The 57671-nt window shown below is 51.3% G+C and carries 51 protein-coding genes and 9 pseudogenes (2 of these 60 cut by a window edge); 12 read left to right on the top strand and 48 right to left on the bottom strand.

Annotated features, from left to right (window positions below):
- On the bottom strand, positions 1–127 hold the 5' portion of the coding sequence (locus tag XI25_RS13620) for a hypothetical protein (RefSeq protein WP_046679079.1). It extends 185 nt beyond the left edge of the window; the window shows 127 of its 312 coding nt (coding positions 1–127); its start codon is at positions 125–127; its stop codon lies off the left edge, out of view.
- Positions 128–530: 403 nt separating this feature from the next.
- Here XI25_RS13620 and XI25_RS34615 point away from each other — a divergent pair.
- Positions 531–772: pseudogene (locus tag XI25_RS34615) on the top strand (hypothetical protein).
- A 26-nt stretch (positions 773–798) separates the two neighbouring features.
- Here the strand turns inward: XI25_RS34615 and XI25_RS33720 are convergent.
- Positions 799–936 (bottom strand): hypothetical protein, encoded by a 138-nt coding sequence (locus tag XI25_RS33720; protein WP_200901423.1) that lies wholly within the window; start codon positions 934–936, stop codon positions 799–801.
- A gap of 382 nt (positions 937–1318) precedes the next feature.
- Here XI25_RS33720 and XI25_RS13610 point away from each other — a divergent pair, with 382 nt between their 5' ends.
- The 4 genes from XI25_RS13610 (at position 1319) to XI25_RS13600 (ending at position 3042) form a co-directional block, all read left to right on the top strand.
- On the top strand, positions 1319–1648 hold the full coding sequence (locus XI25_RS13610) for a PadR family transcriptional regulator (RefSeq protein WP_046679078.1): 330 nt from the start codon (positions 1319–1321) through the stop codon (positions 1646–1648).
- Complete coding sequence (locus tag XI25_RS13605) at positions 1641–2018, top strand: DUF1700 domain-containing protein (RefSeq protein ID WP_235439862.1); 378 nt, start codon at positions 1641–1643, stop codon at positions 2016–2018. Before XI25_RS13610 ends, XI25_RS13605 begins: the two co-directional genes overlap by 8 nt.
- A 171-nt stretch (positions 2019–2189) precedes the next feature.
- A complete protein-coding gene (locus XI25_RS33350) occupies positions 2190–2345 on the top strand; it encodes a hypothetical protein (protein ID WP_160308913.1) in 156 nt (51 codons plus the stop codon).
- A gap of 7 nt (positions 2346–2352) precedes the next feature.
- Entirely contained in the window at positions 2353–3042 is a 690-nt protein-coding gene (locus XI25_RS13600; protein WP_052759602.1) for a DUF4097 family beta strand repeat-containing protein, read from the top strand.
- 113 nt (positions 3043–3155) lie between these two features.
- On the opposite strand, the gene XI25_RS13595 is transcribed toward XI25_RS13600, so the two are convergent.
- On the bottom strand, positions 3156–3752 hold the full coding sequence (locus XI25_RS13595; protein ID WP_046679077.1) for a DUF2087 domain-containing protein: 597 nt from the start codon (positions 3750–3752) through the stop codon (positions 3156–3158).
- Between the two features lie 204 nt (positions 3753–3956).
- Here XI25_RS13595 and XI25_RS13590 point away from each other — a divergent pair, with 204 nt between their 5' ends.
- Both XI25_RS13590 and XI25_RS13585 read left to right on the top strand, forming a co-directional pair.
- Positions 3957–4934 carry a YpdA family putative bacillithiol disulfide reductase gene (locus XI25_RS13590; protein ID WP_046679076.1) on the top strand — a complete coding sequence of 326 codons (978 nt, stop codon included), beginning with the start codon at positions 3957–3959 and terminating at the stop codon, positions 4932–4934.
- Between the two features lie 48 nt (positions 4935–4982).
- On the top strand, positions 4983–5426 hold the full coding sequence (locus tag XI25_RS13585; protein WP_046679075.1) for a DUF441 domain-containing protein: 444 nt from the start codon (positions 4983–4985) through the stop codon (positions 5424–5426).
- A gap of 69 nt (positions 5427–5495) precedes the next feature.
- Here XI25_RS13585 and XI25_RS13580 read toward each other — a convergent pair.
- A pseudogene (locus tag XI25_RS13580) lies at positions 5496–7242 on the bottom strand (ABC transporter ATP-binding protein).
- 171 nt (positions 7243–7413) lie between these two features.
- Here XI25_RS13580 and XI25_RS13575 point away from each other — a divergent pair.
- Positions 7414–7915, top strand: a pseudogene (locus XI25_RS13575) (ADP-heptose synthase).
- A 121-nt stretch (positions 7916–8036) separates the two neighbouring features.
- Here XI25_RS13575 and XI25_RS13570 read toward each other — a convergent pair.
- Positions 8037–8489, bottom strand: coding sequence for an NUDIX domain-containing protein (locus tag XI25_RS13570; protein ID WP_046679074.1), 453 nt, complete (start codon positions 8487–8489; stop codon positions 8037–8039).
- 48 nt (positions 8490–8537) lie between these two features.
- Complete coding sequence (locus XI25_RS13565; RefSeq protein WP_046679073.1) at positions 8538–8855, bottom strand: HesB/YadR/YfhF family protein; 318 nt, start codon at positions 8853–8855, stop codon at positions 8538–8540.
- Positions 8856–9371: 516 nt separating this feature from the next.
- On the opposite strand from XI25_RS13565, the gene XI25_RS13560 reads away from it, so the two are divergent.
- Both XI25_RS13560 and XI25_RS13555 read left to right on the top strand, forming a co-directional pair.
- Positions 9372–11129 (top strand): ABC transporter ATP-binding protein, encoded by a 1758-nt coding sequence (locus tag XI25_RS13560; RefSeq protein WP_046679174.1) that lies wholly within the window; start codon positions 9372–9374, stop codon positions 11127–11129.
- Entirely contained in the window at positions 11130–13235 is a 2106-nt protein-coding gene (locus XI25_RS13555) for an ABC transporter ATP-binding protein (RefSeq protein ID WP_046679072.1), read from the top strand.
- A 178-nt stretch (positions 13236–13413) separates the two neighbouring features.
- On the opposite strand, the gene XI25_RS13550 is transcribed toward XI25_RS13555, so the two are convergent.
- The 10 genes and pseudogenes from XI25_RS13550 to tdh all read right to left on the bottom strand — a co-directional run bounded on the left by XI25_RS13550 (position 13414) and on the right by tdh (position 23428).
- On the bottom strand, positions 13414–14322 hold the full coding sequence (locus XI25_RS13550) for an S-layer homology domain-containing protein (protein ID WP_046679071.1): 909 nt from the start codon (positions 14320–14322) through the stop codon (positions 13414–13416).
- A gap of 66 nt (positions 14323–14388) precedes the next feature.
- Entirely contained in the window at positions 14389–14859 is a 471-nt protein-coding gene (locus XI25_RS13545) for a hypothetical protein (RefSeq protein ID WP_046679070.1), read from the bottom strand.
- Between the two features lie 84 nt (positions 14860–14943).
- Entirely contained in the window at positions 14944–15681 is a 738-nt protein-coding gene (locus tag XI25_RS13540; protein WP_046679069.1) for a hypothetical protein, read from the bottom strand.
- Positions 15678–16571 (bottom strand): ABC transporter ATP-binding protein, encoded by an 894-nt coding sequence (locus XI25_RS13535; protein WP_046679068.1) that lies wholly within the window; start codon positions 16569–16571, stop codon positions 15678–15680. The genes XI25_RS13540 and XI25_RS13535 overlap by 4 nt, the downstream gene beginning before the upstream one ends.
- Before the next feature lie 189 nt (positions 16572–16760).
- The gene (locus tag XI25_RS36870) at positions 16761–17111 is read right to left on the bottom strand and encodes a PqqD family protein (RefSeq protein ID WP_200901427.1); all 351 of its coding nucleotides are present in this window, start codon (positions 17109–17111) and stop codon (positions 16761–16763) included.
- 84 nt (positions 17112–17195) lie between these two features.
- Positions 17196–19082 (bottom strand): annotated as a pseudogene (locus XI25_RS13530) (OPT family oligopeptide transporter); the annotation flags it as partial.
- Positions 19083–19291: 209 nt separating this feature from the next.
- A complete protein-coding gene (locus tag XI25_RS13525; protein WP_152669129.1) occupies positions 19292–20260 on the bottom strand; it encodes a hypothetical protein in 969 nt (322 codons plus the stop codon).
- 388 nt (positions 20261–20648) lie between these two features.
- On the bottom strand, positions 20649–20987 hold the full coding sequence (locus XI25_RS13520) for a four-helix bundle copper-binding protein (RefSeq protein WP_046679067.1): 339 nt from the start codon (positions 20985–20987) through the stop codon (positions 20649–20651).
- Between the two features lie 154 nt (positions 20988–21141).
- Positions 21142–22323, bottom strand: coding sequence for a glycine C-acetyltransferase (locus XI25_RS13515; protein WP_046679066.1), 1182 nt, complete (start codon positions 22321–22323; stop codon positions 21142–21144).
- A gap of 36 nt (positions 22324–22359) precedes the next feature.
- Positions 22360–23428 (bottom strand): annotated as a pseudogene (gene tdh / locus XI25_RS13510) (L-threonine 3-dehydrogenase).
- Positions 23429–23592: 164 nt separating this feature from the next.
- Here tdh and XI25_RS13505 point away from each other — a divergent pair.
- Positions 23593–24159: a helix-turn-helix domain-containing protein gene (locus XI25_RS13505; RefSeq protein ID WP_046679065.1), complete on the top strand. Its 567-nt coding sequence runs from the start codon at positions 23593–23595 to the stop codon at positions 24157–24159.
- Between the two features lie 74 nt (positions 24160–24233).
- Here XI25_RS13505 and XI25_RS13500 read toward each other — a convergent pair whose 3' ends face one another.
- A complete protein-coding gene (locus XI25_RS13500; RefSeq protein WP_046679064.1) occupies positions 24234–25238 on the bottom strand; it encodes a CobW family GTP-binding protein in 1005 nt (334 codons plus the stop codon).
- Between the two features lie 139 nt (positions 25239–25377).
- Here XI25_RS13500 and XI25_RS13495 point away from each other — a divergent pair.
- A pseudogene (locus XI25_RS13495) lies at positions 25378–25891 on the top strand (MogA/MoaB family molybdenum cofactor biosynthesis protein).
- Between the two features lie 131 nt (positions 25892–26022).
- Here the strand turns inward: XI25_RS13495 and XI25_RS13490 are convergent.
- The 31 genes and pseudogenes from XI25_RS13490 to XI25_RS13345 all read right to left on the bottom strand — a co-directional run.
- Positions 26023–26622, bottom strand: coding sequence for a hypothetical protein (locus tag XI25_RS13490; protein ID WP_046679063.1), 600 nt, complete (start codon positions 26620–26622; stop codon positions 26023–26025).
- A 94-nt stretch (positions 26623–26716) separates the two neighbouring features.
- A complete protein-coding gene (locus tag XI25_RS13485; RefSeq protein WP_046679062.1) occupies positions 26717–27712 on the bottom strand; it encodes an acrylyl-CoA reductase family protein in 996 nt (331 codons plus the stop codon).
- 348 nt (positions 27713–28060) lie between these two features.
- Positions 28061–29527 (bottom strand): nicotinate phosphoribosyltransferase, encoded by a 1467-nt coding sequence (locus tag XI25_RS13480; RefSeq protein ID WP_046679061.1) that lies wholly within the window; start codon positions 29525–29527, stop codon positions 28061–28063.
- Positions 29528–29625: 98 nt separating this feature from the next.
- Positions 29626–30165: a cysteine hydrolase family protein gene (locus XI25_RS13475; protein ID WP_046679060.1), complete on the bottom strand. Its 540-nt coding sequence runs from the start codon at positions 30163–30165 to the stop codon at positions 29626–29628.
- Positions 30166–30262: 97 nt separating this feature from the next.
- A complete protein-coding gene (locus XI25_RS13470; protein ID WP_046679059.1) occupies positions 30263–31033 on the bottom strand; it encodes an NUDIX domain-containing protein in 771 nt (256 codons plus the stop codon).
- 178 nt (positions 31034–31211) lie between these two features.
- Positions 31212–31664 (bottom strand): RicAFT regulatory complex protein RicA family protein, encoded by a 453-nt coding sequence (locus XI25_RS13465; RefSeq protein WP_442950387.1) that lies wholly within the window; start codon positions 31662–31664, stop codon positions 31212–31214.
- Between the two features lie 47 nt (positions 31665–31711).
- Positions 31712–33271 carry a tRNA (N6-isopentenyl adenosine(37)-C2)-methylthiotransferase MiaB gene (gene miaB / locus XI25_RS13460; protein WP_046679058.1) on the bottom strand — a complete coding sequence of 520 codons (1560 nt, stop codon included), beginning with the start codon at positions 33269–33271 and terminating at the stop codon, positions 31712–31714.
- Between the two features lie 401 nt (positions 33272–33672).
- Positions 33673–34245: a phosphate propanoyltransferase gene (gene pduL / locus XI25_RS13455; protein ID WP_046679057.1), complete on the bottom strand. Its 573-nt coding sequence runs from the start codon at positions 34243–34245 to the stop codon at positions 33673–33675.
- A gap of 111 nt (positions 34246–34356) precedes the next feature.
- Entirely contained in the window at positions 34357–35223 is an 867-nt protein-coding gene (locus XI25_RS13450; protein ID WP_046679056.1) for a 2-oxoacid:ferredoxin oxidoreductase subunit beta, read from the bottom strand.
- Positions 35224–35252: 29 nt separating this feature from the next.
- Positions 35253–36984 (bottom strand): annotated as a pseudogene (locus tag XI25_RS32915) (2-oxoacid:acceptor oxidoreductase subunit alpha); the annotation flags it as partial.
- Positions 36985–37188: 204 nt separating this feature from the next.
- Positions 37189–38133, bottom strand: a complete 945-nt coding sequence (locus XI25_RS13440) for a dipeptidase (protein ID WP_046679055.1) — start codon at positions 38131–38133, stop codon at positions 37189–37191.
- Between the two features lie 134 nt (positions 38134–38267).
- On the bottom strand, positions 38268–38528 hold the full coding sequence (locus XI25_RS13435) for a stage V sporulation protein S (protein ID WP_006211249.1): 261 nt from the start codon (positions 38526–38528) through the stop codon (positions 38268–38270).
- A gap of 132 nt (positions 38529–38660) precedes the next feature.
- On the bottom strand, positions 38661–39455 hold the full coding sequence (locus XI25_RS13430) for a TIGR00282 family metallophosphoesterase (protein WP_152669128.1): 795 nt from the start codon (positions 39453–39455) through the stop codon (positions 38661–38663).
- Between the two features lie 90 nt (positions 39456–39545).
- Positions 39546–41088: pseudogene (rny, locus tag XI25_RS13425) on the bottom strand (ribonuclease Y).
- Between the two features lie 378 nt (positions 41089–41466).
- The gene (locus XI25_RS13420) at positions 41467–42183 is read right to left on the bottom strand and encodes a regulatory protein RecX (RefSeq protein WP_327204780.1); all 717 of its coding nucleotides are present in this window, start codon (positions 42181–42183) and stop codon (positions 41467–41469) included.
- 134 nt (positions 42184–42317) lie between these two features.
- Positions 42318–43379, bottom strand: coding sequence for a recombinase RecA (recA, locus tag XI25_RS13415; protein WP_046679053.1), 1062 nt, complete (start codon positions 43377–43379; stop codon positions 42318–42320).
- 243 nt (positions 43380–43622) lie between these two features.
- A pseudogene (locus XI25_RS13410) lies at positions 43623–44877 on the bottom strand (competence/damage-inducible protein A).
- A gap of 104 nt (positions 44878–44981) precedes the next feature.
- The gene (gene pgsA / locus XI25_RS13405; protein ID WP_046679052.1) at positions 44982–45569 is read right to left on the bottom strand and encodes a CDP-diacylglycerol--glycerol-3-phosphate 3-phosphatidyltransferase; all 588 of its coding nucleotides are present in this window, start codon (positions 45567–45569) and stop codon (positions 44982–44984) included.
- 319 nt (positions 45570–45888) lie between these two features.
- Complete coding sequence (locus tag XI25_RS13400) at positions 45889–46380, bottom strand: YajQ family cyclic di-GMP-binding protein (RefSeq protein ID WP_046679051.1); 492 nt, start codon at positions 46378–46380, stop codon at positions 45889–45891.
- 176 nt (positions 46381–46556) lie between these two features.
- Positions 46557–46730, bottom strand: coding sequence for a hypothetical protein (locus XI25_RS33710; protein ID WP_200901422.1), 174 nt, complete (start codon positions 46728–46730; stop codon positions 46557–46559).
- A 91-nt stretch (positions 46731–46821) separates the two neighbouring features.
- Entirely contained in the window at positions 46822–47751 is a 930-nt protein-coding gene (locus XI25_RS13395; protein ID WP_046679050.1) for a helix-turn-helix domain-containing protein, read from the bottom strand.
- A 32-nt stretch (positions 47752–47783) separates the two neighbouring features.
- Positions 47784–48551, bottom strand: coding sequence for a DUF3388 domain-containing protein (locus tag XI25_RS13390; RefSeq protein ID WP_046679170.1), 768 nt, complete (start codon positions 48549–48551; stop codon positions 47784–47786).
- A gap of 217 nt (positions 48552–48768) precedes the next feature.
- Positions 48769–49023: a DUF3243 domain-containing protein gene (locus XI25_RS13385; RefSeq protein WP_046679049.1), complete on the bottom strand. Its 255-nt coding sequence runs from the start codon at positions 49021–49023 to the stop codon at positions 48769–48771.
- Between the two features lie 134 nt (positions 49024–49157).
- Complete coding sequence (ymfI, locus tag XI25_RS13380) at positions 49158–49925, bottom strand: elongation factor P 5-aminopentanone reductase (RefSeq protein ID WP_046679048.1); 768 nt, start codon at positions 49923–49925, stop codon at positions 49158–49160.
- Entirely contained in the window at positions 49922–51205 is a 1284-nt protein-coding gene (gene yfmH, locus XI25_RS13375; protein WP_046679047.1) for an EF-P 5-aminopentanol modification-associated protein YfmH, read from the bottom strand. Before yfmH ends, ymfI begins: the two co-directional genes overlap by 4 nt.
- Before the next feature lie 3 nt (positions 51206–51208).
- On the bottom strand, positions 51209–52492 hold the full coding sequence (yfmF, locus tag XI25_RS13370; protein WP_046679046.1) for an EF-P 5-aminopentanol modification-associated protein YfmF: 1284 nt from the start codon (positions 52490–52492) through the stop codon (positions 51209–51211).
- A gap of 121 nt (positions 52493–52613) precedes the next feature.
- Complete coding sequence (gene sleB, locus XI25_RS13365; protein ID WP_046679045.1) at positions 52614–53420, bottom strand: spore cortex-lytic enzyme; 807 nt, start codon at positions 53418–53420, stop codon at positions 52614–52616.
- Positions 53421–53629: 209 nt separating this feature from the next.
- Positions 53630–56212, bottom strand: a complete 2583-nt coding sequence (locus XI25_RS13360) for an FtsK/SpoIIIE family DNA translocase (RefSeq protein WP_046679044.1) — start codon at positions 56210–56212, stop codon at positions 53630–53632.
- Positions 56213–56338: 126 nt separating this feature from the next.
- The gene (locus XI25_RS13355; protein WP_046679043.1) at positions 56339–56578 is read right to left on the bottom strand and encodes a YlzJ-like family protein; all 240 of its coding nucleotides are present in this window, start codon (positions 56576–56578) and stop codon (positions 56339–56341) included.
- Positions 56575–57345, bottom strand: coding sequence for a ClpP family protease (locus XI25_RS13350; RefSeq protein ID WP_046679042.1), 771 nt, complete (start codon positions 57343–57345; stop codon positions 56575–56577). The genes XI25_RS13355 and XI25_RS13350 overlap by 4 nt, the downstream gene beginning before the upstream one ends.
- Before the next feature lie 301 nt (positions 57346–57646).
- On the bottom strand, positions 57647–57671 hold the end of the coding sequence (locus tag XI25_RS13345) for a ribonuclease J (protein ID WP_046679041.1). Its footprint extends 1655 nt past the window's final position; only the last 25 of its 1680 coding nucleotides appear in the window; its start codon lies off the right edge, out of view — the gene reads right to left on this strand; it ends in the stop codon at positions 57647–57649.

The raw sequence follows: 57671 nt of genomic DNA, 5'->3' as shown, positions 1-57671 counted from the left end.
GACTCGAAGGTTCATGAAAAAGCCGGAGTCCGAGCAATTCGTTCAACCGGGTGACGGAGCATTCATCCGGAACGTCGATGTCAAACCAGTCTTCTTCGTTGCGCCCGCTAATCACGGTGAGAATCATCTGAATTTTCCTGCCCTTCTATATATCGTAATAGTGTATTCCCTGTAAAAGGGCCAATCCCTATATCAAAGGGGTTAAAAAATAGGTTACAGTATTGTAACTGTATCATCACACGGTCGATCCTGTCAATTTGTGTCATATTTCCTATTTCCTATTTTGACTGCGGATAGCATGGTTCAAAAGAACCGATTTTTAGAATGAAACAGGGAAATGGACCAAAATTTGAATGTTTACGTATACGTAATTTGCTTAATGCAGCCTATTTTATAAGCAAAAAAGAGAGTTCACAGAAATGTCACTCTCATGAAAGGCGTTTTTGATTTGTTTTCAGAATTTAAGGTTATTTTAAGATTGGCCGTTTATAATGCAAATATCATGAAATAACTTTTCGTGAGGTGATAGGATGAAAACGCTCATTATGTTTCAAAACAAACCGGTTCCCGTCTACTTTACAACGGAGAACAAACAGCCGGTACAGAAGGTACTTAAGCTATTGACCAGCGCGCTTGACCATAAAATACAGAACGGTAAAAAAAGCGCTCAAAAAAATGCCTCAACTCCCTCATCAGCATTGAAATCGAAGGATCCGAGGCAATTCTTCACAGCAAAAGTGAAAACGACTCTCTTGCGCTATCCCTTTTCTAAAAAAGGGATAGCCCTTTTTTTGAATTTTATCGGCAGCGAAAATGGCGCTCTTCCGCCGTCTGGGCCTTGCGGATGCGAATTTGGAACAGCTTAACCAGATTCAGGCGAGTGTGCAGCTTGGGGGAGCTGTCCAGTTTTCTTAATATAAATCGATCGATGGACATGCCGTTCACTCCTTACATGACAAGTTAGGGAAAGGAAAATTTTCCTAATGCCCGTATTTCCTATTAACCCCTCTTTTGCAGATTAAAACGCCCAAAACCTCGCCGCATCGGCTTTTTCAAAGCTTGATTCAGACAAGCGGCAATCCCGAAGATCCCCGTTTATTCCATATATTGACCCTTCAAACCGCTTCCCTTTCATTCCGTCCGAATATATAGTATGCCAAACGTTTTCCTGCAAGAACACGTTTTTTGATAAAAATGTTGGGGAATTTAGGTGTCAGTATATTGCATTAATCAGTACCTGATGTTATTCTCTATATAGCTAATGTTTAATATTCAGTACCTGTTCTTTATGAATTCATGCACGATTGGAGGAAACGCTTTGGATGTTAGTGTTCAATTCAAAAAAGGGGTGCTTGAGCTGTGCGTCTTGGTTCTCATTCAGCGCAAGGACCAGTACGGATATGAGTTGGCCCAGTCTGTATCGCGCCATATCGAGGTCGCCGAGGGCGCGCTTTACCCTCTTTTGAGGCGGCTGGTCAACGAAGGATACTGCAGCACGTATCTTCAGGAATCGTCAGAAGGCCCGCCCCGTAAATACTATAAGTTGACGGAGAGCGGCAAAGCTTACATGGAAGCCATGATCAAGGAATGGAAATCGTTTGTTCAAAACGTGACTAATCTGATAGAGGAAGGAAACGAGGATGAATAAAAAACAATTCTTATCCATACTGGAAACACGGCTGGCTCCCCTCCATCCGGAAGAACGCCGGGAGCTGATCGGCGATGTGGAAGCCCACTTTGACTTTGGCCTGCAAAACGGGCGTTCCGAAGAAGAAATTGCCCGTGAACTCGGGGACCCTTTTGAAGTGGCCCGCGAAGCGCTTGGAGACCGTTTTACGGATATGCCGGTGTATCTTCCCTCCAATCCGTCGATTATAGGCCGCATATTTATCTTGATCGGTCTTTTTTTTTACCGGGCTTATCGCCGTCCCTTTGCTGGCCGCTTTCTGGAGCTGCGGCATCGGGTTCGCTGCTGCGAGCGCGGGAGGCATTGCAAGCCCTGTACTCCTGCTAATTGACTATTTGCTTAACGGCAACTTTTCCCCGGCTAAGCTGTTCATGTCCATATCTCTCGTTGGCGTCGGCATCCTGCTTGCTTACCTTTCCCGTTGGATCTTTATAGGGTTGTGGGTGATGACCAAAGGCTACGCCGGATGGAATATACGTATGATGAAAGGAAGATCGGCTCGATGAAGCATAAATTTATTATAGGAATCGCCTTCGCTCTTATTTTGATCGGGGCCATCGGCATGGCTTACAACAAGTTCAAATTCGAAGCGGATTACCCGGCGCACCAGCAGAAATGGACAGTTACGGCCCAGGATCTCAAAAAAACTCGCGATTGAAGGAAATGTGGACATTGAGGTTTCGTTTGAGCCCGGTAAGGGAAGCGAAGGTTATATCGATTTCCAAGGGAACGTACACCAGGAGGTTATTGACCGGCTGAAACAGCTGAAACCCGAAGGCTCCGAATTTAAAATGGACTTGACCCCGCCCGAAACCTTTCGAGTATTCAGCGTAAACCTGCAATCGGCGCGAGGAAAAATCCAAGTTGTTCTCCCTAAGGGCACGCGGCTTGATGAACTTAGCCTTTCCTCGTATTCCTCGGACCTTGAAGTTAGCAGCGGCACGGCTAAGAAAATGAAAATAAGCTCATTGTCGGGCCACATCAAGCTGAATGATATCACCGCCGATGAACTTATATTAAACAATCATTCAGGGGATATATCGGGAGCCGGCATCACGGCAGGAGTCAAGGCGAAGACCCTCTCCGGCGGCATCGATTTGAAGCAGCTGGAAGGGGAAAGCCGTTTGGAAAGCCATTCCGGATCTGTCGAGCTGACATTAAAAGGCGTGTCTTCAATTGACGTCAAGACCCTGTCGGGCGACGTTGATATCATTCCGGACCCGGGCTTTGACGGTTTTTATGAAGCGACTACGCTTTCCGGCGACATTACTACTCCGAAATCGCCAAAAGAGAGCAAACATACCATTAAAGTGGATACCCACTCGGGCAACATCGATATCGATCCGGCGAAATGATCCCTTTATAAGTTATGGCAAAAGCCTTCCGCTTGGACTTTTTTCCCGAGCAGAAGGCTTTTTTCGGCTCTTGTTTCAATAGAAATTCCTTGCTCATTCCTTAATGCCGGCACTTATTTGGCCTCTTCCCACCTGCTCCACATTTCCCGCGGATTCAGAACATAAATGCCTTGCTCGCGGTACATAAAATGATGCATGATGAATTCCCTCCGGATTGTCGCAAAATCCTCATGATACCGTTTAATGAATTCGTTGATTTCCTTTTCGCCGTATTGGCGCCCGGGTTCCAGCTTCTCGGCGAGGAACTCGAAAACGATTAATTTCTTTTTATACTGGGCCGGAATTTGGCGCAGCCTTCCGTCTTTGGTAAAAAAGTTTTTAAGCACGGATTCCCGAACCGTTGCATGGTCTGCGGCCATCGTTCTCTCACCTCCTTCCTTTCCGAAAATAAAGGCCAATGAAGCTTCGTGCACCTGCCGTATAAATTCCGGATTCAGGGAAAAGAATATGATGTTCTTCTCCCTCCGCTCCCGGATCATATTCGCTTCGCGAAGTTTGGAAGCATGATGCGTAACCGTCGGCTGGGATAAGCTCAACTTATCGGCGAGCGATTGGCCGTTTAGTTCGCCCATGCCAAGCAGCATCAAGATTCGCATTCTGTTTGGATCGCCGAGCAGTTTATGCACGTTCACGATTTTATCGAGCTGCATTTTGCATCCCGCCTTTGACATTTTTTTTAATTTAATAATTATCTAATTAGATGTTAATCTAATTCATTTCGGCTGTCAATATTTCTCTTTTTTTACGCTTCCGATTTTACGGCAATTGGCAGTGATTATGGATTTATCTCGACAATTGCGGTAGGATTAATATTGCTGATTACTCGTTACGCTAACTACATAAGGAGGTTCACCATGCTGGACGTATTGATCATCGGTGCAGGCCCCTGCGGATTATCGGCAGCCATCGAATGCGGTAAACGCGGCCTGTCCACAGAACTTATCGATAAACACAATGTCGTGCATTCCATCTACTTGTATCCGACCCGCATGCAATTTTTCAGTACTGCGGAAATGCTGGAAATCGGCGGCGTGCCGTTTGCCATATCGAACGACAAGCCGTATCGGGACGAGGCGCTTGCTTATTACCGCCGGGTAGCGGAGCATTATAAACTTCAAATATCCGCATACGAGGAGGCCATCTCCATCCGGAAGCAGGACGACGGTTCATTCAGGGTGGACACCCGCAAACGCGGCGGCGTCGAAAGCTTCAGGGCTGCCAAGAACGTTGTCATCTCGACCGGTTACTTCGACCATCCGAATTATATCGGAATTCCGGGCGAGGACCTGGATAAAGTAACTCATTACTTCAGGGAAGCCCACCCTTATGCCGGAATGAAAACCGCCATTATCGGCGGCAGCAATTCGGCGGTCGACGCAGCCATGGAATTAATCCGCGTCGGCGCGGAAGTGTCTGTTATTTATCGCGGCAAGGAAGTATCGGAAAACATCAAGCCATGGGTCAGACCCCTGTTTGAAAGCATGGTAGGTAAAGGCCGAATCCGGCTTTATACGGAGTCTCAAGTTACCGAAATCCGAGAAAACTCGATAACGATCACCGCGAAAGACGGCTCCGGGCAGATCGTTGACAATGATTTTGTTCTCGCGATGACCGGCTTCCGGCCGGACCGCAAACTGCTGTCCTCTTCCGGCGTGGAACTTGACGAGGAGATGGAAAAACCTCGTTATAATCCCGAAACCATGGAGACGACGATTCCCGGCCTTTATGTCGCAGGCGTTATCGCTTCCGGACGGAATGCCAACGAGGTATTTATCGAAACGGGCCGTCTTCACGGAGGCTTGATCGCGGAGCATATTGCCGCCCGTCCATAAAACCTAACGAAGCACGTCATCAGTTCAGTAAAGGAGTTGGCGTACAAGATGGATGTCACCTCGCTCATTTTGCTTGCCTTGGCCGCACTTGGCATCATCAGCAGCAATTCCCCAGTGACCATTGCGATGATCGTTCTGCTGCTGATCCGCGTAACCGGGTTGCAGCAGGTTTTTCCTTGGTTGGAAAAGTACGGACTGACCATTGGCATCATCATCTTGACGATTGGCGTGATGTCGCCGATCGCCAGCGGAAAAATGAGCCTGCAGCTCATCGGGGAGTCTTTTCTTAACTGGAAGTCTCTCCTTGCGATCGGCGTGGGAATGCTGGTCGCCTATCTCGGCGGCCGCGGGGCCGTCCTGATGGGAACCAACCCCACCATCGTGGCCGGGCTCCTGGTCGGAACGGTCCTTGGCGTCGCCCTCTTCCGCGGCGTACCCGTAGGTCCCCTGATCGCGGCGGGAATTCTGTCGCTGCTGATCGGCAAGTCTTAATTGCGCGATATATATTGAAAAAGGCTTTCCCGCGGCATGAACTGCCGGCGGGAAAGCCTTTTTTGTATTCTAGGACTCCAAATGCTGAACGTTATATAGACGGGCGTAACTTCCGTTCAACTCCATTAATTCGTTGTGCGTCCCCTGCTCCGTAATCTGCCCGTTCTCCAGCACGACGATTTGATCGGCATGGGTGATCGTGGACAAGCGATGGGCAACGATCAGGGTTGTGCGGTTGCTCGACAGGGATTGCAGCGCCTGCTGGATGAGATGCTCGGATTCCAGGTCAAGCGCGGATGTCGCTTCATCCAGAACAAGGATTTCGGGGTCTTTCAAGAATACCCTGGCGATGGCAAGACGCTGCTTTTGACCTCCGGACAGCTTAACGCCGCGTTCCCCCACTTCCGTGTCATAGCCCTGCGGCAAATTCATGATAAAGTCATGGGCATTGGCCGATTTTGCGGCGCTAATGATTTGTTCCTCCGAGGCTTCCGGGTTTCCGAACAGGATATTCTCACGGACGGACCCGCTGAACAGGAAATTGTCCTGCAGCACCATGCCGATCGAACCGCGCAGGCTGTCGAGCGTCACGCCGCGGACGTCCAAACCGCTGATTTTCACCCGGCCCTTCTGCACATCGTAAAAAACGCGGGATCAAGCCGATCAACGAGGATTTTCCGCCCCCGCTCATGCCGACAAAAGCAACCGTCTGGCCCTGCTCGATCGTCAGGTTAATATCCTTTAGTACCCAGCCCGCATCATCGTTGTATTGAAACCATACGCGATCGAACTCGATCCGGCCGGCGGACGGCAGCTTCCTGGCATCGGGCGCATCCACAATATCGTAAGGCTCGTCCATCAGTTCCTTCACGCGCTCCAGCGAGGCCGTAGCCTGCGTCAAGACGGTTGAGGAATTGATCAGTCTCCGGAGGGGGGCATACAGCCTGTCCAAATAACCGAAAAAGGCAACAAAAGTCCCCAAGGTTAAATCGCCTTGGATGACCCGGTAACCGCCATAGCCGATGACAAGAATGGGGGCAATATCGGTCAACGTGTTAATGATCGAAAACGTCAAGGCATTCCAGCGGGTCTGTGCCATCGCCTTTTTAAGGAAATTGCCGTTAATCGCTTCGAATTTCTTTTGGTCATAGCGTTCCAGCGTAAAGCTGCGGATGACCGAAATGCCCTGGATCCGCTCATGGAGATAGGCCTGAATTCCCGCCAAAGCCTGCGATCTGTCTTTTGTCAGCTTCTTAAGCCGCTTATAAAGCAGGTTGACCGCAATCGCATACAAAGGCAGCACCGAAATGGACACCAGGGTCAATACCGGGTTCATAACAAACATGACGATCAGTACAAACGTTAAGGTGAAAATATCAAGCCATATATTCATCATGCCGACTTCTACCAGGTTCTTGGATTGTTCGACATCGTTAATAAAGCGGGAAATCGCTTCCCCCACCTTCGTGTTCTGATAGTACCGGAGCGACAAACGCTGAAGATGGGCATACAGCCGGTTACGCATATCGAATAATATGCGGCTTGTGATAAATTGCGCGAAATACTGCCGTAAATATTCCACCGGTCCCCTGACGACGATAAACAGCGCCAATGTCCCGAGAAGGATCAGCATCAGCTGTTCGATCTTTTGCTCCACGCCAAGATCGGGATTGATAAGCAGCCCGTCGACGACGTATTTCATGATCATCGGCAGAAGGAGCGGAATGGAGAACTTGATCATCCCGATGATCAGGGTTAATATAATCCATTTTAAATAGGGTTTAACAAACGGATAATAAATCTTCCATGTCTTCAATAGTAAAAACAGCCCCTTTCCTGTACATCATTCATGGTGCGGGACGAAATCAACAATTGCCCGGACAAGTTTACGGTTCTTCAATAAAGCCCAGCTGTTGACTTTTGTCCGCCGCAATGCTTTGATAATGCTAAACTCATTTATTACGGTTTTGCCAGCAGGAGGATTAACATGAGTACAGTATTTGTGACGGAAGCCGTCATGCTCGCGATTTACGGACAGCTTCTTGTGCCGCCAAGACCTGTGGAATACATCATACCCTACACAACCGTCCTGGAATTATACGAGTTATTAAGCTCCGACGAGCCGCTGATGCACAACGCTCCGGATGAACAGCATGTCCGCACCAAGATCAGCGAGCTTATCGATTATTTTGAGGAGCCGCTCAACAAGAAAAAAAATCGACCGCGCCCTTCAGGTTCCCTGGGCCAAAAGCCCGTCCATTCCCGTCGGTGAAATGACCCTGGTCACCATCATGAACGCCATGGACACGGCACCTTACGGCGAATTGTTCGACCCTGTCGAAACCGAAATGCTGGCCACGGCCCAGCGAATCGAAGCGCCTGTTCTGACAGACCAATATGAATTGATCCAGCGAATTATCGATGCGTCCATCCCGGTTCAGGTATACGATATCGATGATTTCGATTTTGCGCTCGAAGAAACGACATAGTGCAAGCCGCCGTTTACAGCAAACCCCTGCCATGCCTGGTCAGGGGTCTTTCGGCGCGAAAAAAAATTCCCCTTTCGGGGAATCCCGTCACCATAAACATGATTTTTCTAAAACAAAAAACTCAGCGTATTTGGCAGCGGATCATGTCTATCAGCGGACCGGTTACCGAGTCCATGGGCGGCAGCAGATCGAGGTCAAAATACTTTAAGGAGACATCGCTTTCCGGGGGCAGGTCTATCGCGCTTCGAAGCCCCGACGCGGAATATACGCCGATAACATAATACTCCTCGTCGCCGTTTCTGTACTTTTTCATGTACTGCGGACCCGATATCAGGTTGATCAGCCGCATGGCATCCGCAGTCAGGCCGCTCTCTTCCCAAAGTTCTCTGGCAGCCGCATCTTCCATCGATTCTCCCGGCTTTAATTTACCGATCGGAAGTCCCCATACGTCCTTCGCCTGCCGTTTCAAAAGCAGGATTTCACCGGATTCGTTCAGCGCGATAACCGCTGCTTTGACCCGGATCATCGACCGCTTGCCTATGTACTGACGGATATCGCGGTGATATAGGTTCATCCTCGGGAACCTCCTTTCCGGACAGGATAAAGCGCTTCAGGCAAGTTACTACGCCTGGTCTTGACGGTCAGCGCCTTCTTCTTTATAAATATACGAAATATCGTCAAGGGATTCCTCATACTCCACATGAAGATCATATCCCTTCAGGTACCAAAGATCACTTTCCTCCATGTAAAACGTGACATCCCCTGCCTGCTGCGTTATCCCGGGATCAGTGGGTTCTTCCACGGAAATGCCGAGAGAAAAGCCGGGGTGCAGACCGCCGCCGGAGCTGTAACGAGGAAAAAATCGGACAAACATGCAGGCATTCAGTTCAAGCTCTTTCACGTACCAGCGCGCTGCCTCATGACTGACTTCAATGTTCAAGCCTAACACTCTCCTTCGAGGGCAGTATCTATCTCAAACCTCATCTTTCAATGGTGTATATGTATCATAACGCATATGCGTACAGGGTTACAAACCTTTTATGTTAAAAAAGCGGCCACAGGGCATGAGCCGTATTTCATAAAATTGGTTTGACAATTCCCGTTCCCCGGTGATAAAATTCAGTCCATACGAGATCTTCTTCAATTTATTGTAAATTTAAAACGAAAGGGTGGTTAAAGTGTTCAATACATTCATTGTCTATGCTGATCGTCATATGCATAACCTTATACAATTGAATACTGACGACGCCCTGCCGGTACTCCCTCAATTTTGATACGGGTTCTGTAAAGGTTTACTGAACTGCAAGTATCTCTTACGCACGGTCGTCGTTGCCATTCCGTGCGCATGATAAGTTAATGAATGAAGCATATCATCCGTTCCAGGAGATGATATGCTTTTTTTGGTTTAACGTATGAATTGAGCCTGAAGCCCGCACATGAAAGGAAGGGATTTTTTTTGTTTGCCGTACTCAAAAATTTAGGATGGTTTTTCAAGCTTGAGAAGAAAAGATACCTGATCGGGTTATTCTTTCTCATCCTGTGCGGAGGAATTGAACTGATTCCCCCGCTTCTGCTGGGAAACGCCATCGACGACATTGTCCGTAGTTCGATTACCTGGGCTTCCCTTGCCAAATACGTGTTCCTGATTCTCGGAACGGTCGCGGTCATCTATTTAGGTACATATGTTTGGATGCATCGCATTTTCGGGGGAGCCAACCTGGTTGAGCGTCTGCTCCGTACACGTTTCATGAACCATTTGCTTGGCATGCTCCCGCCCTTTTTCGAGAAAAACCGGACCGGTGACCTGATGGCCAAAGCCACAAACGACATTCGTTCCGTCGCCGCCACCGCCGGGTTCGGCATGCTGGTCATGACCGATTCAACGGTATTTCTCATCGTTGTTTTGTTTGCCATGGGATTTATCGTCAGCTGGAAGCTGACGCTGGCGGCGATTTTGCCGCTGCCGATCATTGCGATCGGCATGGTCATTTACGGCAAAGCCATCCATAAGAGATACACCGCCGCACAAGACGCCTTCGGGGTCATGAATGACCAGGTGCTTGAATCGATAGCCGGTATCCGCGTCGTTCGGGCTTACGTCCAAGAACGCGAAGATCAGCGCCGCTTTCAGGAGATTACGGACGATGTTTACCGCAAAAACCTGGCTGTGGCCAAAGTGGATGCCCTGTTTGAACCGACGATCAACTTTTCCATCGGACTCAGTTATGTCATCGGACTCGCTTACGGCGTTTACATGGTGTTTCAAAATCAAATCACGCTCGGAGATCTCGTATCGTTCAACATGTACCTCGGGATGATGATTTGGCCCATGTTCGCCATCGGCGAGCTCATCAATATTATGCAGCGGGGCAATGCCTCCCTTGACCGCGTAAACGATACGCTAGCCGTCATGCCGGATGTCGTGGATCCCGTAGAGCCTGTCGACGTGAAAACACCGGATTCCATCGAATTTCATCACGTAACCTTCCGTTACCCGACCTCAAGCGTCGATAACCTGAAAGATGTTTCTTTGACTCTGCGCAGCGGCCAAACGCTGGGCGTCGTCGGCAGAACCGGCAGCGGCAAATCCACGCTGCTGAAGCAGCTTTTGCATGAGTATCCTGCAGGAACGGGCGAGCTGCTGATCTCGGGCGTTCCCGTCGATCATTTGTCCAAGGACCGGCTGCATAGCTGGATCGGGTATGTACCGCAGGAACAGATCCTGTTCTCCAAAACCGTAAGACAAAATATTCAGTTCGGCAAAAAGAACGCCTCCGACGAGGTCATTATGGATGCCATCGCAACCGCGGCGTTTGACAGGGATCTGAATACGTTGTCCGACGGCCTGGACACGCTCGTTGGCGAGAAAGGCGTGGCCCTTTCGGGAGGGCAGAAGCAGCGGGTCTCTCTCGCCCGCGCCTTTATTTCCGATCCGGAAATCTTGATTCTGGATGACGCGCTTTCCGCCGTCGACGCCCGGACGGAAGCCCGGATCATCGAGAATATCCGAACGAAACGCGCAGGCAAAACGACACTCATATCCACCCACCGCCTGTCCGCCGTACAGCATGCCGACTGGATCGTCGTGCTCGACGAGGGTGCCGTTGTTGAACAGGGAACCCATAACGATCTGCTGGCATTGAACGGATGGTACCGCGAGCAATTTGAACGCCAGCAGGTTGAAAATAATCTGAACTCCGAGGAGGTGTCTTAATTGACCCATCCCGATCAAACGATATCCAATCAATCCGGAATTGCCAAACGGCTTTTCCGATACGCTTTAACCGCAAAGGGCACGTTCATCGCAGCCCTCATCATGCTTGCCATCGGCGTTGCCGCCGAGCTGGCCGGTCCGTTTATCGCGAAAACGATGATTGATGACCACATTCTGGGGATCGAGAAGCCTTATTATGAGTCCTCGTCGCCGGAAAAGTCAGCCTCCTATCAAGGCAGCCATTATAAACGGGAAGACCATTTCCGGGATGAAGAAACCCGCGGCAAGGAAGTTCGCATCCTGCAAATCGGGAGCAGCTTTTATTTCGTTCCGGAGCGGGTTGAACGCACGGAAGGCGATCGCTCCTTCCAAGACGGGGTCCTGACCATTTCTTACGGGAATGAGAGCTCGCAGTATCCCGCCGCCAAGCTGTCTACTTCCGAGCTCTTCGCCTTTTTTGAGCCGGAGCTTCCAGGAATCTATAGATTGGTCGGTCTGTTTCTGATCGCCATGGTGGTCTCCATGATTGCGGTATTTGCACGAACCTACTGGCTGCAATCATCCGCCAACCGCGTCATTCAAAAGCTGCGCACGGACGTGTACGCGCATATCCAGCGCCTGCCCGTGCATTTCTTTGACAACCTGCCCGCGGGCAAGGTCGTATCCCGGGTAACGAACGATACCGAAGGCGTAAAGGATCTGTTTGTGGCCGTTTTGTCCAATTTCGCTTCAGGTGCCATTTATGTAACCGGGGTGTACGTTGCACTGTTCCTGCTTGATGTGCGGCTGGGCCTGATCAGCCTGTTCGTGATTCCGATGCTGGTCATCTGGACCGTGCTTTACCGGAAATTCGCCACCAAATACAACGTGGTGATCCGTTCCCGTCTTAGTGAAATAAACGCCATTATCAACGAATCGATCCAGGGGATGCCGATCATTCGCGTATTCCGCCGCCAGAAGGCGACCCAGGAAGAGTTTGAAGCATTGAACGAGGATTACATGGCTCATCAGAACAAAATGCTCAATTTGAACTCCCTGACAACCCACAACCTGGTCAATGTGCTCCGCAACCTTTCATTTGTCGTCATTTTATGGTACTTTGGGTCCGCCTCGTTGAACGGAACAGGCATTGTATCCATCGGGGTGCTATATGCCTATGTCGATCTGATGGGACGCATGTTCCAGCCGATCACCGGCATGGTCAACCAGCTTGCCGCGCTGGACTCATCCATCGTTTCCGCCAAGCGGGTCTTCGAATTGATGGACGAGAAGGGCGAAGCGGTCACCGACGGCTCGATGCCCCGCTATAAAGGCAATGTGGAATTCAAGGATGTTTCTTTTGCTTACAAGAAAGATTACGTGCTCAAGAACATATCCTTTGAGGCTAAGCAGGGTCAAACCGTTGCGCTGGTCGGCCATACGGGATCCGGCAAGAGCTCGATCATCAACCTGCTGTTCCGCTTTTATGATCCGCAAGAAGGAACCATTACCATTGACGGCCAGCCCGTCACCGACATTCCGAAACAGTGGCTGCGTCAGCATATGGGAATCGTGCTGCAGGATCCGTACCTCTTTACCGGTACGATAGCCTCCAACGTCAGTCTCGGAGACCCGCGCATAACGCGGGAACAGGTCGACAAAGCCCTTTGCGATGTCGGCGCCGATAAACTGCTCGGTCATCTGCCGCAGGGCTTTGACGAACCGGTGATCGAAAAAGGAAGCACCTTGTCCGCCGGCCAGCGGCAGCTGATTTCCTTCGCCCGGGCATTGGCGTTTAATCCCGCCATCCTAATTCTGGATGAGGCAACCGCCAACATCGATACGGAAACCGAAGCGCTGATACAGGATGCGCTCGAGGTACTGAAAAAGGGACGCACCACGTTTATCATCGCCCACCGCCTCTCCACGATCCGCAGCGCCGATCAGATTCTGGTTCTGCACCGCGGCGAAATTGTGGAAAAGGGATCCCACGATGAGCTGATGGAGCTTCAGGGACGGTATTACAAAATGTATCAGCTGCAGCAGGGCTCGATGCAGCCGCCGCCGGAACAGAAAGAAGCCGCTTTTGCGGCAGCTGCAGCAGAAGCGGCCGGCGGCCTTGCATAACGCCAACCGAACAGTCTCGTCGTCCCTCTCGTGCGAGGAGACTGTTTTTAGCAAAAGAAAAACGTCTCTGTCGGCGTATTAACTGAAGAGAAGCCCCGCCAAGCATGCGCCTGGCGGGGCTTCTCTAGTTTATTGCCGATTCGTTTCCCAAAATATCGTGGTAGATCTCGCGGTTCGGTTACTTGGCCGCTCTTACCTTTACGGTGAACTTTGATGGTACAAACACATCCACGGATGACTTGGAAATGACCTGCGGATACATTTTTCCCGGATCCGGACCAATCACTTTGTAGTAAACCACGGCTTCCGAATCGGTAACGAAATCAATGGAATCAACGGCGATACTGTAGCCGGGGTTTGGCAGACCGTCCTTCGTGATGACAACCTTGTTTACCTCATCGGTTACTTTTACGACTTTCGTTGAAATGCCTTCCTCGGCCGTATCATCCTGGCCCGGAGTATTATGCTTATGCTCTGCTATAAACTTCATCGCGGCATGCGTCATTTTTGCGGCTTCGATCCGGGTCAGGTTTTCTTTGGGATGAAACTTGCCGTCCTTATCAAGGTCGGTTATGTCGGTTAACAACAGGAATTGAACGGCTCCTATGCTCTCCTTCTTCATCTGATCCTCATCAGCCACATTGATGTGCATCAAGACTACGGGATAATTCCCCGTCTCCGAGATGGCCGAATACAGCAGATTGGCAAAATCCTCTCGGGTGACCGGTTCATTCCACTTCGTCTCGTTCGAAACCGGAAGTCCGTGCATGGCCGCGATTTTCACGGCATCCGCATACCAGGCCCTATCCGGTACGCTGCTGAACGATTTCCCCGAATAGTTCGGATAAGCTTCCAGCCCCGTCGCTTTTATAACCATTTGAATCGCTTGCGCCGCCGTAATCGTCTTCTTCGGAGCAAACTTGTCGGCGGTGATTCCTTGGATGATCCCTTTGGACTGCAGCGCTTTTACGATGGCCAGCTGGCCGCTGTCCTCTATATCGGTAAAGGCAAATGCGGATGCTGCGCCTGCGCCGAGAAGGGATGATGAGATAAGAAGGGTTGTTACTATTTTCATCGTTTTTTTCATGGCTTGCACCTCCTATCATTTCTGACGGAGACCCGCTGAAATATGTTTCATGGCATTTTCGGATTATTAAAAATCAGGACTATTGTCCCCTTCCAATCCCAGTTTGATGTACATCTCCTTGGAATATCCCTGCAGCTTCTGCTCCAGTGCCTGAGCCTGGTCCTTAAACGCGGTAAGCTCCCGGATCATTCGGGAACGTCCGGCTGGACTGAACGTTTCATGAATACGCTCTTTGAAATAATCATGAACGATATAATTACGCTGTTTCCATACTTCCTTCAGCTGAAGCGTTTCTTCTTCGGAAAAAGGAAAATAATGCTGTATTTCCTGAATAAGCTGCCCAAGCGAACTGCTAAGCTTACGTTGATACAGTTGCGTAAAGTCCTCTTCCGAAGGTACCTTTCCCTTAGACAGCTTGATCAGCATGAGCAAATTCGCGAGCTGCTGCTCCAGTGCCTGAGAGTAGTATACCGCCAAACCGAAATAGGCAAACAGCTCTTTGGAGTGGTCACTGTCGAGCAGTCGTGTCTGTTTCATCGTACTCCTCCCGATCCATAGGTTGCCTTTTTCGTGATATAACCCGTCTTTCTCTATTAATGGTATAGGAAGATTCCTCCTGCATCAACCTGCTTTTCGAATTAAATCCGCAGTATCCTTTGAACATGCTGCCTTTAGATAAACGACAAGCAGAAAAGCCGTGTATCCCAGCGAATATGCGATCATGCCGGCCTTTTCCCATAACAACCGCTCAGAGTCGTGCATCATCATGTCAACCATCGGCGAAACGGGCGGAAGCAGATAGATGACCCATTTCGCATATTCCGGCAATTGGCTGCCCAAGGACAACCCCGCAAAAGAAAAAACAATCAGTACGAGCATCATGCCGGCAGCCCTCCCGTAATTTTCGATCCAACCGTTTTGAAAAAACAGCGCAATGGCCGCACCGAGCAAGGATAGGGAAACATGGGCCGACAATGCCGTAAGGAACCTCATCCAGCCTACCGGTTCGTTAAACATGCCGGTCAGCATCGGATAGAGAACCGCTCCCGCGCTCAAGCAGGCAGCAAGAAGGACAATTGCGGCAAATTGAGCGATATAAAACGTTAACGCGCTGCCCGAATGCAGGACAAGCAATCCCGTCTGCCGGCCTTGGTCATGGTTTAAAAAGCTCAAGCCCAACCAAGCGCATCCTATAAACAGAATGGATGAGGTTACGGCATAACTGTCCATAACCGGATTCGGTTTATAAGAATACAAAAACAGCACGGTTATGATCACAAAGGCAACCGGTCCGAAATAACGGTATGACCTTGTGTAACTGACAAGCAGATACTTTAGCACGCTCATGATGACGGTCATCCGCTCACCGCCTTTGATTCGCGGGATTGGCTTGGGGACACCTGCACGTTTTCGTCCATCGGCTGCAAGAGAATCACGGAACCGCCAGCCTTAAGCACAAAGAGGAGGATATCGTCGGAAGCCTCCCGCCGGATCACGATTTCCGACGGCGTTCCTCTCGATAACCAATACCGGAAACCGTCAAGCCGTTCCACTTGCAGCATCGCATCCGGCGGGAGGCCGTGAAAAAGGAGCCTGCATCCGGTATCCTCGGTCCGATCATGCAGCGCATCCCGAATGATCCTTCCCTGCTTCATGACAACGATCCGGTCGGCCAGGGCAGACGTCAATAACGGCTCATGAACCGACATCACGATGGCAGTGCCCTGGTTTTTGATTTCGCCCAGAACGGATATCATATCATGCTGGGAAGGCTCGTCCAAACCGGACAGCGGTTCATCGAGAACAAGCAGACCGGGAAGACTCAACATGGCCTGCATTAAATTTACCTTCTGCAGCATTCCTTTCGAAAAGCCGTTCATCCTCCGGCCGGCATATTCCCTCATCCGAAACAGCGTCACCAGCCCGTCCACGCGCCGGTTGGCCGCCGCTTTGCCCAATCCTTGTATCCTGGCCGTATGATAAAGATACTCCTCCGGGGTGAACCGTAAGCCTGCAAACTTCTCCGGAACATATCCGATCCTCATTCTTTTATCATAAACGATTCTGGTTCCTTGGGATGGGAGCGAAAGACCGGCTATAAGATGAAGAAGCGTGCTTTTCCCCGCTCCGTTCCCTCCGGTAATGGCGGCACATTCCCCCTTGCCGATGGTCCAGGTGATATCGCTAACCGCCAGGTGTTTTCCGAACCGCTTGCTTACCCCGTTCAACACCAACAAATCTCCATTCATTCTTATGCCTCCGTCAATGGTTTAGAAACATTGTACAATGATTTTCCAGCCATTGACAACGATGGGGCATGAAAAGCGGGAGGATCCCTAATACTTTCTTAATATGAAATCAAGCCCCCTGGCCACTTTCCTTGCGGATCGCGGTGGCGGGGGCTTTGCTATGTTAACTTTGGGATCTGCCGTCGCGTTTTACTGGCCGCCGACATTCTCCAAGGTAGACGGCTCCGCTTCGACTGATTTCCATTCGAGCCATCCATTGGCCTCCATAAGTTCAATAAACTTGGCCAGTCTTGGCAGAAGCGGCTCAGCCGCCTCGCCGAACTCGTCTTTTAACGCATCCGCAATTCGGGATATCGAATGATTTCCGTCACAGCGCCCAACGACCGATGCGCCCAGTTCGTCAAGGGACACCTTGATCACCGCAGGCTGTTTTAAAAATCGTACGGCCTGCCGCTCCAGCCACGATTGCCGGTGGACATGCACGACCCATCGCCCGTTCGAGCCGGCGAGTTGGAGTCCATCCCGCAGAACCGGAATCATGCGCAGCAAATTTTGTCCGTCTCTTGGTTTCTTGGCTGTATTCCCGATCATCCTCTTCACGCCTGCCTTTTGACTGCAATTGATTTTTTTGCCGGCCAACGTGCCCCAGGTCAAAATCATCGTGACGATCAGGAAGATCAGGAGGGGCAGCCAGTTGTTCTCGATCAGGGTTGCTCCCGGAATAGGAACATTCATCCAGATCAATACGGCAATGATGACCCCGATCAGGGATTCTCCCGCAATCAGACCGGAGGCCAGCAGCGTCCCTGTCTCCACTCTTGCCTTCAATGCCTCTTCATCTTTCCTGGAAATCTTCTCGATGAACCAGCGGACAATCCCGCCTACCATAATTGGCGTGCTTACATGAACCGGCAGGTAAATCCCCACGGCTACGGTAAGCGAATTGAGTCCCAGCAGCTCAAACACAACAGCGGAGGCTGCCCCGATGAAAATAAGGTCCCACGGCAGATTCCCCGCCATGATGCCTTCCACGATAATCCGCATCAGCACGGCCTTTGGCGCAGGCAGGTCTTCCGATCCCAATCCGTAGCTTTCGTTCAGCACCGACAAAATGAATCCGATCACGAGACCGGAGACCAGAACGCCGATCATCATGGCCACCTGCTGCTTCCAAGGCGTGCCGCCAACCAGATAACCCGTTTTTAAATCCTGGGATATATCGCCCGATACGGCGAGGGCGACGCACACGATCGCTCCGACGGTCAAGGAGGCGATCATGCCCGTCATCCCGCTCAATCCGGTTGCTTTGAACACGAATGTAACGATCAACAGCGTTGCAATCGTCATACCCGAGACAGGCGAGGAAGAACTGCCGACCAACCCGACGATGCGGGACGCCACCGTCACGAACAGAAAGCCGAAAATGGCAATGGACACCGCGCCAACAATGCCCACATCCGTAAGCGGAGCGAAAGCGATAATGATGATCAGCACGGCGATCATAAGGAAAACCCACATACCCGGGATATCATAATCCGTCCTATCCAGCGTGACCTTGGCGCTTTCCTTCTTCTGCAGGCCGCGGAGCGTTGCCGTTAGCGAGCTGAACAGCATCGGGAGCGTTTTGACAAGCGTGATCAATCCTCCCGCAGCCACGGCGCCGGCCCCGATGTAGCGGATATAATCGCTCCAGATCCCCCAGGCATCCAGTTCGCCGATAGGATCAGCGGACGGCGCCACGATGCTACCGCTGCCCGCTCCGATAAAACCGATGACCGGGATGAGCACCAGCCAGGCCAATACGCCTCCTGCCAGCATTTGTCCCGCGATTCGGGGACCGATAATATAACCGACACCAAGCAAAGCCGGAAAAATATCCATGCCGATGACCGCGTTTTTGAACCGGAACATGGCGCTCTCAATCTCTGTACGGAACCATTTGAATCCGTCGCCCATGGCTTTTACGGCCCCTCCGATAAGAAAGCCGTATACGACCATTTTGGCGCTTTTCCCTCCGGTTTCTCCCGAAATCAGCACCTCCGCGCATGCCGTTCCTTCCGGATAAGGCAGGGTAGCATGCTCATTGACGATAAGCAGCCGTCTAAGCGGAACCATCATCGCCACCCCGAGGAAGCCGCCGACCAGGACGATAAAGCTGATCGTCCCCATTGTTGGCACATGGTTCCACATATACAGGGCTGGAAGCGTAAATATCGCGCCGGCCGCCACGGCTTCCCCTGCCGTGGTCATCGTCTGCACAATATTGTTCTCCAAAATTGATTTTCTCCGAAAAATTCCCCTGAGCACTCCAAGCGAGATGACGGCAGCCGGTATGGAAGCGCTCACCGTTAAGCCGATTTTGAGCCCCAAATACGCATTGGCTGCCGCAAAAACGACAGCCAGGAGTATCCCCAGAATAATAGCGAAAATCGTGAGCTCCGCCATGGATTTGGAAGCCGGTATGTAAGGCACGAATGCTCCCGCATGGTCCTTGTCTCTTCGATCCTGCATTCCAATTGCACTTCCCTTCCCGCATTTATATGTTTTTACATGTCAGAAAACATGCTTATATTACCCGAAAATCCCATTTTCAAACCTCTCAAGCATATAAATGGGAATTTTCGGCCGCCACTCCGGCAGGTTTCGCCCCCCAAACCGGCTTCCAGCCAAAAAAACGTCCTTCGGCGAAGTTATATGCCGAAGGACGTTTTTTTGCCCTATCATTTGGATTCTTTTTTATCTTCTTTAACCTTCATTTTCACCTGGATGTACTTAACGGCTCCTTCATCAGTCTGCTTGTTTTTTACAAACTTCCCTTTCAGTTTCTCGCCCTTTTCCCCGTATGTTTCCTTGGCTGATGGCCACATATCCTCATCGGGCTCCATTTGAACCAGAATATAAAAGCTATCGATATTTTTGGGTTTCTCGATCCGCATTTCGAACGAACCGTCAGGTGCCGTAACGGCAGAATCAGAATAACCGATATGCCAGCTGTCGGGAATATCGATGTCAAGCTTGACTTCGGTCCCTTCGAGCAGATTGCTCTTCCCCGTTACATAGTAATTCTTCGCGTCTTTGGTCACGACGGGTTTAATCCATACCTCCGGGTTTCCCTGGTCCTCGGGAATTTCCCAGCCCGGCTCTTCCAGCTGAAGCTTTGCATCCTTCGCCTTAATCCCCGCTCTGACAGCAACCTGTTTATATATTTCGCCGGAGGATTCATATTGGTAAACATACGGACCGGTCAGCTTTTCGCCTTTCTTACCGTATATCTCCTGTACCGGCTCAACCGCTTCTTCCGGGCGAAACACGATTTCAAGATCCATGGTATCCGTGCTCTTTAGGTTCGGCTTTTCGATCTCCAATGCAAAGCTGCCGTCATTTTCCGTTTTTGCCTCGTCCGTATAACCGAACATCGAATAGCCTTTTGCCGTGATTTCCGCCTCCAGGGTTAGGTCCGGGGGAAGGTTGCTGCTCCCCTTAACGAGAACCTTCTTGCCTTCAACCGTAACATCCCCTTTGATCAAAACATTAGGATCTGCGGCCTTGTCCATCTGCTCCTCAGGCACTTCAGCCACGATTTCAGCATCCACCGCCTCTTGCCCTTCCTCTGCTTCTGTCGCGGACACCGTCTCCTTATCCGCTGCAGGCTCTTTTTTTAGCAGTCCCGGCGTCAACCTGCATTTCATTCTCCGTTTTTCCGGCCTCATTTGAAGCGGTTTTACTGCTGCAGGCGGTCAGCATTAACATTACCGCCAAAATAAATACAAGACACTTCCATTTCCTCATCGTTAATCTCTCTTCCTCCTTGAATCACATGCTCGCAAAATGTCGGCTCCGGTCTTCAGCAGGCCGGCAGGCACATCGTAATTATTCAATATAATCCTTAATGATGAAACAGGCCGAAGGCATCAAAAACGCATATATCCAAAGTACCTGCAAAGAGACAGCATTTTTCGCAAAAATCCTTTCTCACCGGGATCAAGGGGGATAGCTGACGGCATCTCCAATCGGACGCAAAAAAAGCCTGATACCCACAAAACCAAAAGACTAATGGGCACCAGGCTTTTTTTTGATTTAGGCCACGCAGCACATTTCCCGGCAGACATTGGCACAGCGTCGGCATAATTCCGCACATTCCTGACAGTGCTCCTGGGTATGCTTTTTGCATTCATCGGCACAGGCTTCGCACATTTTAACGCATAAAGAGCAGATCTCGGAAGCATAAGGACTCATCCGGGTCATGGCCTCGGCTGCAAAAGAACAAAAATCCGCGCATTCCCGTGTCAACGTGATACATTCGCGCAGCAAGGCGATATCATATTCCTTCAAGCAGGAAACGTAACATACATTACATGCGTTCATGGTTTGGAGACAAGCTTCGATGCAATCTTTATATTGTAGTTCGTTCGTCATTTTACGTTTACCTCCCATACATGTTTTCGCTCTGCCATTGTATTAAACGTCCGCTTGCTTCGTGAATCAAAAGAGCCTCCCATGAAGGAGGCTCCAGTAAAAACATGCAATTATCGCTGGTCGGCAAATCGGAATGGATGAAACGCGATGGGTTTTATCCGATAAGCCCGAATTCTTTGCCCACCTTGGTCAGAGCCTCCAGCGCGAAAGCCAGATCCTGCTCGGTATGCTGGGCCGTCACGATCAGACGGACCCGGCCCCGATCCATCGCAACCGTAGGGTAAACGATGCCTTGGGCGCAAACGCCTTCCTCCATCAGGCGGCGGGAAAATTGGTTTGTACGGGCCGGATCGCCGACGATGATCGGGATAATCGGGGTTTCGCTCGATCCGGTGTCAAAACCTGCGCTCTGCAGGGCGCTGCGGAACGAATTCGCATTGCTCCACAGCCGTTCCGTTAATTCCGGCTCGCTCTTAAGCACTTCAATCGCAGCCAGGCAAGTCGCGGCCACGGAAGGCGGCAGCGAGGTACTGAACAGGAACGAACGGGCCACATTCGTTAAATAGTCCTTCAATGCCAGCGAACTCGCCACGTAGCCGCCGACGGCGCCGATGGCCTTGGACAGCGTGCCGACCTGAATGTGAACGCGGCCGTGAAGGCCGAAATGGTCCGTGGATCCTTTGCCGTGCTTGCCCAGCACGCCGCTGGCATGCGCATCATCGACATAGACCAAGGCATCGTATTTTTCGGCAAGCTCCACGATGGCCGGCAGGGGAGCAATATCTCCGTCCATGCTGAAGACTCCGTCCGTCACGATCACACGCTGCCGGTAATTTCCGCTTTTTCTCAGTACATCTTCAAGCTGGTTCATGTCTTTGTGGGCATAAATTGCTTTATTGCATTTGGTCAGCCGGATTCCGTCAATAATGCTTGCGTGGTTCAGCTCGTCACTGATAACCACGTCATCGGCCCCAAGAATGGAAGCCAGCACGCCCTGGTTTGTCGTAAAGCCCGATTGAAAGACCAGGGTAGCCTCCGTCCCCTTAAACTCGGCCAGACGCCGTTCCAGTTCATCGTGGATGTCGAGCGTACCCGTGATGGTCCGGACGGAACCTGCACCGACTCCATACTTCGCAATGGCATCCGCAGCCGACTGTTTTAACAGCGGATGCTGCGTCAAGCCCAAATAGTTGTTCGAAGACATTTGCAGAACGCGCTTGCCGTCCTGCAGGGTCATCCACGAGTCCGATCCGCCCTCCCATACCGTAAGCGGACGATAGCGACCTGACTTCTTCAGTTCCTCCAATTGCTGTTCTATGAATTCAAAACCGGCCATCCTTGGCACCTCCGTCGTTTTTATAATGATTATGCGTTACCGTTGTTTCTGATCATTGGATTGATCGTGAATAAACACAATTTTACCGCATTTCCCCGATGACATGAGCTCGAAAGCCTCCTCATACCGGTCCAGGGTCAGTCGGTGGGTAATGATCGGCGACAAATCGATCCGGCCCCGCTCCAGCAGTCCTTTAAGCTGATACCAGGTATCGTACATCCGGCGGCCGGTAATTCCGTTCAATTGAAGTCCCTTAAAAATAACATCCTGGGCTAGATCAAAAGAGACCTCTTTGGTCGGGATGCCCAAAAGCGAAACACGACCTGCGGGTGCAGCCGCTTTTAAAGCGTCGCGAATCGCGCCGGGGTGCCCCGACATCTCCAATACCACTTCGACCCCTTCGCCGGCGGTTGCCTTCATGATAGCTTCCACGGAAGATTCCTCGCTGCTGTTGACCAGCACATCCGCCCCCATCGTCCGGGCCATTTCCAAACGGTAAGCATTGATATCGACCGCTATGATGGTTCCGCAGCCGCAAGCTTTGGCGACGGCAATGGCCATCAGGCCGATGGGGCCTGTACCGATAACCGCAACGCTTCGCCCAACGATATCCCCTGCCAGCACGGTCTGAACCGCATTTCCCAGCGGATCCTGAATGCAAGCGATTTCAAAAGGAAGTTCAGGATCGTTCATGATCACGTTGCTGGCCTTCAAGACGGCGAATTCTCCAAAACAACCCGGCAGCGTAATCCCAAAGCTTCGCGTGTGGAGACAAACATGGGCATTGCCGGTTCGGCATGCCTTGCACTTTCCGCAAACGACGTGTCCTTCTCCGGACACATGGTCCCCTGGCTTCACATGGGTCACATTGGCTCCGACGGCTTCTACGATTCCGGCAAACTCGTGGCCGAAAACGTTGGGAGTAACGACTCGGCTAGCCGCCCAATCATCCCATTTGTAAATGTGAACGTCGGTTCCGCAAATCGAAGATGCCATCACCCTTACCAACACTTCATCCGGCCCGTAGGTTGGAACCGGCACTTTTTTTCAATACGGCGCCTGGCTTGCGCTCCTCTTTCACCAGTCCGAGCATGGTAGCAGTCATATACGGATTGCCCCTTCCAAGATTTATACATACAATAGATAATAAACGGAAAACGCATACTCACCGTGTTTGTATAATATATTACACAATTGTATGTTATATTGCACACATTTTTTATGTGTTTTTATAAATCCGGATGGATCAGAGTGGAGTGGTGGACAGAAATGCTAGAACCGATACATATAAAAATCGGGAGAAACTTACAAATCATCCGCAAATCGAGAGGGCTAAGCCTTGACCAGGTATCCGACTTATGCGGGGTCAGCAAAGGAATGCTGGGACAAATCGAAAGAGGCGAATCCAACCCGACCATTTCGGTTTTGTGGAAAATCGTTAATGGCCTGAGGATTTCCTTCGCTACGTTGATGGAGGAGCCCAGTCAAGGGGTATCGATCGTGAAAGTGGAGGATATTACTCCTTTTAAAGAAGAGGAAGGGGCTTACCGTGCCTTCCCGATCTTTCCCTTTGAACAGGATAAAGGATTTGAGATGTACAGCGTGGAAGTGGATCCTGGCTGCTCCCATGTGTCGGAGGCCCACTACGAAGGTGTCGAGGAATTCATCATGGTGATTGAAGGCATCCTTCATATTTCGCTGGACAGCGGGGAATACGTGCTTGAGGCGAATACGATGATGCGGTTTTCCGCTGATCAGCCCCATACCTATTCCAACCGAACCGACCGTCCGATCCGGTACATAACCCTTCTTCATTATCCATCATCCAACAGATAGAGATTACGTCTTACATTGCAGGATTTTCTCAAAAAAAAAGGTGCCCCCATGGGCACCTCTATTGTTTTAAGAGACTAAACTCGGCTCTGTTGCCGGTTCGGGGCTCCTTCGAGCCGCTCCAGCTTGTCCTGAAGCTCGGACCGGCTAAAATGCTCCCCGATAAATACGATTACATCCTCCAGGGACTCCTGGACGTTCGCCTTGGTGAAATCGGATTCCCTAAAAGCATACTGGAACAAAAAACGGCTTGCGGTATCGCTGAACGTCAAAATCCCTTTGGCCCGGTAGACTTCACGCGGCAGATCTGCTACGAAGGCTTCGAATTCCCTGCTGTCCAGCGGAGCTTTCAAGTAATGCGTGTAAGACATCACGTGGCCGTGGGAAGCATGGGAGCCGTGGTCATGCCCGTGATGGTCATGCCTGTGATCGTTATTCCGAAGATCGGTGTGTTCAAACCCGTCATGTTCATGATCTTCATGGAGGAGCCTTCCCAAATCCACTTCGCAGCGGACAGCGGGAAGCATGGGCGCGAATCCGTTCCATTTGGTTACGATATCTTTGGCCTCCTGCAGCGCCTCCGCGGATACCCGGTCCATTTTGTTTAATATCAAAGCGGAAGCGCAGCGGATCTGCTCCTGCATCAATCGATAGGTTTTCCCCTTCTGTTCCCGATGAAGATGCAGCAGATGGGCCGTATCTACAACCGTAATGAGTTGTTTCACTTGAATTTTCAAATATAAAGCGGCTTCGGCCGTCGCATCCAAAATCTCCATCGGATTTGCGGCACCCGTCGCCTCGATCACGATAACGTCGGGTTTCTCGTTTTTAATGAGCCGGGCAAGCCCGGAAGCCAGATCCGCGCGGATAGAGCAGCAGATACAGCCGCCGAGCATTTCGGCCGCAGGAATGTCCGATCCGGCGATCATGCCGTCGATATTTACCTCGCCGATTTCATTCATGACGATGGCCGGCTTCAGGCCTTCCCGCTTCCAGAACGAAATCAATCTTGTCAGCAGCGTTGTTTTACCGCTGCCCAAAAAGCCTGATAATATATATATGGGGGTTGCCTCGTTATTCATATGTAAACTCTTCCCTTCCTGTCCTCTGTTAGCGAGTGTACTATAGAGAAGGGCCGGGAGCAAGCTTCTTAACGGCATATGGTAACAGGTTAACCTTAGAACATGGCACGTCCATTAAAACACGTGGGAGATGTTATCGATGAATTCTGTAGAAGAACACCGGAGTCAATCCCCGGAATCGGTTTCCTGCATGATCGTCACCGTTTCGGATACAAGAACGCTTGAGAACGACAAGAGCGGCCAATTGATGCGAAAGCTGCTGGAGGAATCGGGGTACGCCGTGATCAAGCATATCATTGTCAAAGACGAATACGACGAAATTCGCGAGCTGATTTACAATGCTTCCAGCCAATCTGCAGTTCAAGCCATATTATTGACGGGGGGGGACCGGCATTTCCGGCAGGGACCGAACGTATGAGGCCGTCTCTTCCTTGCTCGACAAGGAACTGCAAGGCTTTGGGGAAATTTTTCGCTACCTGAGTTATACGGAGATTGGACCTGCCGCCATATTAAGCCGGGCGATCGGCGGAACGGTCGGCAACACGGCGGTCTTCTCGATGCCTGGCTCCGTCAACGCCGTAAGGCTGGCCATGGAGCGTATCTTGTTGCCGGAACTGCGCCATGTCGTCAGGGAAATCAACAAGTCCCACTGAACAATTAGCTTATTAAGAAGCCAAAAAGGGCCGGGGGTTATCATAAACCTCCCGCCCTTTTTTGATTTGGACTGCCGGGTATATCTTACAAATTGAATGGATCACGCTTGGGTATTCCTCGACTTGTCATGTTATTCGTTATTATTATACATATCGTTTCCATATGGATCGTTCGGATTCCCGCCGCTCTCTTCCACGTTGTTTACCCTGTTCGATTGGCGCGGAATCTCTTTTAGCACATCGGCCGCTACCTTTCGGGTCTGCTCGGTGTATTGGCCTTTCCGGTCACCGGCTGAGGTGTATACGAGCGCAGCCTCCTTATCGACGATAACGAGGTGCTTCGCGTTTCCCTTTTCGATCATCCCATGGCCGCCATACATTTCATTAATGCCATGAATTCTTGACGGCTCATCTTTGAAAACGAAAAGTTTCAGCTGCTGATTGGTATCGGCGTTCATCCGGTAATGGTAAGCCATGGTTCCGCTTTGGTCTTCCGTGTACGTCTCGTTGGTCAGCCGAACGTTTTGATCCTTAAACAATTCCTGAATCCTCTCCAGGATTCTGCCGTTTAAGCCCAGTCCTTCCGTCTTCGCTTCTCTGTTGCCTTCCTCGTAGGCGTGCAGACGGATATCGTATTTCTGGACTTCTTCTTTGACTCCTTCTTTGCTGCAGCCCATACCGGCAGTCAGGAGCAAACCAACCAGCATTCCTTTGATCCACCGTGTTGCCATGCTTCATCCATCCTTCCCTGTCATGCAAAAGGCTGCATGTCTTGTTTGGGATTAGCATGCCTGACGGCGGAACAGTTTATTCGATCCCCCGCTCTTACATCGATACGATGGTACGGCCTACGGCACCGCCCTTCAAAATCCTTTCGAAGGTTTCGGGAAGTTCGTTCAACGAAATCTCCCGGATACCGGAATCGAGCACCGTTACCGGCTTCCATTCCCCGGCAAGCCGTCCCCAAATTTCCCGCCGGATGTCCATGGGACAATAAACGGAATCGATGCCCAGCAGCTTAACTCCGCGAAGGATAAAAGGATACACCGCTCCTGGAAATTCTGCACCGCCGGTTAACCCGGAAAGCGCAACCGCGCCGCCGTATTTGACTTGTTTCAGCAACCCGGACAGCCGGGTTCCTCCCACCGGATCGACCACCGCTGCCCATTTTGCGGATGACAGCGCTCCTTTGGCCGCCGGGACGGCTTCCTCCCGGGGAATCACCGTCTGGGCGCCGATGTTCATGAGCCACTCTCTTTGCGTTTCCGCTTTACCGGTTGCTGCCGCCACTTCAAATCCGAGCTTGGACAACATGGACACCGCAAAACTGCCGACGCCGCCCGTTGCACCCGTTACCAGAACCGGGCCATGCTCAGGCTTCAGGCCATTTCGGATAAGATCCGCTACCGACAATGCGGCGGTAAAGCCGGCCGTACCGATTGCCATAGCCTCTTTGGGACTCAGTCCCGCAGGCAAGGGAACCAGCCAGTCTCCCTTGACGCGGGCATACTCACTGTATCCTCCCTCGTGCGAAACTCCCAGTTCATAGCCTGTGCAGATAACCTCATCCCCCTCCTTAAAAGAAGGATGCAAGGAACATTCTACCGTCCCTGCCAAATCAATCCCCGGGATAAACGGGTACCTTCTGACGATTTTACCCTCCGGTATGCTCGCCAGACCGTCTTTGTAGTTTACGCCGCTGTATTTTACCCGAACGGTGACCTCCCCTTCAGGCAGCTGTTCCATACGGCATGCCTCCACACCCGACCGAAATCCATCCTCATCGTTATGAACCACAAACGCCCGAAAAGTCGATTGCATCCATCATCTTCCCCTTTCTATCGCTACTCTATCATAATAACAATCCGTTTTGCCCGGCTGTTAAAAATGTTTAATTGTCGAAGTTTCCGGGAGAACATCGGGATTTGGCGTCTTCTGCGCTTTCCCGAGAAATAATCGATAATGTTTCGGATAAGAAAAACGCCTATCGACGTACTTCACAGAAGACAGACCACATTTATCGGAAGTTTTTCTTGCGATATAGAATTCCATCAGCTCCGCTGATAACTTATAAATTCTATATCTATAAAAAAACGCCCTTCGATTTCCCGTAGGGAAACCAAAGGGGCTGCTGGTTTCAGGCGGTTTCGCCCGGAAACGGTTATTCCATTATTCGTCGTGCTGATCCTCATGGTGCTCTTCCATGTATTCGGCAATCAGCTTCTGCTTCTGCTCCCACACCGCTTCGCTAAGGTTTACGCGGTAGATCTCGGGATTCAGCTTCCGCAAATATTCCGGCCAGAACTGGCTTAATTGGACATTATGATATTCGCGTACGGCTTCCAGTTCCGGAAGCTGATAAACGAGTTCGCCTTGTTCAAATACCGGCGTAAGCATCGAGACCGCATCGAAATTACGGACGTTTTTGCGCATATAAGGATGAAGCGGATTAAACAGTCTCAGTTTCCCGTTCTCCGGAGGCATCTTTTCATCGGGAAAGCTTATATAATCGGCGATGGCTTTGCCGCTGCCCTTGGAAATAATGCGGTAGACCTCTTTTTTGCCCGGCGTGGATACTTTTTCCGGATTGGCCGAGATTTTTATCGTCGGCACCATGACGCCGTCCACTTCCCGTTCCACCAGCTTATAGACGCCGCCCAGAGCGGGTTGGTCCGCGGCCGTGATCAACTGCGTTCCGACTCCCCAGGTGTCGATCCGGGCGCCTTGCGCTTTCAAATCCAGAATCGTATTCTCATCCAGATCGTTGGAGGCGACAATCTTGACATAATCCAGTCCCGCTTCATCCAGCATTTTGCGGGCCTGGATGGACAAATAGGCCAGATCACCGCTGTCAAGGCGGATCGCATTCATCCGTTTACCCTGCGCTTCCAGCTTCTTTGCCGTATTAATCGCGTGCGGCACGCCGCTCTCCAGGGTGTCGTAGGTATCCACCAGCAGTGTAACCTGGTCCGGCATCACCTTCGCAAAAATATCAAAGGCTTCCTGTTCGCTGCGGAAGGTCTGTACCCATGAATGGGCATGCGTGCCTTTCGTAGGGATGCCGAACTTCTCGCCCGCCAGCATATTGGAGGTTGCGTGAAAGCCGGCGATGTACGCCGCTCTTGCTCCCCACACCGCGGCATCCGCCTCCTGGGCGCGTCGGGTACCGAATTCAAGCAAAATATCTTTTCCCGCTACCTGCCGGATCCGGGAAGCCTTGGTGGCTATCAAAGTTTGAAAATTCATGAAATTAAGAATCGCGGTTTCCACCAGCTGGGTTTCGAATATCGTTCCCTCTACCCGGATCAAGGGTTCATTCGGAAAGACGAGCGCCCCTTCCTTCATCGAATGGATCGAGCCCTTAAAGCGAAACTGGCTGAGTTCTTCCAAAAAAGCCGGATCATATGCCTCTTCCTGTTTGGCCAAGTACTGGATGTCGTCAGCTGTGAATCGAAGATCCTTAATGTAGTGAACGATTCTCTCCAGCCCCGCAAAAACAGCGTAGCCGTTCCCGAAAGGCAGCTTCCGGAAATAAGCTTCGAACACCGCTCTCGTACGGTGCGAGCCGTTAATCCAGTGGGCATACATCATATTGATTTGGTATTTGTCCGTATGTAAAGCCAATCCTGCTGTCATCTCAAGCTCCTCCTTCATGCATCCGGCGAAGCAGCCGGATAACCTTCTCGCAGCTGACGCCATCGTCCTTTACCAAGGTCGACGGGCCGTTTTCGTTGTTAACTCCGTACGACAGCCGCTCCCAGGCTCCCTTTGAAATGGCCGAGCGCCCAACGGTGTCCGTCCGCGTTAAAGCTGGCCACGGCATCTTCGTAAATTTTGATGGAATACCCGCGGTTGTATGCATCCACAGCCGTGTGGAGCACGCATATGTCCGTACATACGCCGATCAGGGCCACTTCCGTGATTCCCCGTTCCCGGAGCTTAACCTCGAGGTCCGTGCCGCAAAACGCGCTGTAACGCGTCTTATCCATCCAATAAATTACGTCTTTACGGTCCTCGTATACCGCGGCGAGCTCCCCGTAAAGCTCTCTGCCCTTCGTCCCCCGGATATTATGCGGCGGAAAAAGATTGGTTTCCGGGTGTAAAGAATCGTTCTCCTCATGCAAATCCACGGCCATGACGACAAAGTCTCCCCTGTCCGCATACGACTTCGTCAGCGCTGCCACCGTATGCTGAATCGCTACGGCCGGTTCGCCGACGGGAAGCTTTCCATCCACGAAATCATTCGTAAAATCGATAACAATGAGCGCTTTCATCTTGTACACACTCCTTATACGATGGATTTACAAAAAAAGATTGCGCTGCTTCCGCACAAAAAAACCAAAGATAAAAATCGATCGTTTGACTGCCGCCCTAAGTATAGATGGAAAGCAGCGGAATATGGTCCGTAAACCGGTACAATTGCGCAGGACGCTGCGAGTACTGGTTCGAGCTCAGCGGCTTGCCGTTCTCATCCCGGGCTTCCTCCAATATGCCCCGCCGGCTTCGTGTCGAAGTGATTTTGCGGATAAAGTTGGGCTCCTTAAATTCCGGAACGACCGTTTGAATGACCTGATACAGCTCGCTAAGCGTAAAATGCTCAGGCAAAAACTGCTTGGCAATGGTCGTCTGCAGCATTTGATGCTGAATCTTCCGGTAGGCATCCATGATAATGTCCCGGTGATCAAAAGCCAGCTCCAGCTTCTCCAGCGCCTCTTGAATCGTGAACAGGCCCACTTCCTCCGCATCGTCGGCAGCCTGCCTATGCTCCAGCATCCATTCCTCTACCAGGGCATAAAAAGCATTGCTTATAATCCAGCCGCGGGGATCGCGTCCCGGGGCGCTGTAAACCCCCAGGTATTCCAGGTGTCCTCCGTCTACGCCGGTCTCCTCTTTCAGTTCCCGTTTAGCCGCATCATAAATGGATTCGTTCTCCCGGCAAAAGCCCCCCGGAAGTGCCCACATGCCTGCATACGGCCAGGATCTGCGCCGAATCAGCATCACCTTCAACTCCCGGATCGGCAGCGTCTTGGTGACCGTTTTTCTCTCCCGCTTGGTTAACGTAAACATGACGATATCCGCGGGAACGCCATCCGGCGTTCTGTATTTTTTGCCGTTTTTCGACCGGTTTTTGCGTATGATCACTCATTTTTCATCACCATTATCATTCGTTTTGATAATATCATTATGACATATTTATGTGTGATGTCAAGGTTTTCCTATCGGCAGCCCATTCAGCTGCTACTATTCCCCAATACGGGCCATCGTATTTTTACTTTTTTATATTCAAAGAAAAGGCGCGGAAAGATTCCGCACCCTCTTCTTAACCGCAGCTGCTCGGCGGCGTGTCTTTGCCGGTCTCAACGTTTACCTTTTGGGAAACGGTATCGTGGATCACCGATACGACCAGCTGCAGCAGATAATTGATATCGCTTTGGCTCTGTTGAAATTCAACAACCAACGGAATGCCGTCAATCTCATCTTGAAGCTCTTCGATCTCGCGTTCGATTTTGGCAACCATCTCTTTGTTCTGAAACGTTTCAAAAGCGACGATTTCCTTTTGCTTTTTCTTAATGGTCTTAATCAATTCCTGAACGCGTTCATGATTGCGGATTTTTTCTTCCGCCTGCTGAAACATTTTTACTTCCTCGCTGGTGGAGATCAGATTGGCCAGTTCCTCGGCTTTGGCCATGATATCCTCGCGAATGATCAAATCCCGCGTATTGTATGTCGGCATTCCGTATTTATTTACACGCTGTTCCTGTGCCACGTTCATCGCTCCCATTCTTTGTCTGGTTCATCGAACCATCTTATGATATAGCTTTATACGGCATCCGTTGCCGAAACGGGCTCGGGTACGATTTCCCCTTTAATATACCAGGTCATCGGATCGGTAATCCGAACATGAACAAAGCTGCCGATCAGATCGGGCGTGCCTTCAAAGTGAACCAGCTTATTCGTCCGGGTCCGGCCTGACAGGACATGCTCCTTGTTTTTGCTGACGCCTTCGACAAGCACCTCCACGGTTGCGCCGAGGAGACGGTCGTTGCTTTTCCGGCTATGCTCGTTGATGGCCGCGTTCAGGCGCTGCAGACGCTCGCTCTTCACTTCCATCGGAACGTTGTCTTCCATTACCGCGGCAGGCGTGCCTTCACGCGGGGAGTAGATGAACGTATAAGCGGAGTCGTAACCGACTTCACGGACCAGCGACAGGGTTTCTTCAAATTGTTCATCCGTCTCGCCCGGGAATCCTACGATAATATCCGTCGTAAGAACCACGTCCGGAATCGCCTGCTTGATTTTGCGCACCAGTTCCAGATAGGACTCGCGGGTATATTTGCGGCTCATCTTTTTCAAGATTTGGCTGCTGCCGGACTGAACCGGAAGGTGAATATGCTCTACCAGATTACCGCCTTTCGCCAGCACCTTGATCAGCCGGTCGTCAAAATCACGCGGGTGCGAGGTCGTAAACCGAACGCGGGGAATATCGATTTTGTGGATGTCATCCATCAAATCGCCGAAGCTGTAGTTCATGTCGGTAAAATCCTTCCCGTAGGCGTTCACGTTTTGACCGAGCAGCGTGATTTCCTTAAAGCCCTGACGAGCCAGCTCCCTTACCTCCGCGATCACGTCTTCCGGACGGCGGCTGCGCTCCTTGCCCCGGGTATACGGAACGATGCAGTAGGTGCAGAATTTGTCGCAGCCGTACATAATATTGACCCAGCCGCGAAGACCTTCCCGCTTTTTCGGGAGGTTCTCGACGATGTCGCCTTCCTTCGACCATACCTCCACGACCATTTCCTTGCTGAACAGCGCTTCTTGTATCAGATGCGGAAGGCGGTGGATGTTATGCGTGCCGAAGACGAGATCCACAAAGCCGTGCTTTTGCAAAATACGCTTCACCACGCCTTCTTCCTGCGCCATGCAGCCGCATACGCCAAGCAGCATATCAGGCTTTTCGATCTTCAAATGTTTCAAATGCCCGAGCTCGCCGAATACTTTATCTTCCGCATTCTCGCGAATGGCGCAGGTGTTCAGCAGGATGATGTCCGCTTCCTTGCGTTCTTCGGTCGCACGGTAACCCATCTGCTCCAGAAGGCCTTTGATCGTCTCCGAATCATGCTCGTTCATCTGGCACCCGAAGGTATATACGAGGTAGAACTTTCCTGCCCCTATCGTTTTGAATTCTTCGGGGATCGAGGTATCGTACAATACCTGAACGTCCTGTTTGCCGCGCTGCTTTTCCTGTCTATGATTAGGCTCCGATAAAATATTGATCTCCCTGCCGCGGATGCGGATTCTCTTGCCGTTCTCGTCCTCCGACAACACCTTGGCGTCCGAAAAATCAAAATATTTGGAGTAGTCCTTCTGTTCCTTGGACATTGACTTGGTCACTCCTTAAAATCCGTTAAAATCTCAGTTTGTTGCCACTTTGGCACCTTAGGCACTGTCTCTGATTATATCACGATCTTCCATCCTAATCTACTGCCGCGGCCCTCGTTTACCCTCTTCCGCCAGGCTCGGCATGTTCCGCAAAAACAAACAGAAACGACTCCGTCGCCCTTTGCAAAGGGACCGGGCCGTTTCACTAGGGTATGATGAAAAGAAAAAACGTCTATCGACGTACTTACCCAGAAGACAGACCGCATTTAGCGGAAGTTTTTCTTGCGATATAAGGAAGCGGCGTCTTTCGAAGCTTAACTTTCTTATATCTAAAAAAAACGGCCGGCTCTGCAGCGGAAGCCGCTGCAAAACCAGCCGTTTGATTGGCAAAAAATCAAATATTAACCAACGATTTCGGCGGTATCCCCGGTTTTGGCCCCGGCTGCGTTCGCTTCGTCGGTATCAATATGCATATCAAGAGCAAAATCGTCGGATACGCGGGCAATGACGTTCTCAAGCACGAGACCGCGCTCGCCGCCAAGACACACTTTCAGCATATCCTTGTCCTTGATGCCCCATTTCTCCGCGTCGGAAGTGTGGAAGTGAATGTGGCGGGCTGCCACGATAACCCCTTCATCGACGGTTACTTCGCCTGCAGGACCTTTGATCGTAATGCCGGGCGTGCCTTCGATGTTACCGGACTCGCGCACCGGAGCCTTCACGCCGATCGCAAAAGAATCCGTACGGGAAATTTCAAGCTGGGTCGCCTTGCGGGCAGGCCCCAAAATTCTGACTTTATCGAATTGACCCTTCGTTCCGATCACAGCTACCGTTTCGTTCGCTGCGAATTGTCCAGGCTGGGACAAAGGCTTAAACTCCGTCAGCTGGTAACCGGGTCCGAACAATGCTTCAATATGCTCTTGCGTTAAATGAATATGGCGGGCCGACACACCCACAGGTACAGTTTTACTCATCTGTTTCACTCCTTGTATCATCTCTATAGCTGTACATGCCAACAACTATTATACTCTCTATTACCCAAAAATAAAAAGGCAGCGCGGAATTTCCGCCTGCCTCTTGCCGCTTTATTTGAATTCTGCTACAAGATTGTCAAATTGTTCTGGCGTTAATTGAAGCTCCTGGTGCGCCAGCGGCGTTTCCCGGAAGCCCGGAATCTGGTTTTCGTAGCTTTTCCGGCTCTTATCCTGATAAATGAGTCCGGTGAGAAGACCGCCTGTTTCCATCAGCTTCGTCATCGCCAGAATCCGGTTCGAAGGATCATAGTCCGGGAAGCTGTCCAGATTGACGATGTTTTCTTTAAACCATTCATACGTGTTCACTTTGTTGAAGGTAACGCACGGACTGAACACGTTAATGATCGAGAAGCCTTCATGCTTAATGCCCTCTTCAATTAATGCCGTTAACTGTTTAATGTCGCTGGAGAATGATTGCGCTACGAACGTAGCCCCGGCGGACAAGGCCAATTCGAGCGGCGATAGCGTGGACTCGATGGAGCCTTCCGGCGTGCTCTTGGTGACAAAGCCTTCCGCGCTTCGGGGAGAGGTTTGTCCTTTGGTCAGACCGTAAATCTGGTTATCCATGACGACATACGTAATGTTGATGTTTCTGCGGATCGCATGAATCGTATGACCCATGCCGATGGCAAAACCGTCACCGTCACCGCCGGATGCGATAACCGTCAGATCCCGGTTCGCCAGTTTGACCCCTTGGGCGATCGGCAGCGCCCGTCCATGAATCCCGTGCAAGCCGTAGGCATGGATATAGCCCGAAATCCGCCCCGAGCATCCGATTCCGGAAATGACCGCAAGTTCTTCGGGCTCAAGCCCGCAGTTAGCCGCAGCCCTCTGAATGGCGGCCTGTATGGAGAAATCGCCGCAGCCGGGACACCAGTTCGGCTTGACATTGTTACGGAAATCTTTAAACGTAGCCATTTTTTTATACCAGCTCCTTGCTGTCGACGAAGACTTTTTTTGGATTCACTGTAAATGATGGATGGAAGGAAAGGATTCCCGTCGTATTTAAGCACGCTGTTCATCTTCTCGCGGCCGCCGACATGCAGCTTGATCAGATTGGCCAATTGGGCGGTTGCGTTGTTCTCGACGACAATAACCTGTCTGGCCTGTTCGACGTAAGGGCGAACGGCTTCGGCCGGGAACGGGTGCAGCAGACGGACCGTCAGATGGTTCGTACTGATCCCGTCGTTCTCGAGCAACTGGCGCGCCTGGTCAATCGTGCCTCCCGTGGAGCCCATGCCGATGATGAGCAGATCCGGCTTTTCATAAGGAGCATCCGCCATGATCGGATTCGTGACCTCTACCTGTTTTATTTTGCCGAGCCGTTTATCCATCATTTTCTTCCGGTTTTCGGCCGACTCGGACGGACGTCCGAACTCATCGTGCTCCACGCCGGTAACATGGTGAATTCCGTTTTTTTTGACCGGGCAGGATCCGCGGGGAAATGCCGTTCTCCGTAAAAGCGTACCTTGGAAAAAGACTTTTGTCTTCCGTTTCCGGAGCCTCTTGCACAAGACTGCCGCGGTCGATGGCCACTCGGCCGTAATCCAAAGGCTCGCACGACTGCTTGCCCAAGGACAGCTGCAAATCCGTTACGACGATCACGGGGACCTGATAACGCTCGGACAGGTTGAATGCTTCCACGGTATCATAGAAACACTCCTCGATCGTGCTGGGGGCGATCACGATTTTGGGAATTTCCCCGTGCGTTCCGTGGATCATCGCGTTGATGTCGCTCTGCTCCTGCTTCGTGGGAAGTCCCGTGCTTGGACCGCCGCGCTGGGTGTCAATGATGACAACCGGAGTTTCCGTCATGCCGGCAAGCCCGATCCCTTCCATCATCAAAGACAGGCCGGGACCCGCGGAAGCGGTCATGGTCCGGACGCCGGCATAATTGGCTCCGATCGCCATCGTGACGGCGGCAATCTCGTCTTCCGTCTGGATGACCGTACCTCCGAACTTCGGAAGCTTTTTAATCAAGTACTCCATAATCTCGGAAGCCGGCGTAATCGGATAAGCGCTCATCAAACGGCATCCGGCAGCGACAGCGCCCAGCCCGATCGCGTCATTGCCGATCATGAACAGCTTCTGCTTGCCGTCGGCAGGCTCCAGCCTGAACTCGTCGAGCGGGCCTCCTGCCAGCTCAAGCACGTATTCGGCCCCTCTTTTGACGGCCTCGATGTTTTGGGCTACCACGGCTGCGCCTTTGCGGCCGAACTCCTCCTCAACCGCCCGGCTGAACACATCCAGCGGCAAGCCAAGCAGGGCCCATGAGGCTCCGGAAGCCACCATGTTTTTCATCAGGGATGTCCCCAATTCCTCCGCGATGGCCGTAATCGGTACGGCAAACAAACGGATGTCCGTTCCCTCCGGTACCGTCGGACTGAACTTCGCATCGGCTACCACGACGCCGCCGGGACGAAGCTCATGAGCATTCAGGTCGATGCTTTCCTGGTCGAAGGCAACGAGGATATCCAAATCATCCGAGATCGATCGGATCGGTTGAGTGCTGATCCGGATTTTATTATTTGTATGTCCCCCTTTGATTCGGGACGAAAAATGACGATACCCGTAAAGATAGTAACCCAGCCGGTTCAAGGCTGTCGAGAATATACGATCCGTACTCTCTACCCCTTCCCCCTGCTGCCCCCCGATTTTCCACGATAACTGGTTGATCAAGCCTTTCCACTCCCCTTTTTCGATGAAAGCGTTAGTTCCAGAGTCTATTATAATACTGTTACTTGCTAAAAACACGAATTGATAAAATTATTATGACAATTTAACTTCATTTATTTAATTACGATAAAGTTTATCGGTTTAATGTGGAAAAGGCAAGGGATATTTTTTAGTCGTGCTTGTCATTTTTATATTTCAAGCAGCTTTCTAGGGCCTTAATGGCAGATGTTTCTCCAAAAAGTCAAGCGCATTTCCGGACATCCAGCCTTGAACCAACTTCTCGGGATAGTGCTCCAGAAGGGTATTGGCCCAATCCTGATATCTCGCAGGGCTCTCCAATCCTTCTATCCAATGATCGATGCCGTCAAAATCGGACCCGAACATCAGATGCTTCTCACCTCCAAGGTTGCAAATCCGCTCTATGTGCGGCAGCAGATCATCGGCCTTCACGGCTTGCGAACCGCTGCGGACGAACCATGGAACAAATGTGACACCGATCAGGCCATCCATGGCAATAATCGCGCGGATCTGTTCATCCGATAAATTCCTTGGATGAGGGCAAACGGCGCGGGCGTTCGAGTGTGAGGCAATCAAGGGGCGTTCCGTCAGCTCTGCCAGCTCCCAAAATCCGGCCGGTGACAAATGCGAAACATCTAACATCATGCCAAGTTCATTGCAAATTCCCACGAACTCCCTCCCTTTGTCCGTCAAGCCTCCTCCCCGCTTCTCCATGACGCCGTCAGCCGCCCAGTTTGCATGGTTCCAGGTCAGTCCCATAAACCTGACTCCAAGCTCATAGCAAAGACGGACATAAAACAAATTGCCCTCCAGCCCGTCGAGCCCTTCCAAAGACAGCATTCCCCATCGTTTGCCGCCATCCCGAATTTCTTTTACCTGCTCCCGCCATTTCAACCATGCCAAATCCCCGGACTCCACCAGCCGGGTTCGGAAAATATCAATCTGGGCCAGCACCCTTTCGAAACTGGGACGGCCATACCGCTCTGAAAGAAATACCGCAAATACCTGCATTGCCACGTTTCCCTGATCCATCGTCTTTCGCGTGACGTCCAGCCCCGGACCCTCGGCAAAGCTTGCCTCATGATTTTCCCAGAGTTTGCTCAAGACATCGCAATGAAAATCAACAACCTTCATGCCCGTCCCCCTCTATTCTAAAGCCAAACGATTTATGAACCCCGTCCTGCTCGCCGGATTTTTACGACTTCCAACCTACAGCAAAAAGCCTGTTTACGCTTAGAGTAAACAGGCCCATCCTCAGGCATTCCTCATTATCTAGGTTCTACGATCAGCTTGATCGCCGTCCGGTCTTCGCCATCAATCACAATATCCGTAAAAGCAGGGATGCAGATCAAGTCCACCCCGCTTGGTGCAACAAATCCCCGGGCAATGGCTACCGCTTTAATAGCCTGGTTCAGTGCTCCCGCCCCAATCGCCTGAAGCTCAGCTCCTCCGCGTTCACGGAGAACGCCAGCCAGTGCACCTGCAACTGAATTTGGATTGGATTTTGCTGAAACTTTTAATACTTCCATGGTAAGTACCTCCCCTGGGAATGTTGAGTGATGGTTTGCTTTTATTTATTAGATGTTATTCGTGAGCGGGGAAAAGATTCCTTCTTTTTGTCAATCGTTCCTTATTTACTCTTAAACCGCTGCGGGCCTTTTTTAATCCATTCGCCATTCATCTTCATAGAGACGAATTTTTTCGATTTTTTTCGCTTTTCCTGTCGTATCGTCCAGCTGTGCAAATACCGCATGAAAATGCCATTTTCCTTCATCCACCTGAAAGCGGGACGGAAGTTGGGTTTTAAATTTATACAGTACGCCTTTACGCTGCATCCCGAGGATTCCTTCTTTGGAACCCACCATGCCCGTGTCCGTTATATAGGCTGTCCCGTTCGGCAAAATCGTGTCATCGTTGCTCTGGACATGGGTATGCGTACCCACGACCATGGAAGCGCGTCCGTCCAAATGCCAGCCCATGGCGATTTTTTCCGAAGTGGCTTCCGCATGAAAATCGACCAGAATGTGCTTGTGTTTTTTACGAAGCTCATCCACAATCTCATCCGCTGCGCGGAAGGGACAGTCAATGGCCGGCAAAAAGGTGCGGCCCTGCAAATTGACGATGGCCAGCTCTTTTCCGTTGGCTTTGATGACTGTATGCCCCCGGCCCGGTGTTCCGGGAGGAAAGTTCGCGGGACGGACCATTCGCGTTTCGTCATCGATAAATTCAAAAATATCGCGGTTGTCCCAGGTATGATTGCCCATCGTAAGCCCATGGACGCCCCAATTAAAAAACTCATGCGCGATCGCCGCCGTAATTCCTCTGCCGGATGCGGCATTCTCGCCGTTTGCGATAATGATATGGGGGTTATATTTGGATTTCAACTCGGGGAGGGAGGCCCGAAGAGCCTTTCTTCCCGTACTGCCTACAATATCGCCGATGAATAAAACGTTGATGCCAATCCACTCCTCTGTTTAGCTGCGCTCTTATCGTTCAGGAAAGAACAAAAGTGGCCGGAAATCGGCCACTTTAGATGATCATAAACCTTATTTTGCGTAATCAACCGCTCGAGTTTCACGGATGACGGTGACCTTGATATGACCGGGATAATCCAGTTCATTTTCAATCTTCTTCGTAATGTCACGCGCCAAGCGGAAAGCCTCGGCATCATCGATCTTCTCAGGTTGTACCATTACGCGGACTTCGCGTCCGGCTTGGATGGCATAGGATTTCTCCACGCCTTCAAATGATTCGGTGATGGCTTCCAGCTTCTCAAGACGCTTGATATAAGTTTCCAGCGTTTCTCTGCGGGCTCCCGGTCTCGCTGCCGACAAGGCGTCCGCCGCCCCGACGAGCATTGCAATAACCGATGTGGCTTCGCAGTCTCCGTGGTGAGAAGCAATACTGTTTATAACCACCGGATGTTCTTTGTACTTCTTCGCCAGCTCCACGCCGATTTCAACGTGCGACCCTTCCACTTCATGATCCAGCGCCTTACCGATGTCATGCAACAGTCCGGCACGTTTCGCCAATGTGATGTCTTCGCCAAGCTCTCCGGCCATGAGGCCGGTCAGATAAGCGACTTCCATGGAGTGCTTGAGCACATTCTGACCATAACTTGTACGGAACTTCAAACGTCCCAAAATCTTGATCAAATCCGGATGCAGTCCGTGAACGCCAACCTCGAAGGTAGCCTGTTCCCCGTACTCCCGAATCCGTTCGTCCACTTCCTTACGGGATTTTTCCACCATTTCTTCGATGCGCGCCGGATGAATCCGACCGTCTGCAACCAGTTTTTCCAGTGCCGTACGGGCAATTTCGCGGCGAATCGGATCAAAGCCCGACAGAATAACCGCTTCCGGAGTATCATCGATAATGAGGTCGATCCCTGTAAGGGTTTCAAGCGCGCGGATGTTGCGGCCTTCGCGGCCGATAATCCGGCCCTTCATTTCTTCGTTCGGCAGAGTGACGACGGAAACCGTTGTTTCCGCTACATGATCGGCTGCACAGCGCTGGATGGCAAGCGTGATGATTTCACGCGACTTCTTGTCGGCCTCTTCCTTTGCCTGCTGCTCGATTTCCTTGATCATCTGCGCGGTTTCGTGGCGAACTTCCTGCTCTACGTTGCTGAGAATAATGCTTCGTGCATCTTCCATGGTCAGATTGGAGATCCGCTCCAGCTCTGCCACCTGATTCTTGTAAATCAAATCGATCTGTTGCTGGGTTTCTTCAATTCGTTTCTCTTTGTTCGCCACTTGTTCTTCTTTACGTTCCAAAGATTCCAATTTTTTTATCCAGCGACTCTTCCTTTTGCAACAATCTCCGTTCCTGTCGTTGAATTTCATTCCGACGTTCACGAGTGTCTTTTTCAGCTTCGGCCCGAATTTTATGGACTTCATCCTTAGCTTCGAGAACCGTTTCTTTCTTCAGCGCCTCCGCTTCCTTCTTCGCGTTTTCCACGATTTGAAGTGCGGCATGCTCCGCGCTGGAAATTTTAGCTTCTGCAAGGGATTTGCGAATAAAATAACCGAACCCAAAGAATATAGCGGCTACAACGAGAACGATTATGATCCAGATCCAAGATTCCATCTGTTCACCTCCTCGTTGGTTCCTCCAAGGCATTCCTTGGGAATGTGCAGTTGTCATGTTTCTTTACATCATTCATACATAAAATCCCGGCAGACTGACTGCCGTCCCACTGCGCACGGTTTCGCATACGCAAAGCCCGCCGACTCCGGCGGATTACATTTCATTATGAATTGGCGAATCCGAATCTTTCAAAAAGGTAACTTTTTTGGAAGGAAAAAGGCATCCTTTTATTGATAAAGATTCATTATCATTTTAGTATTTATGAAAAGATATTGTCAAGGGAAAGCAATGGTTAATGCCCATATTCGCCCGGAATCGCGGATTTTGCTAAAAGCCGCGGGATCCGGTTAATCAAACATTTCCGGCTCCTCAAACGCTTCACCCGCCTCGTCGTCCTCCATGACCAGCCGGTTGATCACCTTCCGCACCTGTTCCCCCGTAAAACCTCTCCGCATTAAAAAAAGCCCCCGTCTTGCGTTTCCGCTCCAAAACTTCACCTTGGGTCTGAACCCACTTCTTCTTGCCGATATCGTAACAGCTGGCCAGTTCAGCTTCTTCATTCACTTCGCTTAACGCTTCGGCAATCGTCTCGGCTCCGATCCCTTTCTGTCTCAGTTCCTGGCGGATCCACATCCGTCCCTTCTTCTGTCTCGTTATCCGCTGCTCCGTCCACTGCCTGGCGTACAATCCGTCATCCACAAGCCCCTCCCGCTGCAGACGTCGAACCGTCTTCTCGATACCGCCTTCAGTCATCCCCTTCTGCTGCAGGCGCACCGAAATTTCTTTGGCTGTCCGCGGTTTTCGTTCCAAGAAGCGAAGAGCTTCCACATAAGCTTGCTGCCGTTCATCCGCAATAACAATCTCTTCAAGTTCCTCTTTTCGAAAAGAATACCCTTTCATCATCCGGTATTTTATCATGACATCTTCATGAACCGTCATGGTATAAGGACCGAAGCTGATCAAGTAGCGGTGTTTCGGTTTCCTCAACATTTCCACGGATGTGATCACCAATTCCTCATGATCTGGAAAGTGAGAGACGCCTGTCCCCCCGGATGAGTCCTCCTCCGGCGCATCATACTTTGACTTTTCCTTCATAGGATTCCCTCCCCCTTTCTTAATCCCGTAAAACGTCCGGCAGTTGAAAGCCATACTTCCCACATAAAGGGACCGCCACGTGTTTGGATAACACACGGCGGTCCCTCAGACACCGCAAACAAAGGCGGCTTTAATTATTCTACTTTAAACAATTCCTGTTCTTCCATTTCTTCCTGGGCCTTTTCGCTTTCGTTTTGAACCGGAACGTTCGTGGTCAAATTGCTGGCCTCACGAATTTTATTCTCAATGATATCGGCAATTTCCGGATGCTCTTTCAGGAACTGTTTGGCATTTTCCCGGCCTTGTCCCAAACGGTCGCCTGCGAACGAATACCATGCGCCGCTCTTATCCACGATATCCTGCTCGGTTCCGATATCGATCAGGCTGCCTTCCTTCGAAATGCCTTCACCGTACATAATATCAATCTCCGCTTGCTTAAAAGGAGGGGCAACTTTATTCTTAACTACCTTGATACGGGTACGGTTACCAACCACGTCATTCCCCATCTTGATGCTCTCTACGCGGCGAACGTCCAAGCGAACCGTAGAGTAGAATTTCAAAGCGCGACCGCCCGGCGTCGTTTCCGGGTTGCCGAACATGACGCCAACCTTCTCGCGAAGCTGGTTGATGAAGATGGCGATGGTTTTCGATTTGCTGATCGCACCGGACAGCTTCCGGAGAGCCTGAGACATCAGACGTGCCTGCAAGCCTACGTGCGAATCACCCATGTCGCCCTCAATCTCCGCTTTCGGAACGAGCGCGGCTACCGAGTCGATAACAATGATGTCGACGGCTCCGCTGCGCACAAGCGCCTCGGCGATTTCCAGAGCCTGTTCACCCGTGTCCGGCTGGGACAGAAGAAGCTCGTCGATGTTGACGCCCAATTTATTGGCATAGGCAGGATCAAGCGCGTGCTCCGCATCGATAAACGCGGCTTGTCCGCCGATTTTTTGCACTTCTGCGATAGCATGAAGCGCGACCGTCGTTTTACCCGAAGATTCCGGACCGTACACTTCAATAATCCGGCCTCTAGGGAGACCGCCTGTTCCTAACGCTATATCCAATGCCAAGGATCCGCTTGGCACGATCTCGACTTGCATATGGGTTGATTCACCCAGTTTCATAATCGAACCTTTACCGAACTGTTTCTCTATCTGACGAAGCGCCATCTCCAGCGCAGCACGACGATCTGACAATTCATTCACAACCCTTCAACTGTTGATAGTATAATAATACCTCGTTTTCACACGTTTGCCAAGCTTTTTTTCGAACATACATTCGTTTTTTTTGGCGGGCCATCCCTCCTCGGTTATAACCGCGCCATCGCCCAAAAAGGCAAAAACCGCGGCTAATCATCTGATATGCCACGGGTTCTTCCGTATCTAGATTATACTCCCCGGCCGCACGGGAAACAACCCTGCTGTTAATTTTTTACTGGCCTAAACATCCGTCAGCCTTCGCCATAAACGGTACAGGAGCGCCTTGGCCGCACGAATCCGGATGGTTTCGCGGTTTCCTTTTAATGCAAGCTCGTGAACTTCGGTTTCCTTTCCACGCTCCGCGATTCCGATATAGACAAGACCGACGGGCTTGCGTTCGGCATACCCCGGGCCCGCCACGCCGGTCACGGAAAGCCCGAAGTCGCTGTCCGTAACCATTCGGATCTGCTCGGCCAGCACCTGTGCCACTTCGGCGGAAACAGCACCCGGAGCATCGTCTCCTTCAAGCAGCTGTTTCGGCACATGAACGAGCTTGTGCTTGATCTGATTCGTGTAGCATACGATTCCTCCAAGCAGCATGGTTGCGCTTCCGGGGATCGACGTAAGGCTTTCCATGACAAGGCCGCCCGTGCAGCTCTCCGCCGCGCTGAGGGTCCGGCCGCGATCGGCCATCATGTCCACGATGACTTTTTTCGATCGGAACATCCTCGTTTGCGTAAAAATGTTCAGGGGCTAAACTTTTGATTTTCTCCTCGAGCCGATCAAGCTTTTTCATCGCTTCCGCTTCGCTTGAAGCCTTGGTCGAAATCCTTACCGTCACTTCGCCTTCTTTGGCATACAGGGCGATGGTGGGATCGCTTTGCCCCGTAATCAGGTCGGAAAGCCTGTCATCCAGCGCGGATTCGCCGATTCCCGCAAATTTAAGCATTTTGGAATAAATCGACAGCTCCTCCGTGAGCACGTGCTGCATCAGCCACGGCTTGGCCTGCCGCTCAAACATCGGAATCAGTTCCTTGGGAGGACCCGGGAGCAAAATATAATGCGTCTCTTCATGGGTCACCGCATTTCCCACAGCCAGTCCCGTTTCGTTCGGAAGCGGCGTTCCGCCGTCGATGGCAAGGGCCTGGCGCTTGTTGTTTTCCGTCATTTTGATTCCCCGGTCCATAAAGAAACGGTCGATATTGTCCATCGCCATCCGGTCGATATGCAGCGAGGTGCCTATGAATTCGGCAACGGCGTCTTTCGTCAGGTCATCCTGGGTCGGACCCAGGCCGCCGGTAAGAACCACGATGTCCGCTCGGGTACTGGACAACTTAAGCGCATCCTTGATGCGCCCCAGGTTGTCGCCCACCACCGTTTGATAATAAACGTCGATGCCCATTCCGGCCAGCTCCCGGGATAAGTATTGCGCGTTGGTATTTACGATTTGGCCGAGCAGCAGCTCGGTTCCTACCGCGATAATTTCTGCTTTCATTCAGACGACCTCCCGTATCTGACTCTTTACAATAGAATTATTACCCCTGAGACGGCTTCATTAAAAAATGGAAGAAAAAAGCAATAGGATTTCTCCTATTGCTGTCATGCTCCGGCTCCGCTCAGAAGATGTTTATTTCTCACAAAATATTCCGCCCCCGAATAGATCGTAATGAGCGCCGCCGCCCAGATCGCGATCTGGTCGAACGGAATGCCGAAAAACACGAACGGGAAGTTATTGATGAGCAGTGCAACGATCGCAACGATTTGAATGACCGTCTTTAATTTTCCCGAATTTCCTGCGGCAACCACGGCCCCGTCCAACAAGGCGATCTGGCGCAGGCCCGTTACGGCAAATTCGCGGCTGATAATGACCACGACAATCCATGACTCCACCTTCCCCATCTCTACAAGGGAAATCAGAACGGCAGCAACGAGCAGTTTATCCGCTAGCGGATCGAGCAGTTTGCCGAGATTGGTTACCATGTTGTTTTTGCGGGCCAAATACCCGTCGATCCCATCGGTGCTCGCCGCCAAAATAAATATCAGGGCAGCGATCAATTGATTGTAAGGAAGTACGAAATCATTCCATACAAGCGGTTCGGGGTAAAACCCGAAATCCACCAGCAAAAAAATCATCATAACGGGTATCAAGCAGATTCGGGCCAACGTTATGCGATTAGGCAAATTCATGAAGCAGCCTCCCTATAATGGGGTTGTTTGACAAACGCGGCCGATATTCCCGGCCGGTTCCGAAACATCAAGTTGTTGAGTGTTATGTACCTGAAGAAGATAAGCGATTGACGCTTCATGCTTACGGCTTACCCCAATCATCTTCTTTCGCATCCCTGTGATTAGTTCGTGTCCAATAAAGCCGGATTTTCGGCTTCTTGACCAAAAATTTGACTTTTGGAACAACCTCTAATATTCGATGATTTTTAGTATAATATCAGGCCCGTTATATGTCAAAAAGACAAAGCCCCCCTCCACCCGTCCGAAGGGAGGCCAAGGTTTATTTCAAGTTGGTGAATTGCAAATCCAGCGGCAGATCCGCTTTAAGGAGCAGCTGCATCACCGCCTGAAGGTCATCCTTGCTTTTGCCCGTAACCCGGATTTGATCGCCTTGAATCTGGCTTTTCACTTTCAGCTTGGAATCGCGGATCAGGATGTTGATTTTTTTCGCGTTTTCCTGATCAATCCCTTGTTTAAGCGAAAGACGCTGCCTTACCGTACCCATGGAGGCCGGCTCGATCTTGCCGTAATCCACGTTTTTGAGCGACAATCCGCGTTTTACCATTTTGGTCTGCAGGATATCGATGACCGAATTCAGTTTGTACTCGTCGTCGGATACAATGACAAGCGCATCCTTCTCCAGCTTCAAGCTGCTTTTGCTGCCTTTGAAATCGAAACGGTTCTCGATCTCGCGCTCAGCTTGATTGATGGCATTGCTCAGCTCCTGCATTTCCATTTTGGACACAATATCAAATGAGTTTTCAGAGGCCATTCTAGCATTCCTTCCTTTCGCAACAGTCTATCCCCTCTATTATAGGGGGAAGCAAGGCGGAAGTCTAATCCATCTGGAACAAAGAAGCCCTTATTCTTGATAACATTCACTTGAAAACGCCAATGAAAAAACTCCGCTTTTCACCCGGGCGCCGGCGAAAGCGAAGCCATCTCCTGTTATGGGTTCCCGCGTTCGTTCCGCACCGGTTGGCGAAACATGTCGAGGATACCTAGAATGATATGGGCGAGCCCGAAACCGAGGATGCCGTACCCCCAGTTATTCGGAATCAGATAGTAGCCCAAAAGGCTGACGATAATCCCCAGTCCGACTACAATCCAACTGGTCGTCATGGGCGCCTCACCCTCCCTTCCCGCAAAAAATAAAAAATAGCGGCATGCCCCATTCGCATACCGCTATTACTCTTTCCTCGTTCAGGGCAAACTATTCTCCGGCTTGAACCGGTTCAAACAGCATACGCGAGGACGTTTTGCCGTCCTTTATAACCTGGCCGCCCACCTTAATTTCGGTTGCGGGCGAATAGCCGGACTTCACGTACATTCCCTGACCGTCCAGGTCGAAACTGACCGAATCGCCGGCATTCATCATCCCGAAAGAAAGTTTCTCGCCAGTGGAATTATACCCCCTGTAAACCTCAACCCAACTCGTCCCGGATGCCTTGATTTCCACTTTAACCGGCGTTCCGGGAGGAGCGGATATTTTGTACACGGTATTCTTGCCTTCCTTGCGGTCCTCCGTGATCGTCAACTGACCCGGCTGTTCCTCCGCATTCCCTTCCTCCGGATCGGTAACCTCGCCGCCCGTTTCGGCACCCGGGTCGGTTTCGGTTTCGTCCGCGCCTTCTCCGGCCGGATCCGTTCCGCCTTCTCCTTGCGCTCCCCCCGGACTAGGAGTCTGCTCGCCTTGTCCGGTAGGCTCCGTCTGGTTCTGAGCCGGCGGCGGAGTCGGTTTATCCGGTGCGGCGTCGTTGGATTTGACCGCATACAAATAGATAACGACGACGATCAGGATTGGAAAGGTCCACATCAGCACGGTAGGAAGCCAGCTGATGTTTCGCTCGGAGGCAGCCCTTGAGGCCCTCTTTTGAATGACCGGCTCCATGGTCGCCTCGGGTTCCGGTTTCGGTACATCCTGTTGATGGCCCTCCAGCAGCTCATCCGGATTCAAGCCTACCGCTTCCGCATAGGTCTTGATGAATGCCCGTACATAAAAGCTTCCGGGAAGCACCTTGTAGTCGCCTGCCTCGATGGCTTCCAGGTAGCGTTTCCGTATTTTTGTCATTTCCTGCACGTCATCCAGGCTCATTCCCTTCTGCAGACGCGCTTCTCTCAATTGTTGTCCCAGTTCGGACATGCCATCACCTCCTCTTGGATTTGCGGTTCTTATTACAAATCGTCACTGTACGAACCGGTGAATGTATCATAAACGATTTCTTCGCCCGGATTGTTTCGCAGCTCGATCAAAATGTCAAAATCATCGTAAGAATATTCCGATTCCCGAACAAAAATATCCGGATGCTCTATAACTTTCGTGCTGTTCATGGACATAATCTCCTGCAGGAGATTATAGTGCTTCTCGTTGGAACGGATGGTACTGACGATTCCGTCGATGATGAACACGTTGGCCGGGTTCATCTCGTCCTCGGAAAGCTGGCTGCGGATCGTTTGTCTCAGCAGCGTCGAGGAAACGAACGTCCACCGCTTCATGGCGCATACGCTGCCGGCAATGATCGATTCCGTTTTGCCGACGCGGGGCATTCCCCGAAGTCCGATAACCTGATTGCCTTCCCTTTTGAACAATTCACCCAAAAAATCAACGAGTAAACCGAGCTCATCCCTCGTAAATCTGAACGTCTTGTGGTCGTCGGAATCCCGATCGATGTATCGCCCATGGCGAACCGCAAGGATATCGACAAGTTTCGGAGGCCTCAAGGCCGTTACGGTTATATTTTCGACTTTATTCAACATTCTACCCATCAGCGCGATTTTCTCTTCATCGTCCGTCTCCAGCAGCATGCCGCGCGTCCGCCCCTCGACCCCGTTGATGGTTAAAATATTGACTTCCATCATGCCGAGCATGGAGGCAATATCGCCGAGCAAGCCGGGACGGTTTTTATGTATCTTGTACTCCATATACCATTGTTTAACTTCCACGAAAGACACCTCATTGAACATCTAATTCCACTAACCTTCGACAATTTTCCGCCCCTGGCGGGCATGGCTAAAAAAAAGGTTATAAAATGGGTCACGTTAATGATATATAAAATGAAAATGAAAGGCAAGGACAACTGTGTAACACTCCCAAGAAAAAGCCCCCTCTAAAGGGGGCTTTTTCTTTTGGGTAGAACGACGAAGTCGTTTCTACTTGAACCTATGCGTTGTTTTTAGCCAATTTTACCATCAGGCGGGCAATCGTGCGGCGCTCTTCCTCGTTGCCTACATCCCACAGTTCTTTAAGGGCGCGGTTGGACGGGTTTTGAGGGTCGACTTTCTCATCCAGAAAATCGCCGATTTCATAAGCCAGCTGGGAAATCGTATCCTCGTTCATTCCCGCTTTCTCGGCTTGAACCACACGCTCGCCAAGAAACTGTTTCCATGAATCAAAATTCTTGAGTACGGATGACATGATTAAATCCTCCTCTGCTTTGTTGGCATTTGAGATTTAAAATGAACAATACTAATATGTCCCCGCAGCTCAATCGCTATGTGTGGTGAAAAGAACCATCCCTTACATCGGGCTTTGACCGCATGTTTTGTCGATCAGGTGACCCATCCGCCGTTCGGACTGATGACCTGCCCCGTAATATAGCCGGATTCCGGCAGAGCCAAAAAATACACCAGGGATGATATTTCGTCCGGTTGGGCCAGCCTTCCCGCCGGTATCTCCTCTTCCAGCATTCGGATTTCATCCGGCTCCAGATGTCCGAGCATGGACGTATCGACGGCCCCCGGAGCGACGGCATTTACGGTCACGCCGGAAGGAGCAAGCTCCTTGGCAAGAGCCTTCGTAAACGCATTGACGCCTCCCTTGCTGGCGGAATACAGCACTTCGCACGAAGCGCCGGACAATCCCCATACGGAAGATACGTTAATGATCCGGCCAAACCTTTGGCCGACCATTTTGCCCATCAATGCTTGAGTGCAAAGGAACATTCCTTTGAGATTAACGGACATCAGCGTATCCCACTCCTCTTCCGTCACGTCGGATAAAAGGCCGTAATGGGAGATGCCCGCATTGTTTACCAATATATCGGGCTCCATGTCGTGGTTTTGCAGCTTTTCCCTCATGCGCAAGATTTGCTCTTTATCTTTCAAATCGGCCGAAACCGTCATCACCTTGGCACCCAGCGCCATGCATCGGCGGGCAACCTCGTTGGCGGCTTCGTGGGAATTCATGTAATGGATCACGATATTCATGCCTACCGCGGCAAAACGTTCCGCAATAGCCGCTCCGATCCCCCGGCTGGCACCGGTGATCATGACGGTCATTTCCCCAATCGGCTTCAGCGCCTCTCCCGCTGCACTCATTCCGGACTCATCACCAGGGATACGGACAGCTGATCCCAATCTACATGTTCCTGCAACCGGCGGTTCACATCCTCCAGCGTGATGGATTCGTAAACCGGCAGCACGGAGAACAGGTTGCTGCCTCTAAATTGATACCGGGTAAATTCATGCGCGATATTCTCCGGGGAATTGAGCATGCGCAGGTATCCGCCCATTTTCTTTTTCCGTGCGCGTTCAAAATCGGCGGGATGAAATCCGCTGTCCTTCAGGCGATCGACTTCCTCACGAATCCGGCTGAGCATCCGCTCCGGATCTTTCGTATCGCCGCCTGCTGCGGAAAATGCATACTGCGGAGAACTGTTGTACTCGTGGGAAAAATTGTCGGTAATCAAATCTTCATCGTACAGCTTCTGATACAGCTCCGTGCTTGATCCGAACAAAAGATCCAGCATAAGCTTGGTCGTCAAATCGCGGCGAAGCTGGTCTTCACCCGTCAATCCGGTTTCCTTTTCTTTGAAACCGAACAGACACTTCGGAAGGGATACCGCCAGCCTGCTTACCCGGCGCTTCTCCGCAACCTCCATCGGCTCCGGATCAAACAGCCTGTCGATGCCCCCCTGCTTTCCGTAGGTTTTACGGGCCTGATTCTCCCGTACCATCGTCAGCGTCTCTTCGGGGTTCACGCCGCCTACCACGAACAATAACATGTTGCTCGGGTGGTAGAAGGCATTGTAACATGTGTACAGGTCTTCCTTCGTAATCGTTCCGATCGACTCCACCGTTCCCGCGATATCAATGTGGACCGGATGGACCTTATACATCGCTTCGATCAAACCGAAGTAAACCCGCCAATCCGGATTATCCTGGTACATATTGATTTCCTGGCCGATGATCCCTTTTTCCTTCTCTACGTTCTGGTCCGTAAAATACGGGTTTTGCACGAAATCAATCAGCGTTTCAAGGTTGGCCATAATATTATCCGTTGCCGAGAACAGGTAAACGGTCTGGTCAAAACTCGTAAACGCGTTCGCCGACGCGCCATTCGATGCAAATTTGGCAAAAACGTCGCCTTCCGGCTCCTCAAACATTTTGTGCTCCAGAAAATGTGCTATCCCGTCGGGAACCCGCACCTCAGGCTGACCCTCAACCCGAAAATGATTGTCAACCGAACCATACTTGGTCGCGAAGGTGGCGTAGGTTTTTTGAAAACCGGGCTTCGGCAGCACATAAACGTGTAGTCCGTTATCGAGCACTTCATAGTACAGCGTTTCCTGCAGGTTCTCATAATGTATGCTTTCCACCGGCTATTCCTCCTTTTGGCCTTTCAGGAAATAAATCGTATCCAGCGAAAAAGCGGCCGCAGCGCGTTTCACATCATCAGCGGAAACCTGCTCTATCTGCTCAAGTAGCTCATCGGCCGCACGCTCCTTGCCGGAAATCACCCGGTTGAAATCATAAGCGATCAGCTCGAATGCCGAATCCTGCATTTCCTTGACCACGTTGCGGATCATCGCCTTCGTCTGCGTCATTTCCGTTTCCGAAATCACGCCCGCAGCCATGTCGTCCAGCTGTTTGCGGATAATATCGACCGCTTTTTCGTAATTTTGAATCTCGATCCCCGACTGAATGGTGGCAATCCCTTTATGTCCGTCATAACGCGAGGAAGCGTAATAAGCAAGGCTTGCCTTCTCCCGTACGTTGATAAACAGCTTGGAATGCGGATAGCCGCCCAGAATGCCGTTATACATCAATGCAGCCGCATAGTCGTCGTCACGATAGGTGATCGCGCTGCGCAGACCAAGGTTCAACTTGCCTTGATTGATCTCCAGCTTTTCGATGACCGTTTGAGGCTCCGATACCTCCGAACGCACAACCGAAGCCGCGTATTCCGAAACGGCGCCGCGGTTCATGGAAAAGTGCTCGAGAACGAGGTTCTTCACTTCTTCCAGATTCGTGTCCCCGACGACATACAGATCAAAAACCGCCTCATCCAGCCATTTTTTGTACGACTGGTAAAGGTTTTCCGGCGTGATGCCGTCCAAATCCTTGCGCTGCCCCAGCGGATGAAGCCGGTAAGGCTCGTTCCGGCACATAACCTCGATGCAGCGCTCCGCCGCATAACGGATTTTATCGTTGACGATCGCTTCCAGCTTTTTGCGGACCGTGTCCCGCTCCGTCTGTACATAGGAGCCGCGGAAGACTCCGTTTTCAAGTACCGGCGAAGTCAAAGCCTCGCCTAAAAACGCAAAAGACGACTTCAGCAAACTTTCCTTGCTTTTAACAAAGGAATCGTTAATCGTATCCATCCGGAAATGGACGATCTGATGATCCCCGCGTTTATACACATCAAAACCGAAACCTGCCCCGTACAACTGCTCAAGCCGTTCCCGAAAAGCCCGGGTTTCCGGATAGGAAACGGTGCCTCTCCGCAAAACGAACGGAATCAAAGCCGTCCTCGTAACCGTATCTTCGGCCAGAGGACTGCCGGCATAGAGCGAGATTGCAAATGTCTTGAAGCGGCGGGTCGGCAGCACGTGAATCCGGATACCGCCGGCCTGGCCGTGTTCAAATCCCGTTTTCGTCGTCAAGGTCCAAAACTCCCTTACCACATGAATTGTTACTGCGAAAGCCCGTAATTAAGTTCCATTCTAACCCATCGGAAAGTGAAGAAGCAACCGGAGACAAACCCCGGTTGCTCCCTGCACGCCGCTACATACAGAAGATATGCTGTCCTATCGTTTTCACCTGAGGACGGGTCCAAATCCATTCGGACGTCGCGGTCCTCGGGTTAAAATAATAGAGGCATCCGCCCGTCGGGTCCCAGCCGTTCAGTGCCTGGAGAACCGCTTTTTTGGCGGTTTCGTTCGGTTCCAGCCAGATTTGACCGTCAGCTACCGCCGTAAACGCCCGCGGCTGGAAAATGACCCCGTTTGGCGTATTGGGAAAGCTCGGCGATTTGACGCGATTCAATATAACGGCGGCAACCGCAACTTGCCCTTCGAACGGCTCGCCGCGGGCTTCGCCGAAAACGGCGTTTGCCATAATCTTGAGATCATTGTCGGACAGTCCCATCGTATTTGCGGAGGACAGCTGGGCTCCTTGTTTTCCTTTGCCCGCTGCACCCGTGGTGCCTCTCCCGGGCTCGTGAAGCTTCGGTTCCGTTGGCCGCCAATCTTTGGTCGCATTATATAGGCGAAGCTTCACCTTCGGCCCGACAATGCCATCCACCTTCATTCCGAACTCGGATTGGAACCATTTCACGGCGTTTTTCGTTTTTGTTCCAAAAACGCTGTCGATTTTCCCGTGATAAAATCCCAGATGTTTCAGTCTTCCCTGCAGCTCGTATACATCCTCACCGGTGGATCCGTATTTCAAAATAGCCTGACTGAACGTTGGTAAGGCTTCCCGGATTTGCGGTGCGGTTTCGGTTGACGGAGCGACCTTTGCTTTTGAGATAACCCCCGCCGTTAACAAAACCACGACACCGATCAGTAGCCAGATCTTTGCGTTTTTCATGCTGCGCTCTACCTTTCTCTTGTGGTTTAACAGGATCGCTAACGTTATTATGACAAGCGGGCCTGTTTCCTATGCACTTCCTTTAAGCAGCCGACAAGAGTGAGCAAGGCTGGAACTCGAGGGTAAGATCTTGCGGGAAGATAAGAGGACGTTCGCGAAAAATCCAAAACGGGACAACAAAAGGACCGCTATCCGCGGTCCTTTGCCATTTATGAGCTTATTCTGCTTTGCTGATACTGCTCCATGGACATCAGCACCTCGCGGGGCTTGCTGCCTTCATAGGGCCCAATGACGCCTCTTGCTTCCATCGAATCTATCAGACGGGCGGCACGCGTATACCCTACGCGCATACGGCGCTGGAGCAAGGAGACCGAAGCTTGCTTCGCCTCCAGGATGATGGTGACGGCCTGATCATACAGCTCATCCAGCGTATCATCATCGGAGGAGGAGGATTCTTCGACTTCGGGTACAAGGGACTCATCATACTCCGCCTGTCCCTGATCGCGGACGAAATTGACGATGTTCTCCACTTCCTGGTCGCTCATGAATGCTCCCTGAACGCGAACCGGCTTGGAGGAGCCCATCGGCATAAACAGCATATCGCCCCTGCCCAGAAGTTTTTCCGCTCCGGCCATGTCCAAAATCGTCCGCGAGTCTACCTGAGAGGATACCCCAAAAGCTATCCGGGAAGGAATATTCGCCTTGATCACGCCGGTAATGACGTCAACGGAAGGCCGCTGGGTGGCAATAATCAAGTGAATGCCGGCAGCACGGGCCATTTGGGCGAGACGGGTGATGGCTTCTTCCACATCATGGGCAGCCACCATCATCAGATCCGCCAACTCGTCGACGATGACGACAATATACGGCAGTACAGCAGAAGGGTTGTCCTTCATCAGGGTATTATACCCCTCAATATTCCGGGTACCCGATTTGGAGAACAGCTCGTACCTCTTTTCCATTTCAACCACGATTTTCTTCAGGGCAAGCGAAGCGCGTTTCGGATCGGTTACAACGGGAGCCATCAAATGGGGAATGCCGTTGTATACGTTAAGTTCAACCATTTTGGGGTCGACCATCAAAAATTTAACCTCGTCCGGCTTCGCTTTATACAAAATGCTCGTAATGATGCCGTTAATGCATACCGACTTCCCGGAACCGGTAGCTCCCGCCACAAGAAGGTGGGGCATGCGGGCAAGATTGCCGACAATGGTCTGTCCGGAAATATCCCGCCCGAAAGCGATGGACAACTTGGATTGCGCGTCTTGAAACAGGGGAGTCTCCATGACCTCACGCATCGTAACGATTGAAACTTCGTTATTCGGCACTTCAATCCCTATCGCCGATTTTCCTGGAATCGGAGCCTCCATCCGGATATCCTTGGCTGCAAGCGCCAGGGCTATGTCATCCGTAAGGCTTACGATCCGGCTTACCTTGACGCCGATGTCAGGCTGAATTTCGTACCGCGTAACGGAAGGTCCCCTTACGACTTCCAGTACTTTAGCCCGAACGCCAAAACTTTCCAGCGTTGCTTCAAGCTTTCGCGCAGTCTGCATGTAATCGTTCTGATCTCCGGCCTTCCCGCCATTGTTGGGCTTGGATAAAAGCCTGAACGGCGGAAGCTTATAAGGCTTCGGAGGAGGCGGAGGAGGCGGAGGAGGCGCGGCAGCCTTTTCCTCCTCCCCTTCGCTGCCAAGATCGGACTGCAACGATGTCCCATCGGAGGCTTGATCTGCCTGTAACCGGCTCGCCTCGGCGACGCCGGCTTCAGCCGGCTCCGTGTTGTTCCGGCCTAATGCCTCGAAAGGCGTCTCTTCCGGTTCGTCTATCTTGTGTTCCTCGTCGTCCGGGACTTCCTCGTATCTTACCTGTTCGAAGAAATCCCGGATGATCGGCGAAGTTGAGTGGGATGACGAAGATATTTTCTCATCCGGCTCATTGGTGCCGATCATTTCATCTCCGGCATGATGATCCCGATACAAGGCCTCGCCGTCTCCGCCGAAATCGGATGGCGCCTCCTCAGGCGCCAGGGTGTCCTCTCTTTTGGATTTCGGGGTTTTGCCTCCGAAAAGCTGAAAGAATACCGGTGTTTTCAGACCGGCTGAAGGCTTGTCCAAATCCTCCAGGTCATCGCCCTCATCATCCTCGTCCGCAGGAAGGCTAACAGGTTTATTTTTGGAAGAGCCGGCCGATGAGGACTTTGTCCGGGTCTGACGCGCCCGCATTCTCTTCTGCAAATGCTCTCCGGCCTTGACCATGCGGATCCGTAGCATCCGCATTAAATCCACATAGGACAGGTTCGTTATTAACATAAAGCTGATGAACAGCATCACAATCATAATCAGGCGAGCTCCGATTCCGCCGAAAAACATGAGCAGCAGCGCGAATTGGAGCGCACCGATATATCCGCCGCCGATATCCTTGCCCATGACCGGATGGTTACCGTCGATCTTTCCGTGAAGAAGCTCGCTTTGCAAATCGCTATGTATTTGGGTCAGCACATTGCCTGATGTCAACTGGCCTATCGGGGCTAGCTTCGGCTCCAGCCCGCTGATGGTGCTCATTAAGGTCAATGCCAAAACAAGCAGCAGCATTCCCGTACGGCGGCTGTTCCAGCGTTTGGGCCATTTGCGGTGGATCATGACCATCAAACCGTAATAAATGCCGATTAAAGGAATTACGAAATAGTATTTACCGAGCACGTAGCCGGACATTTTGGATAAAGAGCGTCCTACCGGCGCCTCTCCGGATAGGGCAATCACCGAGAGTGTCATCAAAATAATTCCATAAATTTCATATTTAAGGACCGAGGCAAATACGGCCCTTTTTTTTTCTTCTGCGTTTTGCCAAAAATGTCACCCCCGAACCCATATTATAGCATATATTCCGGTGGCGTACCTATGTTCTCTTTTCGGGACTTAAGGCTTATTTTGTCGAATGGCAGGAATGTATTCAACGGTATTGCCGGGGGTGTAATCCGGATTCAAATAATCGGCGAGTTCGCAGTCCAAAAGACGGACAATCCTGGCCTCATTCTCACTCACCGGCTCGATTTCCATCAGCACGCGCCCGATCCGGATTTCTTTCGATTGAAGCGGCAGGCTTCCGTTCGCATCCGGCCACACCAGCTCAAGAGGCATTACGGTATAAAACGTCATTGGGTCAACCCCCCCGTCCCCAGGCTCTTCCGTTCCCCGATCATTCCGTTCAGTCTGGCCAAGGCTTGGCCGATGCCGCCCACTTCATCCATTAAGCCGTACTTTACCGCATCCTCGCCGGATACAGCCGTTCCGATGTCCCGGTTGAGTTCGCCGGTTTTGAACATGAGATCCTTAAACTGATCTTCGGTGATGCGGGAATGGGCCGTTACAAAACGGACAACGCGCTCCTGCATTTTCTCCATATACTCAAACGTTTGCGGAACGCCGATGACAAGGCCGCTCATGCGAATCGGGTGGATCGTCATGGTTGCGCTGCCCGCAATGAACGAATAATCGGCCGCGACGGCAATCGGCACCCCGATGCTGTGGCCTCCGCCGATTACAACCGTGACCGTCGGTTTCGTGACGGAGGCAATCATCTCGGCGATCGCAAGGCCTGCCTCCACGTCTCCGCCTACCGTATTAAGAATAATGAGCAATCCTTCGATTCGCGGATTTTGTTCGGCCGCGACCAATTGCGGAATCATGTGCTCGTACTTGGTCGTTTTATTTTGGGGAGGAAGCACGATGTGCCCTTCGATCTGACCGATGATCGTCATGCAAAATACATTCGACTCCGCCCCTGACGGTACTCCGGTCTGTCCCAACTGCTGGATGGCATCCAGCGTTGTCGGTTTTTTCGGTTCCTCGTTCGGCAATGCGGGCACCTCGGTTTCGCTGCCGCCTTCCGGTTTATTCGGTTCGGTATCCATGTAATTGCTCATTCACGCATCCCTGCCTTCTCATTAGTCTAAAACTCTCGCTTGTAGTATGGCAAAGATCATGCGCTAATTATCCCTATGGATGTTCAGGTTTTTCATATCCCGTTACATCATAAAAGAAAAAACGTCTCCCGACGCAGACTCCCTAAGAAGGCAGACCGCCTTTTCTTGCGATATCAGGTTGCGTTTCCTTGATGTTTGACCTTTTCGACATCCGAAAAAGCCCCTCTTCGCGGGAACCGTCCAATATTGCCTGCGAAAAGGGGCGACTGTGTGCCTGATTATTCTGTTAGCGATGCTTAAATTAAACTTCCATGATGATCGGCAGG

This window comes from Paenibacillus sp. DMB20 (genome assembly GCF_000987955.1).
In the GTDB taxonomy this organism is placed as follows: Bacteria; Bacillota; Bacilli; order Paenibacillales; family Paenibacillaceae; genus Paenibacillus_AQ.
Note: the sequence above shows the minus strand (reverse complement) of the source record. Positions and strands in the feature narration are given on the sequence as shown.

What these genes read in the sequence shown, in the direction of transcription:
- XI25_RS33720 (WP_200901423.1), bottom strand. Translation starts at nt 936, where the DNA reads ATGTCCATCGATCGATTTATATTAAGAAAACTGGACAGCTCCCCCAAG.
- XI25_RS13605 (WP_235439862.1), top strand. Translation starts at nt 1,641, where the DNA reads ATGAATAAAAAACAATTCTTATCCATACTGGAAACACGGCTGGCTCCC.
- XI25_RS33350 (WP_160308913.1), top strand. Translation starts at nt 2,190, where the DNA reads ATGAAGCATAAATTTATTATAGGAATCGCCTTCGCTCTTATTTTGATC.
- XI25_RS13595 (WP_046679077.1), bottom strand. Translation starts at nt 3,752, where the DNA reads ATGCAGCTCGATAAAATCGTGAACGTGCATAAACTGCTCGGCGATCCA.
- XI25_RS13590 (WP_046679076.1), top strand. Translation starts at nt 3,957, where the DNA reads ATGCTGGACGTATTGATCATCGGTGCAGGCCCCTGCGGATTATCGGCA.
- XI25_RS13585 (WP_046679075.1), top strand. Translation starts at nt 4,983, where the DNA reads ATGGATGTCACCTCGCTCATTTTGCTTGCCTTGGCCGCACTTGGCATC.
- XI25_RS13570 (WP_046679074.1), bottom strand. Translation starts at nt 8,489, where the DNA reads ATGAACCTATATCACCGCGATATCCGTCAGTACATAGGCAAGCGGTCG.
- XI25_RS13550 (WP_046679071.1), bottom strand. Translation starts at nt 14,322, where the DNA reads ATGAAAAAAACGATGAAAATAGTAACAACCCTTCTTATCTCATCATCC.
- XI25_RS13545 (WP_046679070.1), bottom strand. Translation starts at nt 14,859, where the DNA reads ATGAAACAGACACGACTGCTCGACAGTGACCACTCCAAAGAGCTGTTT.
- XI25_RS13540 (WP_046679069.1), bottom strand. Translation starts at nt 15,681, where the DNA reads ATGACCGTCATCATGAGCGTGCTAAAGTATCTGCTTGTCAGTTACACA.
- XI25_RS13535 (WP_046679068.1), bottom strand. Translation starts at nt 16,571, where the DNA reads ATGAATGGAGATTTGTTGGTGTTGAACGGGGTAAGCAAGCGGTTCGGA.
- XI25_RS36870 (WP_200901427.1), bottom strand. Translation starts at nt 17,111, where the DNA reads ATGATTCCGGTTCTGCGGGATGGACTCCAACTCGCCGGCTCGAACGGG.
- XI25_RS13525 (WP_152669129.1), bottom strand. Translation starts at nt 20,260, where the DNA reads ATGAAATGCAGGTTGACGCCGGGACTGCTAAAAAAAGAGCCTGCAGCG.
- XI25_RS13520 (WP_046679067.1), bottom strand. Translation starts at nt 20,987, where the DNA reads ATGACGAACGAACTACAATATAAAGATTGCATCGAAGCTTGTCTCCAA.
- XI25_RS13515 (WP_046679066.1), bottom strand. Translation starts at nt 22,323, where the DNA reads ATGGCCGGTTTTGAATTCATAGAACAGCAATTGGAGGAACTGAAGAAG.
- XI25_RS13505 (WP_046679065.1), top strand. Translation starts at nt 23,593, where the DNA reads ATGCTAGAACCGATACATATAAAAATCGGGAGAAACTTACAAATCATC.
- XI25_RS13500 (WP_046679064.1), bottom strand. Translation starts at nt 25,238, where the DNA reads ATGAATAACGAGGCAACCCCCATATATATATTATCAGGCTTTTTGGGC.
- XI25_RS13490 (WP_046679063.1), bottom strand. Translation starts at nt 26,622, where the DNA reads ATGGCAACACGGTGGATCAAAGGAATGCTGGTTGGTTTGCTCCTGACT.
- XI25_RS13485 (WP_046679062.1), bottom strand. Translation starts at nt 27,712, where the DNA reads ATGCAATCGACTTTTCGGGCGTTTGTGGTTCATAACGATGAGGATGGA.
- XI25_RS13480 (WP_046679061.1), bottom strand. Translation starts at nt 29,527, where the DNA reads ATGACAGCAGGATTGGCTTTACATACGGACAAATACCAAATCAATATG.
- XI25_RS13475 (WP_046679060.1), bottom strand. Translation starts at nt 30,165, where the DNA reads ATGAAAGCGCTCATTGTTATCGATTTTACGAATGATTTCGTGGATGGA.
- XI25_RS13465 (WP_442950387.1), bottom strand. Translation starts at nt 31,664, where the DNA reads ATGAACGTGGCACAGGAACAGCGTGTAAATAAATACGGAATGCCGACA.
- miaB (WP_046679058.1), bottom strand. Translation starts at nt 33,271, where the DNA reads ATGTCCAAGGAACAGAAGGACTACTCCAAATATTTTGATTTTTCGGAC.
- pduL (WP_046679057.1), bottom strand. Translation starts at nt 34,245, where the DNA reads ATGAGTAAAACTGTACCTGTGGGTGTGTCGGCCCGCCATATTCATTTA.
- XI25_RS13450 (WP_046679056.1), bottom strand. Translation starts at nt 35,223, where the DNA reads ATGGCTACGTTTAAAGATTTCCGTAACAATGTCAAGCCGAACTGGTGT.
- XI25_RS13440 (WP_046679055.1), bottom strand. Translation starts at nt 38,133, where the DNA reads ATGAAGGTTGTTGATTTTCATTGCGATGTCTTGAGCAAACTCTGGGAA.
- XI25_RS13435 (WP_006211249.1), bottom strand. Translation starts at nt 38,528, where the DNA reads ATGGAAGTATTAAAAGTTTCAGCAAAATCCAATCCAAATTCAGTTGCA.
- XI25_RS13420 (WP_327204780.1), bottom strand. Translation starts at nt 42,183, where the DNA reads ATGAAGGAAAAGTCAAAGTATGATGCGCCGGAGGAGGACTCATCCGGG.
- pgsA (WP_046679052.1), bottom strand. Translation starts at nt 45,569, where the DNA reads ATGAATTTGCCTAATCGCATAACGTTGGCCCGAATCTGCTTGATACCC.
- XI25_RS13400 (WP_046679051.1), bottom strand. Translation starts at nt 46,380, where the DNA reads ATGGCCTCTGAAAACTCATTTGATATTGTGTCCAAAATGGAAATGCAG.
- XI25_RS33710 (WP_200901422.1), bottom strand. Translation starts at nt 46,730, where the DNA reads ATGACGACCAGTTGGATTGTAGTCGGACTGGGGATTATCGTCAGCCTT.
- XI25_RS13395 (WP_046679050.1), bottom strand. Translation starts at nt 47,751, where the DNA reads ATGTCCGAACTGGGACAACAATTGAGAGAAGCGCGTCTGCAGAAGGGA.
- XI25_RS13385 (WP_046679049.1), bottom strand. Translation starts at nt 49,023, where the DNA reads ATGTCATCCGTACTCAAGAATTTTGATTCATGGAAACAGTTTCTTGGC.
- ymfI (WP_046679048.1), bottom strand. Translation starts at nt 49,925, where the DNA reads ATGAGTGCAGCGGGAGAGGCGCTGAAGCCGATTGGGGAAATGACCGTC.
- sleB (WP_046679045.1), bottom strand. Translation starts at nt 53,420, where the DNA reads ATGAAAAACGCAAAGATCTGGCTACTGATCGGTGTCGTGGTTTTGTTA.
- XI25_RS13355 (WP_046679043.1), bottom strand. Translation starts at nt 56,578, where the DNA reads ATGACGTTTTATACCGTAATGCCTCTTGAGCTGGTGTGGCCGGATGCG.
- XI25_RS13350 (WP_046679042.1), bottom strand. Translation starts at nt 57,345, where the DNA reads ATGAGCAATTACATGGATACCGAACCGAATAAACCGGAAGGCGGCAGC.